Genomic DNA, 56,683 nt, shown 5'->3' on the forward strand with positions numbered 1-56,683 from the left:
ATACCACAGCAAACACGACATCTGCGGGATTTTTGCCCAAGCCCGCACGCGGCAAGGCCGCAGGCGGGCCTATCCGATCAGGCCTTTGTCTTGGGCAGTACAGGCGCCGATTTGTCCAGTGCCAGTTCCGCATCAGAAAACCGCCAGGGGCCGCGCACACCTGGGATGCCCTCGGGCGAGATCTGCATCTCGCGGTGCTTGATCTGCGCATCGTCAAAGGCCTGGCCAATGGTATTGATCGGGCCTGCGGGCACGGTTGCCGCCTCCAGTGCCGCCAATAGGTCTACCTGGCGCCAGCTGGCAACAACGCCTTCCAGCAGGCTGGTCAGCGCCTCGCGGTTGGCCACCCGCTGCTGATTACAGGTAAAGCGCACATCATCCTTGATCCCCGGCAGGCCCAGCACATCGCAAAGCCGGTGAAACTGGCCATCATTGCCCACCGCCAAAATCACATGGCCATCCTGCACTGCCATGACCTGATAGGGCGCGATATTTGGGTGGGTATTGCCTAACCGGGTCGGGCTCTCACCCGTCGCCAGATAGTTCATCGCCTGATTGCCCAGGATTGCCGTGGCGCAGTCCAGCAGGGACATATCGATCTGCTGCCCACGCCCGGTGGTATGGCGCTGCTCCACCGCGGCCAGAATGCCGATGGTGCCGTAAAGCCCGGTCACCACATCGGTGATCGCCATACCAACCTTTTGCGGCTGGCCCTCTGGGTCACCGGTGATCGACATCAAACCGGACATGCCCTGCAACAGGAAATCATATCCGGCGCGTTTGGCATAGGGGCCGTCCTGGCCAAAGCCGGTCACCGAACAATAGATCAGCCGCGGGTTGATCTTGGCAAGGCTAGCATAATCGAGCCCGTATTTCGCCAGCCCTCCCACCTTGAAATTTTCCACCAGGATGTCGGCATCGCGCACCAGTTCCAGCACGGTGGCGCGGCCTTCTTCGGTGCGGAAATCGGCAATCACGCAGCTCTTGCCGCGATTGGCCGAGTAATAATAGGCCGCCGATTTGTCAGTGCCGCGTTCAATGAAGGGGGGCCCCCAGCTGCGGGTGTCATCGCCATCCGGGCTTTCGACCTTGGTGACCTCAGCACCAAGGTCCGCCAGTGACTGGCCTATCCAGGGGCCTGCCAAGATACGTGCCAGTTCAACTACTTTGAGGCCAGAAAGCGGGGTCATGGGCATTTCTCCTATTGCGAGGGGGGGGAGCCCCACGCGCGTGATCCTGCCTGCTGTGTAGCCCAGAGAGTCGGGGGGCTGCAATGATTTGATCAAATGCGGGCTGCGCCTCTTTGCCGCCTCACTTGCCCTTGATCCGCACCGTGAAGCTGGTGCGCGCGCCGGCGGGTGGTGGCGGAAAGGGGGCCGCGCGGCGGACCTGATCCAGGGCAATCCGGTCCAGCTTGTCAGAACCGGAACTGCGCGCCAGGCTCAGGCCTGCCAATCCGCCCCCTGCACCGATGCGAAACCGCACCATCGCAACACCGCGTACAGTGGTACGCCGCTTGGCCCGCTGGATCCGGCGCATGACCAGGCCTGGGTAGTTGCTGGCTGCCGCATTGCCCTGAACCTGCGCCGTCCCGCCCGTTTTGGTGGCCTGCCCGCCAGCGGGGCGGCTGTTGGATGTTTCCGCCCCCTGTTTCGCGCTGACGGTGCTATTGCCGCGCGACGACTGAGCCGCTGGCGCGGCTGTTGCGCCAGCCGTTGTCGCGGTCGGTTCGCGGGGATTGGCATCTGGGGCTATGCGCTGCTCGGGGGCCTGTTCTAGCGGCTGTTCTGCCGGGCGTTGCGGTGGCCGCAGCGAAGCTGTCACCGCCCTGCTTTGCGGCGCTGACGGCTGCGGCTGAAGCCTGGGCTGCCTGGGCGTGACCGTCGGGGTGGCGACCACATCAGCCAGGGCATCTGGCGTCACCGCAACCAGAGGCACCCCGCCCCGGACCGGCTTGATTGGCAGGGCCTGCGTCACCGCCACCGCCTGCTGTGGCAGCGCCGTAGCCGCCTTGGCAGATGTTGCAGGCGGTGTTGCAGCAACTGTAGACGGGACCGTTTGCTGCAACAGCGGAGCCGAAACCGGAGGGATCGTCGCAGTATGATCCGGGGCTCTGACCGGGGTTTCGATTCCGGCCGCCAAATTGACAAAACTATTGCCCTGCGCCGCAAGCGCCGTCTGGCCGCCCGCCTGCTGCGTGATCGTGCCAGTCCCCTGCAGGGCAAAGGCCGCATGTAGGCCAAAGGCCAGAACCAGGGCCAGCAGCGCCGCCAGGAAAGAGCGCGGCACCGCATGCCCCAAGGGAGGCACCATCTGCGCCACCCCGCTCACAACGCCCGCTCTGAGATCAGCACAACCCGTAGGGCCCCAGCCTCGCGCAGGATATTACCAACCTGCACCAGTTCTCTGGCTGGAAGGGCCTGATCCGGCACAATTCGAACCACTGCGCGGGCCTCGGACGACAAACCAGCGACATAGGCGCCGGCATCCGCAATGGCTGTGCCCCGCAGCGTAAGCCGCCCATCCGCATGCACCACCAGCGTATCGGGGGGCTCACGCCCCTCCAGATCTGCAGTTTTTATCAACGTCAGATCCCGGTCCAGCGGCGGCGCCAGAGTGCCCGCAATCATAAAGAAGATCAGCATCAGAAAGACAATGTTGATCAGGGCGATTGTTGGCTCTTTTGGCGTCGGAATACGGGGTTTCAACTGCATCAGCCCAGCACCACAGTCTGCAATTTCTTCACCTGGCGCAGCGCCGCCAACAGATCGACCAGCTGCTGCGCCGTGGCCTCCGCATCCGGGCTGATCAACACAAGATGGCCCCGACTGTCTTGCGGCTGACTGCGCACAAGATCCGCTATCCGCCCCAGATCAACGGGTTGGCCATTTAGCGCCAGACCATCACCGCCGAGGCTGACAAACAGCCGATTGCGGTCTTCCGCCGCGCCGCTCTCTCCAGGAGCCGCGCCTGCCGCCATCAGCTCGACCTCGCCGTATTTGGAAAAGGTCGAGGTCAGCATGAAAAACAGCAACAACAGAAAGATGACATCAATCAGCGATGTCATCGACAGGCGCGCACGCCGGGGAGCAGAGAGCTTAACCGGCATAGGCCAGAACACCTGCGGCAGACTCACCAGACGCATCTGCGGCGCTCTCTTGCGGCGCAAAAACCCGGCGCAGCGCTTGGTTGGCGAAAACCCTCTCGCGCTGCATCCGCGCCGTCAGCCAGCTGAGCACAAGCGAGGTCGGCATGGCCACCGCCAGCCCAGCCGCAGTGGTCAGCAGCGCCACCCAGATGCCACCCGCCAGCAAAGACGGATCCACCGAAGATCCCGCTGACTGCAATTTCTGAAAGGCTTCGATCATGCCGATCACGGTGCCAAACAGCCCCATCAAAGGCGCCAACTGCGCCACCATATCCAAGGCCCCGAGCCCGCGCTCCAGTTCGGCAAAGCGCGCTTCGGCTTCGGCGTCAACCCGGGCTGACAGTTCAGGGGTCTGCGGTGCCGCCAGCGCCATGCGCAACACCGGGGCAAGGTAGGATCGGCTTTCGCCCAGCGCCATCAGCGCCGCCTTGTGGTTGCCCCGGTCCCAAGCGGCGACAGCTATTGCCAGCTGCCGGTGGCGCCCCACCCGCGCCGCTTGGTATTGCCACAGTTTATAGATCACCAGTGCTGAGGTCAGCACCGAGACACAAAGCAGCAGCAAAACCACTGGACCGCCCAAATCCAGAATCCCGGTGATGGCATCTTGAATCAGGCTCATCCCAGAAGCTCCACCTTGACGCGACTGGTCAGGCTAAGCCCTTGACTACAGGCACCTTTGGGCAATGCGGGGGCAGAACAGGTCTGCGCCCCATTGATCAGAACCCGGCTGATATCAGCACAGGCCTGCGGGAATTGAAACTGCCGCACGCGCGGGCGCCCGGCAGGAAGATCCTGGAAATCCAACAGGGTCAGACGCGCCACCTGGCCCGCCGCGTCGAACAGGACGGTTTCATATACCGCCTGCTCCACATCGCTTTTATGGCCATTGGTCACCACAAATGACAGCTTGCACTGCGCATTCAGGTCTTCGGCCGCGCTCAGCTCCATCGCGATTGCAGGCCCTGCGGTCTGCGCCATCTCTTGGACCGTCTCCTGGGCGGTGGCGGCAGTGCCAAACCCTGCCATAAAGCAAAACGCCAAGGTCGAAGATTTCAGAGCAAGATGTCCCATTGGTATCCTCTCGTTTGGATCAGTGATCAGAAAGTTTTGGCCAGTGTCAGCTTGAAGTTGCGGCCTGCTGCCGCACGGGTCGACAGCTGGGTCTGATACTGTTTGTCAAAAACATTCTCGACGCCAAAGCGGATTTCCGTCCCCTTCAAGACACCATTCTGCGGCCGATAGGTGGCACGCAGGTTGTTGACCCCGTAACCACTGATCGGACCACTGCCATTGACCGCCATAGTGCCCTCTGCCGCGACCAGCTCCCAGCTGAGATCAAGGCTCTCGTCAAAGCGTTTCCCAAGCGTCAGCGCCGCCGATCCGACCGGCGCAAAGATATAATCGGAAACGGTGCCATCGGGGCGGCGCTGCTCTCCTTCAGCCGAGGTGGCGTTCAGGTCGACATAGAACCCATTTTCCATCCCGTAGGAGGCTTCGATTTCGACGCCACTGGTGTCGATCTCTGTCAGGACGTCACCGGCAACACGCACATCTTCCAGGGTGGTGTCATAGTAATTGACCTTGACGGCAAAGCGATCCCCCGCCGAAAACAGGCTCTGACGCTGGTAAGAGAAGCCAATCTCGTAGGTTGTTCCCTGTTCCGGCACCCAGACCAAAGGATCCTTGTCCAGGCGGTCGATGATCGGAAAGACCTCGGTATAGGCGGCACCAGCAAAGAGCGCCAAGCCGCTGTCAAATTCATAGCGCGCCGACAGACCGCCCATCAGGGCGTCATTTTTGATTCTGCCGTTATAAGGATCGGTGTCACCCGGAGACACAATATCCGTGCCTTTTACATCCTGGGTTTCATAGCGCAGCGCCGGGGTCAGCGTGAAGCGCTGGCCAAACTGGATGTCATCCACCGCAAACAGCGCAATGCGGCGATCCGTACCCCCAGGGGCCGAAGGCGCATCCAGGCGTTCGCGGTTAACAAACTCCAGCCCAAGGCGCAGATCATGCGAGGCCAGGCCGGTATCAAAGTAGCTGGTATTCTTCAGGGTCAGCTTGGTGGTTTTGTAATTGTGATCCGCATTCAGCAAATCGGACACCGAAGCATCACAGCCGGGGAACCCTGCGCAGCTGCCGGGAAGATAGGTGCTGTCGATATCCTGTTCGGCATAGGTCAGCGTTGCGTCCAGATGGATCAGGTCATTGCCAACCGGATCAAACTGATAGCGCAGCCCAGCCGTGCGGCTATCGACAATTCGGTCCACATTGCCAAAATAGAATCCGCCCCCACCAGAGGCGCCCAATGCGTCATAGGGCACGTCCCTCTCGTTCGAATGGGTCACATTGTACCAAGCGGTCAGCGCGTGTTCGCGACTGTCGCCAAAGGTAAACCGCCCCTTGGCCAGATAGGAATAATCCCGAAAATCCGAGCCTGAAACCTGGGTGCCTTCACCATCGTCATAGGCGTCATTGTCGCGCACCGTATAGTTCAGCAGGAACTCGGCATTCTCGGTTGGCTGGAACGCCAGAATTGAGGAGGACGCCCACCCCGAACCATTGGACTGCGCCTCTAGCGTTTGGCGGAACCGAGTGCCGATTTCGCCACCAGTGATATCCGAGGCATCCTTGGTTTCCAATTTGACAACCCCGCCGACAACGCCAGAGCCAAATTCAAAACTGCCAACAGTCCCCCGGATAACAGAGACCTCTTTGTAAAGCGCCGGGTCAGTGAACAGCTGGTTGCCGATACGGTAGATTTCCTCACCACCTGTAGTGGCGCCGTCGATTGAGACCAGCACCCGCGGGCTGGTGCCATAAGTCGCGTCCGCGCCAAAGCCGCGGATCGAAATCCCCGAAGACTGCGGGGTGGTACCGTTCACCAGGCTCACCCCCGGTACGGACTCTACCAGCTGCGCAATTGTTGCCGCCTGGCGATCGTCAATTTCTTCCTGGTTGATCACTGTCAGCGGCACTGCGGTATCCACCTGCACCGCCCGCTTGCCCTGGCCCAGCTCAATCGTACCCAGGAAGGCTTCATCCTGAAGATCCAGTGCCAGATCGTCGGGAAGATCCTGCGCCATGGCAGCCGATCCCAACGTCAAACCCAAAATGGAAACGGTCCCCAGCAAATGCTGCGCCAGCCGAATTCTTCCCATCACATGTCCCTTTGCATCTTTGGTCTTTGAACCGATGCTTGCAGTAGGGGCTGGCGCGGTATTTTTGCATTTTCAGTGGAAAATTAAGTTTCCACTTGAGCCTGATAGTAAAGGTGATAAAAACAGTCAACATAAATAAACGCTGTTTCATCAACAGCCGCCAGCCCTGCCTTGCGCCTAAAGACGCAGGTTACAGCCCAGAGCCAGCCCTTTCCGTAAACACTTCTGCTACTGAAAGGGCCCTAGAATGGACCTCTCTTCCCCGCTGGATCCCCAGACCATTCGCCAATTGCGCCAAGACCACGACACACTGCGCGACCGCGATTTTGCTGCCCAATTCCAGATCACCGAAGCCCAGCTGGTTGCAGCCTATGTCGGGCACGGTGTGACGCCAATCGCGGCGGATATCGACGCGATTTTTCCCCGGCTCGCAGATCTGGGAGAAGTCATGGCGCTGACCCGCAATGACGCCTGCGTGATTGAAAAGGTTGGCACCTACAGCGGCTATCACCCTGGCAATCATGCCGCGATGGTACTGAACCCGGATATCGACCTGCGGCTGTTCCCGCGCCATTTCATCTCTGCCTTTGCGGTTGAACGCAGCTCTGACAAGGGCGGCACCCGGCGTTCCTTGCAGTTCTTTGATGCGGCTGGCGATGCGGTGCACAAGGTGCATCTGCGCCCTGCCTCGGATCTTGCGGCCTGGGAGAGCCTGCTTGCGGATCTGGCACTGAAAGATCCCAGCGACCACCTAGAGGTCGCTCCGCGCCAGGCCCCGGAACCGGCCCGCGCCGAACCTGACAAGGCCGTACAGCTGCGGATCGGCTGGGCCAAGATGACCGACACCCACCAGTTTCGCAAACTGACAGGCGATCTCAAGATGAACAGGCTGGGCGCGTACCGGCTTGCCGGTGCGCCACTGGCCTGCCCGCTGGCACCCAGCGCGGTGGATGCGGCCCTGCAGGCCATCCAGGACACCGGCACCGAAGTGATGATCTTTGTGGGCAATCCCGGCTGCATTCAGATCCACACCGGTCCGGTGAAAAATCTGCGCCGCATGGGACCCTGGCAGAATATCCTCGACCCCGGCTTTGATCTGCACCTGCGCCTGGATCACCTGACCGAGGTCTGGGCCGTGAACAAACCAACCAAACGCGGTGCCGCGGTCTCGCTAGAGGCCTTTGACGCCGAGGGCCGGATCATCTTGCAGATCTTTGGCCGTCGCGACGAAACCGGTGATCACCGCCGCGCCTGGGAAGAAATTGTCGCGGCCCTGCCCGCCCCTGATGAGGCGACATGCGCGCAGGCGGCACCGGCAGCGCAGGCGGCACCGGCGGCGGAGGTCACGCAATGATCCCTTTCATTGGTAAACCAAAATCCCCTGACCTTGGCGCCAAATGTCAGCCCGCACTATTGGGGGCTGTCACTGCCGCCCTGCTGTTGCTATCGCCCATCGCCCTCGCCGACACCCCACAGCGGATCCTCTCGGTCGGCGGGGCTGTCACTGAAATCATCTATGCGCTGGACCAACAGGCGCGGCTGGTGGCGCGTGACAGCACCTCCACCTTTCCGCCCGAGGCCGGTGATCTTCCCAACGTCGGCTATGCCCGTGCGCTCTCTCCCGAGGGGGTGCTTTCGGTAGACCCCGACATGATCCTGGCCTCGCAAGGCTCTGGCCCCCCGGAATCCATCGAAGTTCTGAAACAGGCAAATCTGCGTTATGTCGAAGTTCCGGAGACCTATTCGGCGGCAGGGATCATCAGCAAGATTACCACCATCGCAGCAGCGCTGGACCAACAAGAAGCCGGTTCCGCCCTGGCAGAGCAGGTCGGCGCAGATCTGCAATCGGCCCAGGATTTCGCCCGCGCTGCCGCAGGTGACCACCGCAAGCGGGTGCTTTTCATCCTGTCGACACAAAGCGGGCGGATTACCGTGGGCGGCAAGGGGACCGGCGCGGATGCCATCATTACGATGGCAGGGGCGGTGAATGCGATCAGCGAATTTGACGGCTACAAGCAAATGACCGATGAGGCGATTACCGCCGCTGCACCGGACATTATCCTGGCGATGGATCGCGGCGGCGACCACGGGCTGACGCTTGAAAGCATGACAAGCCTGCCAGCCCTGATGCTGACACCGGCGGCACAAAATGGCCAACTTGTGCGCATGGATGGGCTGCGGCTGCTCGGCTTTGGCCCGCGCACCGCAACTGCAGTGAAAGACCTGTCGCAGGCCTTTTACGGAGCGAACGAGTGAACATGCTTTCAACCGAGATCGGCCCTGGTGCCGTCACCGCTCCGGCGCCGGTACCGGATCGACGGCACCGGGCGCGACGCCTGACGCTGGCCTTGCTGCTTTTGCTTATCCTGACGTGCATTTTATCGCTGACCACCGGGGCCTCGCAAGCGTCCTTATGGCGGGCGCTGACCCATCTCTATGATGGGCAAGAACTGACCACCATGGACCAGATCGTATTGCTGGATATTCGCCTGCCCCGGCTGTGCATGGGGATTCTTGTCGGCGCGGCCCTGGCGGTCTCTGGCGCGGTGATGCAGGGGCTGTTTCGCAACCCTCTGGCGGATCCGGGCATTGTCGGCGTCAGCGCCGGTGCCGGGCTGGCCGCCATCTGCGCCATTGTTCTGGGGGCCTTTCTGCCACTTTCACTGCAGAAAATCCTAGGTTCAGCCCTTGTGCCGGTGGCGGCCTTTCTGGGCGGCTGGGGCTCAACGCTCTTGCTGTACCGGGTATCAACCCGCGGCGGACAGACCTCTGTGGCGACCATGCTGCTGGCCGGGATCGCGCTTGGCGCGCTGGCCGGGGCGGCCTCTGGGGTGCTGGTGTACTACAGCGATGACAACCAGCTGCGCGATCTGACCTTCTGGGGCATGGGATCCCTGGCGGGGGCTACCTGGGCCAAGGTACTGGCAGCGCTTCCCATCATTGGCCTGGCCTTGGCGGCGGCCCCCTTTCTGGCGCGTGGCCTCAACGGTATGGCCCTGGGCGAAGCCGCAGCGGGCCATATCGGCATCCCGGTGCAACGGGTGAAGAACAGCGCCATTCTGGCGGTGGCAGGGGCCACAGGCGCGGCGGTGGCAGTCTCTGGTGGCATTGGCTTCATCGGGATTGTGGTGCCGCATCTGTTGCGCCTGGCCACAGGCCCGGATCACCACAGCCTGCTGCCCAATGCGGCCCTTTTGGGCGCGGCGCTCCTGCTAGCTGCGGATATGATCGCCCGGGTGGTTGTCGCCCCGGCAGAATTGCCCATTGGCATCATCACCGCCATTCTGGGCGCGCCGGTGTTCCTGTGGATCCTTTTGCGCCGCCGCGGGGAGCTGTCGATATGACACAGCCCCCCCCCTCCGCGACAGCCCAATTGCAAGCCATCGATATCACCGTCCAACTGGGACGACGGCAGGTCCTTCGGCAGGTAAATTTCACCGCCACCGCAGGCCGCGTCACCGCCATTGTCGGCCCAAACGGATCTGGCAAGACCACACTGTTGCGGGCGATGACCGGCGAAGTTGCCCACAGCGGCCAGGTCTATCTGAACGGTGCCGATACCGCCCGGCTCAGCCCTTGGGAACTGGCAGCGGTGCGGGCGGTACAGCCGCAAAGCAGCACGATTGCCTTTCCCTTTACCGTGCTTGAAATCGTTCGCCTTGGCCTTAGCGCCGGCCTTAGCGCGGCGGACAGCCATGTGCCGCTACAGGCGCTAGAGGCCGTTGGGTTGCACGGTTTCTCCGGGCGGATGTATCAGGATCTATCGGGCGGCGAACAGCAGCGGGTGCAGCTGGCCCGCGTCATCACCCAGGTCTGGGAACCGATGGTTGATGGCGCACCGCGCTGGCTGATTCTGGATGAACCCGTCGCCAGCCTCGATATTGGCCACCAGTTCACTGTGATGGATCTGACCCGCAACTACGCGGCCCGTGGCGGCGGCGTAGTTGCGGTGATGCATGACCTCAATCTCACCGCAATGTTTGCCGATCATGTGGTACTGATGCAGGCCGGCGCGGTTGCAGCCACGGGCACCCCGCAAGAGGTTCTGACAGATGAAACCCTGGCGCGCACCTATAGCTGCCCTGTCCCGGTCAATACCACCCCGCCCGACAAGATACCCTTTCTGCTGCCACAGGCGCGCAGGCGCTCGTCTCCGGTATCGACCTAGCGAGATACGGACAATAACCAGGCCCCGGCTTTTCAATCGGGGCCTGGTTACGGCCTATGCCTGCGCCCCCTAGGCCGACCTGTCGCCCCTTATTCAAACCAGCGCGCCCACCCCTTCAGGTAATAGCCCACCAGCGCATGCGACTGCAGCGAATTCACCGCGACAGGCAGCTTGGCGCTTTGACGATCAAACACCTGCGCCGCCTGCCAGACCTCGGGGGTGAGGTATTTCAACTGCTGTTCCAGCGCCGGAGGCAATGCAAGATGGCCCGCCGCAGCCCCCGCGCGCTGACTGGCGAGGACAAACCCCCAATCGCCAAAGCTTGGCAAATAGGCGTGATAGGGCTGCGTCACCAGGCCGGTGCCGGGCTGTTGCGGATTGCGGCTGGCCTGCAGCGTCGCATCGATCGACCAAAAGGCCTCACGCGCGAACAAAGGAGAGCCGGCCTGGGTAACCAGGCTGCCATATGCGCTCAACCGCTCCACCAAGGCACCATAGAACTGGCGACTATAGAGTTTTGACAGAGCCAGGTTCTTGGGGTCCGGCAAGTCGATGATGATCACGTCATAGATCGCGCTGGTGCTCTCCACATACCGCCAGGCATCGGTGTTGTGGATCTCGACCCGCGGATCAGACAAGGCATCCGCGTTGAGCTGCGACAGGTCGGGATGATCGCGAAACAGCGTGGTCACACGGGGGTCCAGATCCACCAGCGTGACCGCCTCGACATCGGGCCAGCGCAGCACCTCGCGGGCTGCCATACCATCGCCACCACCCAGGATCAGCACCCGGTTCCGCCGCTGCGCCTGCGCCATCGCCGGATGGACAAGGCTTTCGTGGTAACGGTATTCATCCAGGCTGTCGAACTGGATTGAATAGTCCAGAAACAGCCGGGTGCGGTCGCGGTAGCGAGTGACGGTAATCTGCTGGTATGGCGTTGTTTCGCTAAGGATGATGTCATCCTCAAACAGATTGGTCTCGGTCATCGACACCAGCCGTTCGGCCTGCCACAACCCCAGCAGGGTGACGCTCAATGCGATGGCCCAAACCCCCACCTGCAAGCGGCTTGCTTCACTGCGAAAAACCCACAGCGACAGCCCCGCAACCGCGAGGTTCAGCGCACCAAAGGCGAGGCTGCCTGCCATCAGCCCCAGATGCGGAATGATAAGCACCGGAAAGGCCAGCGATGCCACAAGCGCGCCGATGTAATCCACGCTCAGGACGTTTTCAAACCGGAACTCCGGTGCCCCAATGCCCTTCAGCACCCGCGCGATCAGAGGTATCTCCATCCCCGACAGCAGCCCGACGGTGATCAACACTCCATAAAGCAGCAGGCTCACGCTCTCCATCCAGGCAAAGGCAAAGAACACCGCAGGCGCCATAAAGCCCCCGGCGATGCCGAGCAGGATCTGCGCCCAGACAAAGCCGGACATGGCACTCTCCACATAGCGAGAAAGCCAGGCCCCCAGCCCCATGGCCGATAGAAATATCCCAATGACATAGGAAAACTGGCGCACGGAATCGCCCAAGAGATAGCTCGACAATGTCGCCGCAATCAGCTCGTAGATAAGGCCGGCCACAGCCACCAGAAAGGTCGCCACCAAGAGCCAGGTCTCACGCAGGCGCAGATCCGACTCCGCAGCACGCGGATCCGCTGGCGCGCCTGCCTTCGCTGTCCCTGCAGTCTTGGCGCGCGGATCAGGAGACAATGACAGCCGCGATAATAATCGCAATAGAGATGAACAGCATACCGATCAGCACCGCCAGGGCCATGTTCTGATCCTGCTCGATCTCTTTCATGATCGGAAAGGGCGTGAGCCAGTCGATCACCTTCCAGACCAGCCCCATAAGCCCCACCCCGAGGATGGTATAGACGATGGTGCTGATCATCTCAGCCAGTTGAATTGCGGCTAGATACTCCATGAGAATCCTCTCTATTTGATACTTCCATTCAATCCCCGCCCGGCGCTGACGGCGCGAATAGAGCGATCCAGGTCCCGGCTTTCACCGCCATGACCCAGATAGGCAACATAGCTGGTGCCGGCGATGGCACTTGCAGACAGCAAGACAAAGACCACGCGAAATACCATCATCTCAATCGTCGTCCTCTTCGGTCCAGTCACTGCCCTGCCAGCGGGCCCTGTTGTGCAACATGCGGCGCAGCGCCGGATACCCGGCAACCCCGCCAAAGCCAAGCGCCAGGATCATCAGCCAAAAGCCGCTGGACACACCAGTGCGAATGCGCAGGCCTATCTGTGTCATCCTATGTTGGGCAGAGGCAGCAGCATTCTGGCGCGGGGCCCATAGACCGGTCTCTTCCAGATCCAGGGTCAGCCTATAGGTGCCAGGCACAGGCGGAAAGAAAGCCAGGCTGGCCCGGTTGCTGCCTTCGCTCCAACTGCCGTCTTGATCGCGTCCGTTGTAATATTCAACGGTGCGACCGGATTCAAACAACAGCTCCCCTTCGGGATCTTCCAGTTCCACCGCAAGGTAGCTCCAGCTGTTGCGGCCGTTTCCCTCTAGATCGATGCGGGTCAGACGCCCCGCCTCGCTGACGTCAAACGGCACCGTGACCGGCAAGTCCAGCACGCTGTGGACCTGCGGATCTATTGCCCGCACACCGCCCTGCAGCGCCATAAAGCCGCTCAGAACCAGGCAAGTCAGCATGGCCCCCAGCCCAGTCTTCATCAAAAAACTGCCGTGGGGGTTGGCCTTGCGCCCCTTCAAAGGGTGCGCGCCACTGGGCGCCACCGCATCATAGGCGGCGATAAACCCGCCGCCCAGGTCGTCTCTCTCCAGGTAGGTGGTTCGGTAGATCTCGCGCTCGCCGACGGTTGCGGAAAAGGACAGCATCGCAGTTTCGGACAGCGCGGTCACCGTGGTGGTTCGCTTGCCCTGGCGCGGCGTCCAGGTGAATTCCCCTTCGGCAAAGATCACCTCGCTGGTCGAGGTGTCATAGTATTTATAGATCTCTCCTGCGACGCTGAGCTGCGGCCGGGTATCGGCGCGGTTGACCTGTTCGGACGACATCCATCCCGCCGGTTTGCGGTAGCGGCGCGAAAAGGTCAGGTGCCCCTCTTCCAGCGTAATCCAGGCATAGCCATGGGTCGGGGAAAACACCTGATGATCCACCCAGCGCCAGATCCGGCCGTGCCAGGCCTCTTGATGCAGCAGCAGGCCGATCACGGTGAAATCAACGTCAAAAATCTGCCCCGCAGTGCCGATCTTGAAACTGGTTTCGGGGCGTTGCAGCAGGTCGAACTTTTGCAGCGCGCGATAATTGTCCAACGCGTCCAGCGCCGACCCGCAATAGGCGCAGATATGGGTGGTGACACGCCCGCCGCCCAGCACATCAAGCCCAGCACCGCAGGCAGTACAGTTGATCGCCTTCAGATCAGGATTGAGGCTCATGCAACTGTCACCTTGACCTCAAAAGGATCAATCCAGGTGCCGATGAACCATTCATATTGCTCGCCGCTGATTTCAGCAGAGAGCACATTGCCAGCATCGCCCTGCAGGTTGAGAAAGCGATAGCTCTCTCCCACCGTCAGCGGATGATCAAAGCTGCCCTTGAGCCCGATGCAGGTGCCAGTGCCGTCTTCATCCACCCGAAATCCTTCGCTTTTATAGCGCAAGATCCGCCCCAGTCGCAGCTTGCCACCATAGGTGGGCCAAGCCTCGGGCGGCAGGCTGCGTTGCAGGATCAGATCGCCTTCGTCTACCGAAATCCAGACGGGTTTGCCCCCGGCATCAACCGCCCAGAATTCATCCCAGGTGCCACGCCCATAAGAAAACCGGGCATGGCCCAGGATCTGATACCGCCCGGTGCCGATCTGCAGCTGATCCCCCAGCCCGCACAGCATTGGCACCTCATGCAGCACCCCCTGTTGGCCAGCAAGACGCAGCCCCGCATCTTCCAGAAGCAGGGTGGTTGTGCAGGATTCGCAAGTGATCATCTTGACGCTTTTGATCGCCGGGCAGACCAGATCGCCGCAATTGGGACAGTGCAGTTCGCTCATATCTGCCAGTGTCATCACAGGTGCCAAGAGCGCAAGCGGGAAAAACCGCAAACACCGCTCAGAGTTGCATCATTTCCGTAGATGGGCACGGCGACCTGCCTGCATCTCCGAACTGTACCGGGCCTGTACGCCGCCTGCACGCTCACTGCGTCCTATGCGGTGCCTTTGCCCCGCCACCCAGGCCAGCGCCTTATTAAATCGCAAGAATTTTGATAGGCGGTCCAGAGACGTGCCCAGTTTTTGGGCAAATCCCGCCACCTGCGCCGGACGCATGGCGGCTATACCACTGCGATGGCTGGTCCCAGCCCCTGGTGCCGCCTATGTCCAAAGCAAGGGAGATGTTTATATTCAGGAGTGACCTGCAATGGCACATGCCGCCCACTACACTGCACCAACCGCCCTTGGCGTCCTAAGCCTGCTGGCAAAACCCTTTATCGCCCTGGGCAATGGCCTGGTTGCCATCGGAGAGGCAAACACCCGTTATCAGACCCTGAACAAGCTGATGGACCTGAGCGATGCAGACCTGGCCAAACGTGGCTTGAAGCGTGACGATCTGGTGCACCACGTCTTTTCCGACAGCTACTACCTGTAAGCGCCGCCGCTGCGGCATGACATCCGGGCAAACCTGTTTCTACCCTCGCAGCGCCTGGTGCCTGCGCGGGTGGATTGCAAAACCGGGCAGGAACGACCAGGCGCTAACTGCACGGATCACCCGTTTTCTGCGGCACGACTGGCCCAGCCTGCATCAGCGTTCGCGAAACGCAAATCAGATGGTCGCGCATCGCCTCTGTCGCGGCCTCTGCCTCTCCATTCAAGATCGCCTTTGCCAGCCTTTGGTGTTGCTGTCCCAGGACTGAGGTGACCTCTGCGGAATAGGTTTCGGCCCGCGTCCGGGTCCACATCGCCTGTTGGCGCACGGAGCGGATCGACTCATAGACCGTTAGAAACAGCGGGTTTTGCGCCATCTCTGCAATCTTGTAGTGAAAAATGTCATCCGCGATCTCATAGCTTTGCTGATCTGGCGCATCCAATGTGGCCTGGGCCACCTCGGCAAACACCGCACGGGCCTTTTCATTGGCGCGCAGGGCCGCCAGCCCGGCCAGAGCGGGTTCGATCTCAAGGCGCACCTCCATCACATCCTGCGGGCGCACCCGACGTGCCAGCCGATGCAAACCCGCCGCATCCGTCGCAGGCGGGGGCTGCACAAAGGTGCCCTGTCCACGGCGGCGGAACAGCGCGCCCTCACCTTCCAGTTGATCCAGCGCCTGACGCAGCCTGGCCCGGCTGACGCCAAAATAATCTGCCATTTCGCGTTCGGGCGGCAGGCGGTCGCCGCGCTGCAACTCTCCGGCGGCGATTTCCCGGCGCAATCGTGCAACCAGCGCCGCCTGTGTAGATTTCAAGACAGGCTCGGGCATCGTGCTCAGCCGCCCAGAAGGTCGCTGAACATCCGGGCTGATGTCAGCATCAGGAACAGCCCAAAGACCAGCCGCAGCGCCCGTCGCGGGATGCTATGGGCCAAGCTCACCCCGACACGGGCAAAGATCGTGCTCAAGGGAATGATGGCCGCAGCACACAGCAGATTCACATAGCCAAGCGAAAATGGCGGCAATCCTTCGGCAGCAAAACCGGTGCCCATGTAGATCAGCGCCCCCGGCAGCCCAATCACAAAGCCAATCGCCGCAGAGGTGCCCACCGCCTTGCGGATATCATAGCCGAGGAAGTTGAGCAGAGGCACGCAGACCGTGCCGCCACCGATTCCCATCATCGCAGAGACCGCCCCGGCAAAGACACCAAATCCCGCCCAGACAGGCCTGGAAAAACTGCGCGGGGTGGCACTGTCGGCACCAGTACGCAGGATCATGTCCAGCGCCACAATCGCCGCCACGCTGGCAAAGACCGCGATCAGCACCTTGCCGGACACCACGCCGCCCAGAATACCGCCAATCACCACCCCGATCAGGATCGACGGCGCCCAGAGCTTGAGCAGCCCCATATCAATGGCACCTTTGCGATAGTGGCCATAGCCGGACGACAAAGAGGTAAAAACAATAGTCGCCAGCGAGGTGCCCACCGCCACCTGCATGGTCAGGGCACTTTCCATCCCGGTCAGCGTCAGCGCCAGATAGAGCGCAGGCACAATGACGATACCGCCCCCCACGCCAAGCAACCCAGCCAGCACTCCGCCCACAATCCCAGATCCGGCAGCCACAGCCGCCAGGGTCACCAGGGTTTCGGTTTCAAACATCCACGTGTTTCCTTCTTGCCGCAGCGCCCCGCCCGAGGTCGCCGCAAGAGACAGGCCCGCTGGCACCATGCTCTAACAGCGCAGCGTCAGACCTTGAACCAATATAAGATTGGTTCAAAAGCACCAAAAAGCCACGGCAAGTCAAGCAGTCAGTCCACGATGATACAGGTTAACCCTTGGCGAAATCATCGCCTTCATTCTGGCCAAACACGGTCGCCCCCTGATCGGCAGAGGTCACAGAACGGCGGAACACGCCAAACATTTCGCGCCCCGTACCCTGTTGATAGGCGCTCAGATCAGCTGTCGCACTGTCGCGCTCCAATACACCCGGAGTGCAGATCTCCAGCACGCCGTTGGTGGCATCAAGCCGGATCAGGTCGCCATCGCGAATTTTGGCAATCGGGCCGCCGTCCAGGGCTTCGGGAACCACATGGATGGCCGAGGGCACCTTGCCAGAGGCACCAGACATGCGCCCATCCGTCACCAGGGCAACCCGATGCCCCTGCCCCTGCAGGATCCCCAGCATCGGCGTCAGACTATGCAATTCAGGCATGCCATTGGCCTTGGGGCCCTGAAAGCGCACCACCACGATAACATCGCCGGTGAATTCCCCGGCCTTGAAGGCCTCCTTGGCGTCCTCTTGGTCGTGAAAGACCCGCGCCGGAGCTTCGATCACGTGGTGTTTTTCATCCACCGCCGAAACCTTGATAACCGCCGTGCCCAGAGACCCGGTCAGCCGTTTCAACCCGCCCGTTGCCTGAAACGGCGCGCTGGCCGGGCGGACAATGGCCGCGTTCAGCGTCTCTTTCGGTGTGGGGCGGAAGGTCAGCCCCCCCTCGTCCGACAGGAAAGGTTCCTGCGCGTAGGTCTCAAGGCCAGCGCCCGCAATGGTTTTAGTATCAGCGTGCAGGAAACCCGCGTTGAGCAGCTCTTTGATCATGAAGCCCAAGCCGCCAGCCGCATGGAAATGATTCACATCCGCCAGCCCGTTTGGATAGACACGCGCCAGCAGTGGCACCACGTCGGACAGATCCGAGAAATCCTGCCAATCCAGAATGATACCGCCCGCCCGTGCCATGGCAATCAGGTGGATCAACAGATTGGTAGAGCCCCCGGTCGCCATCAGGCCCGTGATGCCATTGGCATAGGTCTTTTCATCCAGGATCTGGCAGACTGGCGTATAGTTGTTGCCCAGCGCGCTCAGCGATAGTGCCCGTTTGGCCCCCTCAACGGTCAAGGCCTCGCGCAGGGGGGTGCCCGGATTGACAAAGCTGGAGCCCGGCAGATGCAGCCCCATGAATTCCATCAGCATCTGATTGGAATTGGCCGTACCATAGAAGGTGCAGGTGCCCGGGCCGTGATAGGCGGCCATTTCGGCTTTCAACAACGTGGCACGGTCAACCTCGCCCGAGGCGTATTTCTGGCGGATCTGCGCCTTTTCATCATTGGCAAGACCGCTGGTCATCGGCCCGGCAGGCAGGAAAACCGCAGGCAAATGGCCAAAAGACTGGGCGCCGATCACCAGCCCCGGCACAATCTTGTCACAGACGCCAAGGTAGACCGCCGCATCAAAGACATTGTGGCTCAGCGCGATGCCCGTTGCCATGGCAATGGTATCGCGGGAAAACAGGCTCAGTTCCATGCCTGCCTCGCCCTGGGTAACGCCGTCGCACATGGCCGGCACCCCACCCGCGACCTGCGCCGTGCCCCCGGCGGCGCGCAGCGCGTCGCGGATCAGGGTTGGATAGCTCTCGAACGGCTGATGCGCCGAAAGCATATCGTTATAGGCGGTGACAATTCCCAGATGCCCGCTGCTGGCCTGCGCCAGACTGGCCTGATCCGCCCCCGCTGCAGCATAGGCATGCGCCTGGCCAGAGCAGCTCAGATGGGCCCGCGCCGGCCCCTTGCCGGCGGCAGCGGACATTCGGTCCAGATAGGCACGGCGGGTTGGCGCAGAGCGGGCAATGATCCGGTCGGTGACCTCGGCGAGTGTTTTATTTAAACGCATATGAGAAACCTTTCGGGTGTCAGACAGGGGGCATTAAAACAGGCATTAACAGCGTCATATCATCTGGCGCACCAGTAATATCAGGAACCGATACCGCGCCAGCGCCGGTTGTCGCGGTGCATCAGCAACAGGGAATCATCCGGCCCAGAGCTGCCCGGATCATAGAGCTGCGGCTTCGCACCGGACTGGCTCCAGTTGGCGATGATCGGATCAGCCCAGGCCCAGGCGGCCTCAACCTCGTCGCCGCGCATGAACAGGGTCTGATTGCCCCGGACCACATCCATGATCAGCCTCTCATAGGCATCCTGTGGACGGCCCGCTTCGGGCAGGGAATCCGCAAAGGTCATATCCAAGTTGGCCGCGGTGAGGCGCATACCTCCAGGCCCGGGATCCTTGATCGTGGTGCGCAGGGTGATGCCTTCGTCCGGTTGCAGCCGGATCACGAGAACATTGCCATGTACTCCGGCGGCACCTTCAAAAATGTTATGTGGAGGATCACGGAAGTAGACCGCGATTTCGCTTTCACGGGCACGCAGGCATTTGCCCGTGCGCAGATAAAACGGCGTGCCCGCCCAGCGCCAATTGGCCACATGCACCTTCAGCGCGATAAAGCTCTCTGTTGTGCTATCGGCATTGCCTGCATGGTCATGATAGCTGTCCGCCTCGGCGGTGGCGGCATTGCTGCGATACTGGCCCCGCGCCAGATCACTCTCCGACACTGGCTCCAGCGACTCTATCACTTTGACCTTTTCGTCACGCACCGCGTTGGGGGTAAAGCGCGAAGGCGGCTCCATCGCGGTGAGGCACAAGAGCTGCATCAGGTGGTTTTGCACCATATCCCGCATGGCGCCAGAGCGGTCATAATACTCCCCGCGCCCGGCAACGCCAATGCGTTCGGCAACGGTAATCTGCACATGGGCGATATGGGTGGAATTCCACAGCGGTTCAAACAGCGAATTGGCAAAGCGCAGCGCCATCAGGTTCTGCACCGTTTCCTTGCCCAGATAGTGATCAATCCGGTAGATCTGGCTCTCGCTGAAATGCTGGCTCAAGGCGGCATTCAGCGCCTGCGCCGAGACCAGATCATGGCCAAAGGGTTTTTCAAGCACGATCCGGCTTTCGGGGGTGGCGATACCATTGCTGTTCAGCCGACTGGCGATTTCGGGAAACAGGCTGGGCCCCACCGAGAGGTAGAACACCCGGACAACATCGGCGCGCAGATGGGTCTTCAGCTCCTGCCAGCCGGTATCGCCCCTAGCATCCACCGGCACATAATCCAGCAGTTCAACAAAAGCCGCGATATCGTCCTCTCCGGTTTCACCCTCCTGACCAAACTCGCGGATCGCAGCGGCAACAAAATCCTGAAATCCGCCGCGATCCAGTTTGCTGCGCGAGGTGCCGATGATGCGGCTCTTGGGGCAGAACTGGGCGATCTGAAACCGGTGGAACAGACTGGGGAGGATCTTGCGCCGGGCCAGATCGCCGGTGGCGCCGAACAGCACCAGATCAAAGGGGTCAACGGGGATAACGCGAGAAACCATGTCGATATCAGATCCAGAAAGGAACAGCGCCGCAGCAGGCGCGTCAGGTTGCGGATTTAGGCACAGAGAGCTTGGCCACAAGCCCAAGGGTAGAGCTGTCTTTGCTGGGGTCTTTGCCGCCCTGAACAAGAGGCAGCAAACTCTCGGCGAGTTCCTTGCCCAGTTCTACCCCCCATTGATCAAAGGAGTTGATGCCCCAGATGGCGCCCTCGGTGAACACCCGATGTTCATACAGGGCAATGATCTGCCCCAACACAAAGGGGGTTAGCCGCGGATAGGCCAGTGTAACCGAAGGACGGTTGCCCGGGAAGGTCAGATGCGCGGTCATGCGCTCCAGATCGCTATCAGTATGGCCACGGCTTGCGGCCAGCGCGCGTGCCTGCTCGGGCGAACGCCCGGCCATCAGTGCCTTTGATTGCGCCAGGCAATTGGCCTTCAGCAGGTCATGCTGATGCGCCAGCTCTGGCTCATGACCGGTTGCTGCAATCAGGAATTCAGTCGGCACCACATGGGTGCCCTGATGCAACAGCTGATAAAAGGCATGCTGGCCATTGGTGCCGGGTTCGCCCCAAACAATGGGACCAGTGGTCCGGCTGACCTTTGCGCCCTCCAGCGTGACGCCCTTGCCATTACTTTCCATATCCAACTGTTGCAGATAGGCCGGCAGGCGGGCCAGACGTTGATCATAGGGCAAAATCGCCCGCGTGGCGTAGCCGCAGATATTGCTGTGCCAGATGCCAATCAGTCCCAATAGAACCGGCAGATTCTGGCGCAGATCCGCAGTTTGGAAATGGTGGTCCATCGCTGCCGCGCCGCTCAGCATCGCCCGAAAGTTGTCCCGCCCGATCGCCATCAACACCGGCAGGCCTACGGGTCCCCAAAGCGAATACCGCCCCCCGACCCAATCCGCGAAACCAAAGACCCGCTCTGGCGGGATGCCAAACGCGGCCGTCTTGTCCTGCGCGCTCGAAACAGCAACAAGATGCTGGCTGGCTTGCTCTCCCAAGGGGCCGCGCAGCCAGGCAATCGCCGTTGCCGCATTGGTCATGGTTTCGATGGTGCCAAAGGATTTAGAGGCAATGATAATCAGCGTGGTCTGCGGATCCAGCCCCTTCAGGCAGTCGGTAATATCGGCCCCATCCACATTGGAAACATAGTGGCAACGCGGCCCATCATGATAGGGGGCCAGCGCCAGCGTGGCCATCACCGGCCCGAGATCAGAACCACCAATGCCAATGTTCACGACATCGGTAAAGCGTGCTCCGGTTGCGCTCTTGTGGGCACCACTGCGCACCGCCCCGGCAAACCCTTCCATCCGCTCTAGCGTGTGGCGAATGCCAGGCATCACATCCGCGCCATCGACCTCAACCACCGCATCGGCCGACGCACGCAGGGCCGTATGCAGGGCCGGCCGCTTTTCGGTCACATTGATCGCATCGCCCCGAAACATCTCGGCGATGCGGTCAGCTAGCCCGGCCTGCTCTGCCAGTTCTATCAGACCGGCAAGCGCGGTCTCGTCCAGCGCGGTCTTGGAATAGTCCAGCAACATGCCGTCCGCCTCGGCGGAAAAGGCCTGAAACCGCTGCGGGTCATCTTGAAAAAGCTTTGAGATCGCAATCTCAGAGGTGCGCCGACGATGATCCGTCAACCCTGCCCAATATTTGTCCATTTCAAAAACCCTTACCAAAGCCAACTGGCCGAATCATGCCTTTCGCTCTTATGCAACAAAGTTAGCGCTAACAAGAAGCAAAGAGAAGTCAAAGCACGGCCTCTGTCTTGCATCTGTGTACCACCCAGGCGAATGAGGGCTATTGCCCAGGTGGAGAATACGGAACGGTTTTGGATGACCACGTAGGCAAGAGCTGCTAGTCTCCCCCCAGGACCCAGAAAAACCCGCCTGGGTAGTGCTGTACAATTTTCCCCCCGCACCCATTTTCCGGGCGCAGAAATGAGGGTGAAAACGCATATAACAACCCTGGCTGCCTGAATACGGCCTGCCAAAAATTGATATTGGATTGGTGATCTACGGAGGCAAAACTCTGTTACAAGACCCAAAAACCCAGGCCAGCCGGGAGGGTGCCGCCCAGCCGGAACTGAAACTATCCGCCTATTTCACAAGATTTATTCCCCCCGCCAATATCACAATTCTCTTGGCCTTTCTGGCGCTAATTCTTGTCTTTGCCTCGGTTTTTCTTAAGATCCTTTCCGCTGAAAAGGATGCCTTCAAGCGCGAAATTGTTACCGTCGCAAACGTTTTTGAAAGCCACAAACAGAAGCTGAACTTCCAGCTGGAGCGCTACGCCGCTTCAAACGCGGCCTATCTCAAGATTGATACCGAGTTTTCGCTGCCTTGGATCGAGGAGCGGTTTACATCCGATCTGGCCACCGTCTCTGACTACGATGCCCTGTTCCTGATCGCCCCGGATCGCGAGATTGCCTTCAGAGCCTTCGCAGAACAGACGAGCACCGGTACCCCAGCGCGAAATTTTCAACAGATCCTGTCAGACGAAAGCATTCCACGCATACAGCAAAACTATCTCGATATCCTCGCGCAGGATTCCACACAGAGCAGACATTTCTCACCATATGTTTCCGAGCTGTCGCAGGTTAATCTCTACCAGTTTGGCGAGGACTTTGCCCTGGCCACCTATTTTGCCATTGTCCCCGATCCAGGCGGCATCCCCATTGCCCAACGCGCGCCTTATGTTCTGGTCACCCTGCATGTTCTGGACGCTGCGCATTTGGAAACTCTGCTGGCAGCCTTGCCGCTGGAAGATCTGGTACTAGTGCAAGAGATCCCCTCTGGGATGATCGGCCTGCAGCTAACCCCCGACACCCCTGACCCAGACGCAGGCCCGGCCTATCTGGCCTGGCACCCAACTGCCAAAGGGACCTCGATTCTGCTGTCCTCTGCCCCGGTACTTGGCATCACGGTCGGATGCATTTTTCTGCTGGCGCTGTTTTCCATCAGGCGCAGCCAACGCGATCGGGCAGACCTGAAGGTCAGCGAACGCCAGCTGCATGACGCACATCGCATTGCCAAAATGGGCAGGTTTTCCATTTCGTCAGATAATGTGTTCAACTGCGGCGCAGAAACCTTGCAGTTGCTGGGCACTCCGGGCAGCGAAAAGATATCGTCATTTGATGACTTCTGCGCCCGGCATGTCCATGCCGACGATCAGGCCCTGCTTCAATCTGCGGTGCGTAAATGCTGGCAAAACGGCTGGCCGTTTGGCTGCGAATTCCGGGTCAGTTCCACCACTGACAAGGAAACCACCCTCCGCATGCAGGGGCAGGTGCATAACGGCGGCACCAAAGACGAACTCCAGGTGGTGGGCATGATCCAGGATGTTTCCGAATTCATACTTCTGGGCGAAAAGCTGCGCCAGTCACAAAAGATGGAGGCAATCGGCAACCTGACCGGTGGCATTGCCCATGACTTCAACAATCTTCTGGCCGTCATCCTTGGCAATCTTGAGCTCATTCAGGACTGCGAAACCTCCAAGATCACCCAGTCCCACATGGAAGATGCGATCCGTGCCACCATGCGCGCGGCTGATCTGACCCAGAACATGCTGACCTTTGCGCGCCGCGCACCGCTTGCGCCAAAACAACTGCAGCTGAACCAGATCATCAAAGATACCCAGAAATGGGCTGGCCGCGTCCTGCCCGAGACCATCGAAATCACGACCCGGTTGGAAAACGATGCCTGGCCCATTGCCGCAGATCCAAGCACCACAGAAAGCACCCTGCTCAATCTGATGCTGAATGCCCGCGATGCGATGCCCAATGGCGGCAGCCTGTTGATCGAAACCTCCAACATCTTGCTGGATGAGGAATTTATCAAGACGGTCAAGGAAGACCAGCCCCCCGGATTCTATGTCATGCTATCCGTCGTCGATAGCGGGCAAGGCATCCCCGAGGCGTCGCTAAAGTACATCTTTGATCCGTTTTATACCACCAAGGGCCCCACCCATGGCACCGGGCTTGGGCTTTCGGTGGTGCAGGGGTTCATGGAACAAACGGGGGGGCTGGTTCTGGTGCAGTCGAAACTTGGCGCTGGCACCAGGTTTGATCTCTATTTTCCCGCCCAAACGACCCACACCACAAAAGGAGAGCTGCCCTTTGACCCAGACATGCCCGCCCCGCCCCACAAGGGAAAGAAGGCGCGCATTCTGCTTGTCGAGGATTCCCCTAGCATGCTGAAAATGCTGGAAACGACTCTCAACCAGGCTGGTCATAGTGTCATTTCCGCCACCTCTGGGGATCATGCACTGCTCGCCTTTGAGAGTGCTGACAGATTTGATCTTTTGCTCAGCGACATTGTGATGCCCGGCCAGATGCAAGGGATAGCTCTTGCCAATCAATTGCGGGCAAAACAGCCCTCTTTGCGCATCATTCTGATGACAGGTTATCCCAAGGCCCTACCCGATATCACCAAGGATCTGTCAGAGGGCGGCCAAGTACTGACAAAACCGATGCGCACAAAAGACCTGCTCTTGGCGATTGAAACCGCGCTGTCCCAACCCTCTCTTGACACCGCGACCCGCACTGCATCCGTTGACTGAGCCCAGATCGAAGCGGCGGCCGCTACCTTCACCGGAGGGCCAAGGATAGGCCGGACAGGATCACGCCGATCGCTCTGATCTGGGCAGGGCGATCTCATTCACGACCCGCCGCATCTCCTCGCGATTCATCGGGGTGCCAAAATAGAAGCCCTGAACAGAATTGCACTTCTCCTGCTGCAGGAACTGCAACTCTTCTTCACCTTCCACCCCCTCGGCCAGGACAGGAATATTCAACGCAGAACCCAGCAACAAAGTAGAGCGCACAATGGCCGCACTTTGTGCATTCTGATGCACACCGCGCACAAAGCTCTGATCAATCTTGATCTTGTCAAAAGGAAAGGTCTGCAAGGTCGCAAGAGAAGAATACCCGGTCCCAAAGTCATCCATCGCAATGCGCACACCATAGTTTTTCAGCTTATGCATTACCTTCAAGGTATGGACCTTGTCGTCGATGATGCTGGATTCAGTGATTTCCAGTTCCAGTCTTTCCGGGGCTAGGCCGGTCTCGAACAAGACATCCATCACATCCTCGACAAAGGAGGGCTGCACCAGCTGTTGGGGGGCGACATTGACCGCCACCTGAAAGGGGCGCGTCCATCCGGCGGCTTCTTTGCAGGCCGTTTTCAGAACCCAATAGCCGATCTCGCGGATCAGGCCGGTTTCTTCTGCGATTGGGATAAACTCATCCGGTTTCACCCGACCACGTGTGGGGTGGTTCCAGCGCAACAGCACCTCAAAGCCAACTGGCTCTAGTGAATTCAGGTCATTTTGAAATTGGTAGGCCAGTTCAAACTCGCCAGCAGCAGAGGCACGGCGCAGATCCTGGACCAACTGGAGTTTTTCGCGGCTTTGACGATCCATTTCTTCGCTGAACTGACAGACATTGCAGGTCATATCCGCTTTCGCACGGTACATTGCCAGGTCAGATTTATGCAGCAACTCTTGCGGGTCCCGACCATCCTTGAGACTGGTGGCGATGCCAATGGCGGCCCCCACATGCAGCGATTGGTGCTCTAGATCGATGGGATCAACAACAATCGAGGCATGCAAACGTTCCGCATAGGCCTGCACCTCTTCTATCCGCCGAAATCCCAGCTTAACCGCAACAAATTCGTCGCCGCCCACCCGCGCGATATATTCATCCGCGCCCTGCTGCCGGGTCAGGCGCTCGGACACCGCCTGCAGGACCTTGTCGCCCACGGCATGGCCGTATAGGTCGTTCACCTCTTTGAACAGGTTCAGGTCAATGGTCAAAACGGCTGCACGCTCGGTTTCGTCCTGCTCCAAGCGATGCTGCAGCCCCGACAAAAACTGCGTCAGCCACATACGGTTGGCCATAGAGGTGAGTGGATCATGCAGCACGGCATGCGCCAGTTGGCTACGGGCTTCGCTTTCGACATTTTGTTCAATGCTGGCCGAGGCAAATCCGAGAAGCAAAATAATTCCCGTGATGCCAAAAATCACGGTGCCCAGCGTCGCATCCGAAATAACCTGCGTCGGCACATCCACCAAGGGGCTAAGCCGCACGTCAATTGCGCTCATGCCGATGAAATGCATGCCACAGATGGCGCTGACAAGCAGCCCCGTTGCAGCCACCCAGCTTTTCACATCCAGCTTTTGTTTGACTGCAATAGAATAGCCCAAGGCCCCCAGACCGGCCCCGACCACAACCGAGAGCACAAGGTACCCCAGTGACAATTCCAGTGTGCCAGGCACCAGATAGGCCTGCATGCCAGAGTAGTGCATTATCGAAACCGTAACCCCGAACAGCGCGCCCGCGACATAGGGCACCTGCCGCCCAGAGGCAAAGACAAGCACCGCATTGACCCCGAAGACGCCCAGAATGGCAATCAGCAGCGACAAGCCCGTCACAATCGGTTCATATCCGTGCTGAAAACCCGGTTCATAAGCTAGCATCGCAATGAAATGCGTCGACCAGATCGTCGCGCCTGCGATCATACTGGACAGCCCCAGCGGCACCAGCCGCCGCCGCTCTGCTGTGTCCAAAAGCCCGTTGGTCAGACGAACCGTCAGACTGACCCCCACCACGCAGACAAACGCAGCCACCGCAACAAGCGTGTAGTTGTGCTGCTGCGTCAAACAATCCAAAATTCGGTACATATGGGGGGGTCTCAAACTGTTAGTTATTACGGCCCCCCACCAAAGCAGCAAAAGCTTAATGAATGGCGAAACCCCCAGGGACTCATGGTCTATCCGGGCAGATATTCACCGCGCGGGCGCATGCTTTTGGTTAAAATCAAAAACAACCACCGCAACCTCTACTGCCCCCGGTCGCCCCCCCCCTTTGCAAGCGCGAAATCTGTATTGCTTGCTTTGCCACGCTTAATTAGGAAATAGCGCCCCCAGCTACGGAAAAAGGCGCGCATATTTGCGACCTTTCCCACCAGCTAGGCAGCCCGTGTTCGCTAAGCGTCGCCGCGCCCCTCTGAGCGCGATTTCATCTGTTCATAGGCCGCAAGAGCCCGCCGTCTTCCGCTACCAAGGTCAATCATCTGTTCCGGATAGGTATCGTCCGGGGCCAGTTGCCAGCAATGCGGACAGGCCTGGTAAAAATCCAGTGCATCGCGGCCCGGATCCTGTGACAATTCAGCCAAGTATCTGTGTACATATACCTTTTTCCCATCGAACTTCTCCGCCTGTGTTTGCGGGTTGAAGATCCGGAAAAACGGCGAAGCATCCGGCCCGGAACCGGCGACCCACTGCCAGCCCATAGCGTTTGCGGCAGGGTCCCAATCGATTAGGCAGTCTTCGAACCACTGCTGGCCAATGCGCCAGTGTTTCAGCAAATGCTTGGTCAGGTAGGATCCGGCGATCATTCTGCAGCGGTTGTGCATGTAGCCGGTCACATAAAGCTGACGCATCGCGGCATCGACAAGCGGCACGCCCGTGCGCCCCATTTTCCACCGCAAGACCGCCTCATCCTCGTCTTCCTGCCAAGGAAAACTGCTCCAGTCCGGACGCCAGTTTGACGATATGATTTCCGGCGAATGATAGGCGAGATGGTACGAGAACTCGCGCCAGACAAGCTCTTTCAGGAAGTGTTCGGCCCCCGGCTTGCCATCATTCATCGCCTGCACCCCGGCATGCCAGATAGTCCGGGGGCCAATCTCTCCCCAGGTCAGGTTTTCGGAAAGACGGGAAGTCGCCTCCTCGGCGGGGAAATCCCGGCGCTCCTTGTAGCCTATGACAGGACCATCGAGGAAATGTTCAAGACGGTCTAGCGCGCGGGCTTCGCCGACACAGGCATGCCGCGCCAGGATATCCCCGCCACGATTCATTGCCAGCTGCAAACCCCAGCTTTCAAGCTGGTCGCTGTCCGGCCAACTGTTGGGCGATAGCATCTGTTGCGGCGCAGGCTCTGCGCGCTCTACCGGCCTGTCTCGTACGGCGCGCCACATTGGGGTGTAGACCTTGAAAAACCCACCCTGCTTGGTCTTGACGCTCCAGGGTTCAAACAGAAGATGCCCGGCAAAGCTGCGGGCGTCATACCCCGCCGAAGCCAGACTGGATTTCACCGCGGTATCGCGGGTAATTGCATCTGGATCATAGGCGCGCGTCCACCAAATGGCACCGGCACCGGTTTCTTTGGCCAGGGACGCCAAGACATCCGCCGCCCGCCCCCGGCGCAGGATAAGCCGCGAACCGAGCGATTTCAGTCGCTCATCAAACAGGCGCAAGGCCGCATCCAATCGCCATTTTGGCGCGGCCCCGTAGGTTTCAACCACTTCGTCCAGTACAAAAACCGGAACAATGGGGCGGCCGGATCGCACCGCCTCGGATAAGGCTGCATGCTCTGCCAATCTGAAATCCCGTCTGAACCACAGGATTATCGGTGATTTGGTCTCTGACATGGCGTTTCCTATTCTAGCCCTGGCCTACAGGGCGTGGTGCATCTTGCTGCTTCTGGTTCCGCAGAAAGCACCGGACAGTAGTATTGGGCAAGACAGGGATCATGGCGTTGCCGGGAACACGGCCGTTTTCTTCACTGTTCCATAGACAAAACTGGTGTCGATCGAGGCTATGCCGCCGATGGGATGAATGCAATTGCGAATGAAATTTTCATAGGCTTCAAGGTCAGGTACCAGCACCCGAAGCTGATAATCCATCGCTCCGGTCATGACATGGCACTCCAGCACTTCGTCGATCAGCCGAACCCGTTTTTCAAAATTCTGCACATCCGCCTGATTGTGCCGTTCCAGTTTGATGCGCACGAAAACGGTGATGGAAAGACCATAGGCAGCCGGGTCGACATCCGCGCTATAGCCTTGGATGATCCCCTTCGTTTCCAGGTTTCTGACCCGGCGCAAACAAGGCGAAGGCGACAGGTTCACCGCATGGGCGAGATCCTGATTGGTCATGCGACCATCGCGCTGAAGGGTGCGAATGATTTGCTTATCTTTACTGTCCACCGGGGCCTCACATTAGCATACTATGCCAATATATATCGAAAATGTGGCAATATTGGCAATCCATTGATCCAATTTATGGTGCAAGGTAGCTCAAAATAGGATCAGGAGTTCACAATGCCCCACCCCACTGGTTTTGCCACCCGCGCCATCCACCACGCGTATGACCCGCAAGAAAATGAGGGCGCGCTGACCCCGCCGCTGCATTTGACCTCTACCTTCGCCTTTGAGACCACTGAGGCAGGCGGCGAGATGTTCGCAGGCGAACGTCAGGGGCATATCTACAGCCGCATTTCCAACCCAACCTGTGATCTGCTGGAACGCCGTATCGCCACGCTGGAGGGGGCCGAGGCCGGGCTGGCGTTGTCGAGCGGCATGGGCGCGATTACCGCCGTGTTGTGGACCCTGCTGTCACCGGGGGACGAGGTGATCGTGGACAAGACGCTGTATGGCTGCACCTTCGCTTTCATGCAGCACGGTTTGGCGAAATGGGGGGTTACCATCACCCATGTGGACATGACCGACCCTGACACCCTGCGCGCTGCCATCTCTGATCGGACCCGCGTGGTCTATTTCGAAACTCCAGCCAACCCGAACATGCGTTTGGTGGATATTGCCGCCACCGCCGAAATCGCCCATGCCGCCGGGGCGCAGGTGGTGGTGGACAACACCTATGCCACGCCCTACCTGACCCGCCCGATCGAATTGGGAGCCGATATTGTGGTGCATTCCGCCACCAAGTATCTTGGCGGCCATGGCGATGTCGTGGCCGGGCTGGTCGCGGGCCGCATGGAACAGGTCACCGAAATCCGGCTGGTCGGGATGAAGGACATGACTGGCGCAGTGATGGCGCCGTTCAACGCGATGCTGATCCTGCGCGGGCTGAAAACCCTGTCCCTGCGGCTGGATCGTCATTGTGAATCCGCCCAGGTTGTGGCCGACTATCTAGAAGCACACCCGGCGGTTCGATCCGTATCTTTCCCCGGATTGGAAAGCTTTGCGCAACACGATCTCGCCCAGCGGCAGATGGCACAGCCCGGCGCGATGATTGCCTTTGAAGTTACCGATGGCATGGCCGGGGGCATCCGGTTCATGAACGGGTTGAAGATGATCCAGCGGGCCGTATCTTTGGGCGATGCGGAAACTCTGGTCCAGCACCCGGCCTCGATGACACATTCGACCTATACCCCCGAGGAACGTGCCGCGCATGACATCAGCGATGGGCTTATCCGCCTGTCCGTGGGCCTGGAGGACGTCGCGGATATTCTTGCCGATCTAAAGCAGGCCCTGCCGTTTCCTGCCCAATACGCTGCCGAATAAGCCCCGAACAAGGAGAGAGCCATGCACAACGATATGACCCACCTGAAGACCATTGAACAGCGTCTGTTGTGGCTCTCTCACTGGATGATCCATCACGCCAATCACCTGCGCCCGAAGGTGGACGGGATCAAGGTTGGCGGTCATCAGGCCTCATCGGCTTCGATGGTGTCGATCATGACCGCGCTCTACTTCTCGACGCTGAAACCCGAGGACCGGGTCGCGGTGAAACCCCATGCCTCTCCGGTTTTTCATGCGTTGCAGTATCTGATGGGCAACCAAACCCAAGAAAAGATGGAAAACTTCCGGGGCTTTGGCGGGGTGCAGTCTTATCCCAGCCGGACCAAGGATATCGATGATGTCGATTTTTCCACCGGGTCGGTTGGGCTTGGGGTGGCGATTACCTCCTTTGCCTCGATCATTCAGGATTATATCAAGGCCAAACGCTGGGGCGAGGACGCGCCGATGGGCCGGATGGTGGCACTGGTCGGTGATGCTGAACTGGACGAAGGCAACATCTACGAGGCGCTACAGGAAGGCTGGAAAAACGATCTCCGCAACACCTGGTGGATCATCGACTATAACCGCCAGTCCCTGGACGGGATCGTGCGCGAAGGCCTGTTTGAACGGGTGGAGAAAATCTTTGATGCCTTTGGCTGGGATGTGGTGCGGGTAAAGCACGGCGCCTTGCAGCGGGCCGCCTTTGAAGAACCGGGCGGCGACCGCCTGCGGGAATGGATTGATACCTGCCCGAACCAGGAATACGCGGCGCTAACCTTCATGGGCGGCGCGGTCTGGCGCAAACGGCTGTTGGAGGATCTGGGCGATCAGGGCGCGGTATCGGCGCTGATCGAACGGCGCGATGATGCGGCACTGGCGGCACTGATGGAAAACCTCGGCGGCAACTGCGTTGAAACGATGGCCCAGACCTTTCAGGCGATCGACCATGACCGCCCAACCTGTTTTCTTGCCTATACCATCAAAGGCTGGGGCACCCCGATTGCCGGGCACAAGGACAATCACGGCGGGCTGATGAATACCAGCCAATTTGCCCAGTGGCAGGCGCACATGGGGGTGAGAGAAGGGGAAGAATGGGATCCGATGGCCACCGTTGAAGATCCCAAGGCCCTGCAAGAGTTCCTGTCCCAGGTGGCCTTCTTTGCGCAGGGCAGACGTCGTTTTCAGGATATCAAACTGGCTGTGCCCAGCCTTGAAATTGACACCGCCCGCGATACTTCGACACAGATGGCCTTTGGCAAGATCCTCGATGATCTGTCCAAAGGTGACAGCCCGCTTGCCGAGCGGATCGTGACCACATCGCCTGATGTGACCGGCACGACAAACCTGGGCCCCTGGGTGAACCGGCGCAAACTATTTGGCCGGGCAGAACAGGCCGACGCCTTCATCGAACACCGCATCCCTTCGACCGCGAAATGGGAATTCACGCCGCAGGGACAGCATATCGAACTGGGCATCGCAGAAATGAACCTGATGCTGTTATTGGGGGCGGCGGGCCTGTCACATTCGCTGTTCGGCAAGCGCCTGATCCCTATTGGCACGGTCTATGACCCTTTTGTCGCCCGCGGCCTGGATGCGCTGAACTATGCCTGCTATCAAGATGCCCGTTTCATTCTGGTGGGGACGCCGTCAGGCATTACCCTGGCACCTGAAGGTGGTGCCCACCAGTCAGTCGGCACGCCGCTGATCGGGATGAGCCAGGACGGTCTCGCCGCTTTTGAACCTGCTTTTGCGGATGAATTGGCGGTGATCATGCAATGGGCCTTTGACTACCTTCAGCGCGACGGCGAAGGCGACCCGGATGAGCGCACCTGGCTGCGCGACGAAACCGGCGGCTCTGTCTATTTGCGCCTGTCCACCAACCCGATCGAACAGCCCGGCAAGCGGGTCGACGATGATTTCCGCCAGGGGGCCATTGATGGCGCCTACTGGCTGCGGAGGCCGGGGCCGAATTGCGATGTCGTGATTGCCTACCAGGGCGCCGTCGCGCCCGAAGCGATCAAGGCTGCAGGGATGATTGGCGAGGCCCGGCGGGATGTGGGCGTTCTCGCCGTTACCTCGGCTGACCGTTTGAATGCGGGCTGGACTGCGGCGCAACGGGCGCGGTCGCGCGGCGCTGCTGATGCGCAGTCTCATATCGAAACCCTCATGTCTGCCCTGCCGCCGCATTGCAAAATCATCACCGTGATCGACGGTCACCCGGCAACCCTGTCCTGGCTGGGGTCGGTTGCGGGGCACCAGACCATTCCGCTGGGTGTGGAACATTTTGGTCAGACTGGTACGATTGGCGATCTCTATAGTCATCATGGCATTGATGCTGCCGCCATTGTCGAAAAGGTCAATGGCCTGACCACTGGCAGAAACATACACCAGAACGCGTCTGGTTTACCGCTCAGCAACGCCTGATAGAGCGGTAGGCCACGCCAGCAACAGTTGGGCGATGACGGGGCCATCCCGGATGGCAAATCTTCGGCCAGCCCCCTCCCCGCTCTCGGTCTTCCCAATGCCCCCGCATCGGCGCAGCATTCGTTGCATGGGGCATCAACCTTCGCTTTTTGGGCATGGCAAGCCCTGCTTCGTTGCCTGCGGCGGCCATGTTGCAGCTTTTGCATGGCAGTACGGTTTTGGACCTAAAGAAGTCGTTCGCAACTCAGAAATCCGGCGCTTGCGATCTAGTCTGTCCTGGCAAGGTGCTGCCGTCCCGCGCGGGCGGCAGAGAATTGGGAAGTCGGTGAAAATCCGACACTGCCCCCGCAACGGTAAGGAAGATCAGGTTCGGCTATCACCACTGGGACGAGGATCCCGGGAAGGTGCCGCTACCCGGTGAAAACCTCTTCCAAGTCCGGAAACCAGCCTTGCAGATATGTCAAATCGCGGGTGGCGGTGGGGGCACAGATTCCGGACGTGTTCCTCGCGCGCCTCCGAACTGTTCTCCCATGTCATCTGCCCAAGCAAGGCCGCGGGGCGCGGCAGGAGAGCCAGAAGTGAACACTATTCAAAGCCTAATTGCCCGCCGAAAACCGAAACATACCTTGGAACAGGCGTTCTACACCGACCCCGAAATCTTTCAGGCCGACCTGGAGAACATCCACTACCGCGATTGGCTGTTTGCAATTGCGGCCTGTGAATTGGCCAAACCCGGCGACTACGTCACCTATAACGTAGGGGCCTATCGCGTAGTTATCGTGCGGGGCGCTGACAATCTGATCCGGGCCTTCCACAACACCTGCCGCCACCGTGGTTCTATCATTTGCAAGGCGGCCAAGGGAAACGCACCCAAATTGGTCTGCCCCTATCACCAATGGACCTATGAGCTTGATGGATCTTTGCTCTGGGCCCGCGATATGGGGCCTGATTTTGACCCCAGGCAGCATGGTTTGAAAACGGTGCATTGCCGCGAACTGGCAGGGCTGGTCTATATCTGCCTGGCGGACGAGGCCCCTGATTTTGATAGCTTTGCTGAAGTCGCCCGCCCCTATCTAGAGCCGCATGATCTGGGAAATGCCAAAGTCGCCTTCGAGAGCTCAATCGTTGAAAACGGCAACTGGAAACTGGTCTGGGAAAATAACCGCGAATGTTACCATTGCGGCGGTAACCACCCGGCACTTTGCCGGACTTTCCCGGATGACCCTGCTGTAACCGGTATCGAAGACGGCAATACACCAGCGCATCTGCAGGCGCATTTTGACCGTTGTGAAGCTGCGGGGCTGCCCTCTCACTTTCGCCTTGATGGTGACGGACAGTACCGGCTGGCACGCATGCCGCTGAAGCAAGGTGCCGAAAGCTATACGATGAACGGCAAAGCCGCTGTGCGTCGCGGGATGGGGCACGCCCCATTTGCCGATGCCGGGGCACTGCTGAAGTTTCACTATCCCACAACCTGGAACCATTTCCTTGCGGACCATTCCATTGTCTTCCGTGTCACGCCGATCAGCGCGACCGAAACTGAGGTGACCACCAAATGGCTGGTCCACAAAGACGCGGTCGAAGGTGTCGACTATGATCTGAAACGCCTGACAGAGGTCTGGATCGCCACGAATGAAGAAGACCGGGAGGTTGTCGAAAACAATCAACAAGGCATCAACAGCCCAGCCTATGCGCCCGGCCCCTATTCGGGAACGCAAGAGACCGGAGTACTACAGTTTGTGGAGTGGTATTGCACCACATTGGCAGATCGCCTGGCACCTGATGCCGTGGCGGCGGAGTAAACGATATGAAAGACCTCTATTCAGCGGCAGGCGTTTGGAAAGATGGGGAAACACTGGAATGTGTTTCAGTGGTTCCTGAGGCGCCAAATACCGCAAGCTTCAGCTTTCGCGCGCCTTCCGGGGCGCTCTTCAGCTATGAACCCGGACAGTTTCTGACGCTCGAAATCCCGGCTCCGGGACAGCCGGGCGGTGTTGTGCATCGCACCTATACGGTTTCCTCCTCTCCGTCGCGGCCGCGTTCGATCACCATCACTGCCAAGGCGCAAGAGGACAGCATCGGAACCCGCTGGATGCTGGATAATTTGCAACCCGGAATGCGCATGAAAGCAATTGGCCCGGCGGGATTGTTCAGCAATTCCAAAAGCAAGGCCAGCAAGTATCTGTTCGTTTCCGCAGGTTCTGGCATCACCCCAATGATGTCGATGACCACCTGCATGTGGGATGAGGGCCAGGATCTGGATGTTGTCTTCATCAATTGCGCCAAACGCCCATCTGAAATCATCTTTCGCCAGCGCCTGGAATGGATGGCGAGCCGCACACCAGGGCTTGATCTCAAATTCGTGGTGGAAGAACCCGATCCTTACAAACCCTGGACCGGCTATCAGGGGCAGTTCAATCAGTTGATGTTGGGCCTGATGGCGCCGGATTATCTAGACCGAGAGGTCTATTGTTGTGGGCCAGAGCCTTTCATGACTGCCGTGCGCGAAGCACTGGCAGGGCTGGGCTTCGATCTGGACAACTATCACCAAGAGAGCTTTGGCGCCCCTGTCGAGACAGAGGCAGACCAGCCCGATCTGGATGATGTGGTGCTTGACGATGATACCAATGCCGTTATCCATTTTGCCACCTCTGACATAACAGCCAAAGTCGCGGAAACGGATACCGTCTTGGCGGCTGCACGCAATGTTGGCCTGAATATCCCGTCGGGCTGTACATTTGGTGTCTGCGGAACCTGCAAGGTCAAGAAATCCGCAGGCGAGGTCCATATGGTGCACAATGGCGGTATTTCTGAGGATGACATTGCAGCGGGATACATCCTCGCCTGCTGTTCCAACCCAATCGGAAGAGTTGAAATCGAAGTCTGAAAACCCAAAGGGGGCGCCGATCCGCGCCCCCTATGTAGTTGGACATAAACCTTCTACACCAATACGATTGCTTCGAGGGGGCTTGTGTCATCTCGTGTTGGCCAGGGGGGAGAGGCCTCCTCGCCCCCCCTGTTCTTCGTCTTCGCCGTCAGCCCTCCCCGGCAGCGTGGCGCCCAGCCAGATAGCCGAAGGTCAGAGCCGGTCCAAGCGTGATCCCCGCGCCTGGATAGGTACCGGCCATGATCGAGTTCATGTCGTTGCCGCAGGCGTAGAGCCCGTCGATCACGCTGCGGTCCTCGCGCAGGACCCGGGCGTCTGCATCTGTGGCGAGCCCCATGCTGGTGCCGATGTCGCCCGGGAAGATGCGCACGGCGTAGAATGGCCCGGTCTCAAGCGGGTTGAGGCAAGGGTTCGGGCAATGCTCTGGATCCCCCAGATAGGTCTGATAGGCGGTTGATCCCTTGCCGTACTGCCGGTCGATCCCCTCTGCTGCATCAGCGTTGAAGGCCTGAATGGTCCGGTTAAGGGTCTCTGGGGGCAGGTTGATCCGCCGCGCAAGCTCCGCCGGGGTCGCAGCCTTTTTCAGGTAGCCCGAGCGCAGATGGTGGCGATAGGGCGCAGGCGCCGGACGCACCGGCCCGAGACCGTAGCGGCGCAGGGCCCGATGGTCACAAATCAGCCAGGCCTCCTTCAGCCCGGCACGGGTCATGCCCGACACGAAGTCATGATAGGAGACCGCCTCGTTGACAAAACGCTCCCCCTTGGGAGAGACGGCTATCACCCCCGGCTTGGCGCGATCCAGGAACAAATGCGGGAAAGGCCGCGTGGCGCCATTGCCCTCCGGGATCAGCGAGACCGGCGCCCAGAAACCCGCGTTGCGGTTGGTATCGATGAAATGCGCTCCAATCGCTCGGGCCGCACCGATGGCACCACCTGTGGCGGGACGGGGCGACATGGAGAAATGCTGAGCCCCCTTTGCCACATGGGGCATCAGCTCCGCGCGCATCTCGGCATTGGCCGGGAAACCGCCAGTCGCCAGAACCACGCCGCAGCGGGCGGTGATCTGCCCCCCGGCTTCTGTCTGGATCCCGGTGACGCGGCCCGCCCCGTCGGTCAGCAAAGCGGTGAGCGCCTGACCGGTAAAGATCGGAATGTCGCGTTCGAGAACCGACAGGGCAAGACGCCCGGCGACCGCCTGCCCCAAGGTGAGCCGTGTGCCGCGAGAATGGCGCAGTCGGTCACGGCCATGGCGCAGCAGAAGCCGCAACGCATGCAGCGCCGAGCCAGGCTTGCGCGTCATGTTCATGAAATGACCGATGTCGAAGCGATTGAGCATCATCCCCCCGAAGAGGGTAAAATCACCGATCGGCGGTTTCAGCCGGTCGAACTCCTTGCCCAGCCGGCGGCCATCGAAGGTCTGCGCATCAAGCACCCGCCCGCCCATGGACGCGCCCGGCCTATCGGGATGATAGTCCGGCGAAACTGCGCGATGTTCGAATTGTAGTGCGGTGTTGTCCTGAAAGAAACTGACCATCTCGGGGCCGGCCTTGAGGAAGCGGCGCACAAGATCCGTATCCATCAGATTGCCAACCTCGCCCTGCAGGTAGGTAAAGGCCGCCTCCGCATCCTCTTCCATACCCGCCGCGCGCATCAGCGGGTTATTGGGAATCCAGATGGCGCCGCCGGAGACGGCAGTGGAGCCGCCGAAATGGCTGTCCTTCTCGACGATCGCCACATCGAGCCCACCGATCTTTGCGGTGAGGGCCGCTGCCATACCCGCCGCGCCGGAACCAACGACAACCAGGTCATAGGCTGCGGCAGGGGTGTTTTCCTGACCGCTCATATCTGCGCCTCGCGCGGGTAGCGTCCCATGGCCCAGCCGCCATCGACGCGCAGGCTTTCACCCGAGATGAAGGCGGCCTCGTCACTGGCGAGAAACGCAATGGCCTGCGCCACATCCTGCGGCTGGCCAACGCGACGCATCGGCGATTGCTCGACGAAGATTTCGTGGCGCCAGGCCTCGGTGCGGATACGCTCGGCGGTGAGCGGGGTTTCGATCAATCCCGGCGCCACCGCATTGACCCGGATGCCCTCGGGCCCGTAGTCCGTTGCCATCTGGCGGGTGAGCGCGGCCACCGCCCCCTTGGAGGCGGAATAGCCGGAGGAGTTCTGAGCACCGACCTCGGCATAGATCGACGCGACATTGACGATGCTGCCACCGCCTGCGGCCTGCATTTGACCAACGGCAAAGCGCGCAAGGCGGAACAAACCGACCACATTGACCTCCATGTAGCGGCGCAACTCCTCGTCGCTGGTCTGGTCTAGACGACCGCCGCCGCCGATGCCGGCGTTATTGACCAGAATGGCGAGCGGTTTGCCAATCCGGGTGATTTCTTCCGCGAGGGTCTCGGGCAGCGCCGGGTCGGTCATATCACCGATGATGGTAGTGATGCCGCTCTGCGCCAACTCCTGCAGGGGCGCAGCGTCGCGATCCACCGCAATAACCTGCGCACCGCGGGCAGCGAAAAGCTCTGCCGTGGCGCGGCCGATACCGCCCGCCGCTCCGGTGATGAGGGCGAGTTTGTTCTCAACTGTCATGTTTGTATCCTTAGATCCCGAGCGCACCGCCAAGCGAGCGCCCGCCGTCGACCAGCAGGGTCTGGCCGGTGATGAACCCTGCCTGCGGAGCAGCGAGAAAGGCCACCGCCGCAGCGATATCGTCAGGGGTGCCAAGTGTGCCGCCCGGTTGCAGCGCGCGCAGGGCGTCCAGATTTGTATCAGAGCGGGCCCGCAGCATGTCCGTTTCGATCACCCCGGGGGCAACCGCATTGACGGTTATGCCCTTTGGGGCAAGCTCCAGCGCCAGCGAGCGGGTGAAGCCACCGACCGCCGCCTTGGAGGTGGCATAGTGAATGTATTGGGCCGAGCCGAGCATCGCCCGCGAGGCAATGTTGACGATGGCCCCCCCCTGCCCCATGGCAGCCGCCGCGCATTGGCACAGGCTGAACATGGCAACCACATTGACCTCATACATGCGGCGGAAGTCCTCAGCCTCCAGTGCGTCAAAAGGTTTGACGTTGAAGATACCGGCATTGTTGACGAGGCAGCGCAGGGGGCCGACGCGCTCGATCATGGCCGCGACGGCCTTCTCGTCGGTGATATCCAGCGTCTCCGCCTGGCCCTGCCCGCCCGCCGCTGTGATCAGCGCGACGGTTTCTTCGGCCATGGCGCCGTTCAGATCGGCAACGATGACGCGATGTCCGGCCTCTGCCAGATGAAGGGAGATGGCGCGCCCGATCCCGGCGCCGCCCCCGGTGACGATTGCGACATTTGCCTCTGTCGTGTGCTGTGCCATGAATTGTCTGCCTCTGTCTTGAAAGGGGGGAGAAGGCCGCTGGGGGCGGCCTCCTCGGGAGGGGTTACCGGCCCAGCTGCGCCATGTCCGCCTTGCCGTAGATTTCGGCGCGGATCAGGGCGGCGACCGCCTCTGCATCGGTGCGGTCGATGGTGGCGAGGCGCTCTTTCCAGCCCGCTTCCGCCGCCTGGAAGGCCGCGATCAGGGCGGACGGGTCTTCGATTCCGCGGTCGGCTACCGATTTCTGAGGCAGGGCGGCAACGAAGTCCGACTGGAAGGAGGCCAGCGTTTCGGTCAAGCTGTCATCTGCTTCGAGGATCTCCAGGCCACGTTCGCGCGAACCGGCAAAGGCGGCCTCCACGTCGGCGGCATAGACCAGCTGCGTGCGCGCCAGACCGAGCGCCATGTGATCAAGCATCGCCTCGCGCTGCGCCTCGCTGAGGCCGACCCAGAAGCTGGTATTGGCCACATAGGTCGCGCCCATCACCACACCCATCGGCAGCGTGGTCACGCTCTTGGCGACCTCCCAGAACTTGTTGCCCTTGTCGAGGTTGGTCGGGTCCGACATCGTGCAATCAAGCGAACCACGGCTGAGGCCGGAGTAGACATCGCCGATCGGCACCGAGACGGGCACCCCGCCGATCGCCTCGACCCATTTGGTTTGGGCACCACCGGCGGTACGGATCTTCTTGCCGCGGGCATCCTCGAGCGAGCGGATCGGATCCATGCAGATGAAGTTGTAGACCGGGGTGGAATACCCCCCCAGGAACACCCCACCATTCTCGTTCCATTCACCCTGCACCTGCGCATTGGTCACCCCGACCTCGGTATAGGCCAGAGCGGCAGCAAGCGCGTCATCGGCGGTGAAAACCAGGTCGTTCAGCACGTTGTTGACCGGCAGCTCTGAGGGCGAATAGCCCGGATAGACAACCCCCAGCTGGGCCACATTGTCACGAATGCCCTGCATGGTCGCCTTGGCCGGGATAAGCGATCCGCTGGAATAGACCTCAAAGCCGATGCCTGCATCTGCGTCCTGGCCAAGCTCCTCGGCGAACTTCTGATAGGGCTGTGCATTGAGAATATGCACCGGAGCCAGCCAGTTGCTGGCGATATAGGTGTCGGCAGTGGCAGCGGATGCGATCAGACCGGCGACGGCCATCGGGATCAGTTTCAAGTGTTTCATAAGGTCTCCTCCTAGGTTGACGGGCACGGCCCGCCGGATCTGTGATGGGCCGATCTGGGATCAGCCCATCAGACTTGGCAGCCACAGCGAAAGCGCTGGGAAGGCCACCAGAAGTGCGATGGTGAAGGCGTCGGCGACGATGAACCACGTCACGCCCTGAAAGATCGTGCCGAGGGAAATCGTGTTCCCGAGGCTCGACTTGATGACATAGACATTCATCCCCACCGGCGGTGTGATGAGGCCGGTTTCCAGCAGTTTCACCGCCAGCACGCCGAACCAGATCAGGTTGATGTCCAGCGTCCCGAGCAGCGGCGCCAAGACCGGAACGGTCAGCAAGATGATCGAAATACTCTCTAGAAAGCAGCCGAGCACCAGATAGAGCAGGCAGATCAGGATGATGACCCAGATCGTATCCAACCCCTGGAACTGCCCGGTGACCCAGACCGGCAAGGTCGAGAGCGCCACGAAGCGCGAGAACAGTGCCGCCGAGACTACGATGATGAAGATCGCCGAGGTGCTCACCGCTGTGTCAACAAGCGCGCGGCGCATCATGTCGAAGGTCAGCGCCCGCCGCGACAGCGCGATCAGACCGGCAAGGAAAGCGCCGATGGCTCCGGCCTCGGTGGCGGTGAACACCCCAGAGAAGATACCCCCAAGCACCCCGGCAATCAGCAACGGCAGCGGCCAGGTTTCTCGCAGCAGGGCGAGTTTTTCCCGCCAGCTGGTGGTCAGGTCCTGGCGCGGCGCAAGCGAAGGCTTCAGCCAGCAGCGCAGGGTGATCATCGCCGCAAAGACGACACCGGAAAGAATCCCCGGGATCACTGCCGCCAGGAAAAGCGCGCTGATCGAGACATCCATCATCAACCCGTAGATGATCAGCAGCACGCTGGGCGGGATGAGCGAGCCAAGGGTGCCCGCCGCCGCCACCGAACCGGAGGCCAGCGAGGGCGCATAGCCCGCCTTCAGCATCTCGGGAATGGCGATCCGCGAAAAGGCCGCTGCGGTGGCCACGCTGGAGCCGCTGGCCGAGGCAAAGAGCGCACTGGATGCAACAGAGGCCGTCGCCAGCCCGCCGGGCACCCGGTTCAGAAATACCCGCGCCGCGTTGAACAGCCCACTGGTGAGCCCCGCCCCGGAGGCCAGATAGCCCATCAGCAGGAACATCGGCACTGCCGAGAGGTTCCAGTCCCCGATCATCTCGTAGGGGATGGCCTTGGTGATGCCGATGGCGGGCATGGAGCCCATCATCAGCCAGATTCCACCAAAGGAGGTCAGCCCCATGGCAACCGCGATCGGGACACGCAGCAACACCGCAACCAGCATCACCACGACGCCGAACAATCCGATTTCAAGACGTTCCATTTCTGTCCCCTTAAACCTGTTCGACTGGCGCCATCTCGGCGCGGTAGCGTCCGGTCAGGATCTGCACGAGACGCAGCACCATCACCAGGCAGGCCATTGCCAGCCCCAGCGGAAGCAGGAATTTCGTTGGCCAGATCACCACCCGCCAGGTGCCCTCGACCATTTCGCCAATGCGCCACGACTGGATCGCCGGTGCCCAGGACAGCCATGCCAGCCCGCCATAGAAACAGGCGGACAGGGCGGTGCCGAGCAGCTGCGCGCCAGTGCGGGCCCGGCGCCCGAACTGCTCGTACAGCAGCTCCACCACGATCGAGCCATTGTTGATCTCGACCCAAGCCAACGGCAGGAAGACCGCTGCCACCATGTAGTAGCTGGCCACCACCTCGGCGGTGCCGGGGATCGGCGCGTTGAGCAGATACTTGCCCGCCACGTCCAGGGTCACGTGGAACATCATCAGCAGCAGAGCCCCCGCCGCCAATGTCGCCAAGACCTTGGCGATCATATCAATGATACGGTCTATCATTGCATCCGGTATCCGCCGTTCACGTCGATGACGCTGCCGGTGATGTAGTCGCTGTCGGCTCCGGCCAGGAAGGAGACCGCCCCGGCCACATCCTGCGGAGTGCCAATCCGGCCCTGCGGGATCGACTGGGCGACCTCGGCATCCTTGGCCGGATCAAGCGAGAGACGCAGCATCGGCGCATCGATCAGCCCCGGTGCGACCCCGTTGACGGCAACCCCCAGCGCGGCGCCTTCACGTGCCCCGGCCCGGATCAGACCAAGGACGGCGGATTTGCTGGCGATATAGGCCGAGCTGGAGCGATAGCCCCCGAGCTGTGCCGCCACCGAGGAAAAGCCGATGTAGCGCGCGCCCTCCACCCGACGGGCCGACCGCGCCTGCAGGAAGGCGCGCAGCAAAAGGAAGCTGCCGGTGCTGTTGATGGTCTGTGTGGTGTTCCACTCCTCCAGGGAGGTGTCGGTGAGCGGCCGACGCTGGCCGTTCTCATCGAGGATCAGCACCCCGGCTGCGGCCACCAGAACCGCGATCGCACCATGCTCGGCCTCGATCTCCGCGATCAGCGTGTCGACCACCTCCTCCTCGGCCACATCGAGGGCAAAGGCCAGATGCCCGGCACCGGGCAGGCCCTGGATTACCGCCTCGGCCGCCGCGCGGTCGAGATCCGTGCCAATGACGGTGAACCCATCTGTCGCCAGTCTTTCGCATACGGCCCGGCCAATGCCCCCCGCCGCACCCGTTACCAATGCCAATCCGGCCATGGTTGCCTCCTCAGGTCTGTGATCTTTCACATGATTGGATACATTTCGGCGATATAGTCAACCATAAATCTTAAAAATCGCCCATATTGGATAAAATCGAACAGACTCCTCTTGAGATCACCGTGCATTCCAGTCAAGCTGGCGACAAGCAAACCAAGGATGTGAGCATGGATGTAAACGGACACACCGTGGCCGATGGTGCCGCGACAGCGCTGCGGGAGATGATCCTGTCGGGGGAGCTCCGCCCTGCTGCGCGCGTGCATCAGGACCAACTGGCCGACCGCCTAGGCCTTTCGCGGACCCCGCTGCGCACGGCGCTGGCCACTTTGGCCAATGACGGACTGCTGGTCTATGAGGCCAACCGGGGCTATCGAGTGCGCGAATTTTCGGTCGAGAGCATTGGTAGCGTCTTTGAAATCAGAAGCGTGCTCGAAGCGCAGGCTTGCCGGATTGCCGGACGGCTCAGCTGCTCCGAAGAGATGCTGGACAGATTGGATACATTAGTGCGCACGGGCGACGACATCCTCGCCTCGGGTCGGCTCGACCCCAAGGATCTGCCTGCCTGGCGCCGGATGAACGTGGAATTTCACGAAGCGATCATCCAAGCTGCAATGAACCCCTGGCTGGAGGAGTTTGTGGCACGCACCCATAATGTGCCCATGGTCTCCGACCGGGTGATCCTCTGGGACGACTATGAGATCATCAAACGCTCCCATGACGATCACCACCGGATTGCCAAGTGCCTGCGTCAGGGCGATGGCGAGCGGGCGGCGGCAATCATGCACGAGCATGTGAGCTTTGCCGGGGACCTGCTCACCGAACGCCTCAGCAAGGATCCTGAAGCTGCCTTCGAACAGTTCATCGGCAGCCCCCATTCCGCGAATTCTAACCCCAAGGAAGATGAAACATGACCCTCAGAGTTTTCCATTCCCCAGCGTCGCCCTTCGTGCGCAAGGTTCTGGTCTGCGCCCATGAAAAAGGTCTCGAGCAACAGATCGAAAAGCTGCCCTCGCAGGCCTGGCCGGTCAAACGCGACCCGGTGATCGTCAAGGAGAACCCTTCCGGGCAGGTGCCCACCGGGCTGACCGGCGACGATGATCCCCTCTATGACAGCCGGGTGCTCTGCGCCTATGTGGATTCGTTGTCGGCAGAGACGCCGCTCCTTCCGTCCGAGGGCCGTGACCGTTTCGCAGCGATGACGCTGGAAGCGCTCGGCGACACGCTGCTCGGCGCGGCCCTGCTGTGCCGGTACGAATCCGTGCTGCGCCCCTCCGAATTCTACTGGGATCTGTGGCACGACAGCCAGATGGAGAAAGTCAACAGCGCGCTCGACGACCTGGAGGCACGCTGGCTCGACACGCTGAGTGCGCCGGTCTCCATCGGCAGCATCACCATCGGCTGTGCGCTCGGCTATCTCGATTTCCGCTTTGCAGATAAGGACTGGCGTAGCGGCCATCCGCAGCTGGCGGACTGGTACGCAGGCTTTGCCGAGCGGCCCTCTATGGTGGCGACTCAGCCGGTCGGCTAAGCACTCAACCGGACCTCGGGGTGGCGCCTTGCAGCTACATTGCGCCGCCCCCTGGCAACCCACGACCGGCTGGCCGGTGCCCGCTCCCGCGCCCGATGCAACGACAGCAGTGATTGTTGCTCGACTGTTTTGATCGCCACAAACCTCATGGTCGGTCGGGTTACGGCTTCGCAGATGGCCTCGGCGTCGATTGCGTCGGACTTCCCGCGTTTGACCTATGGCTTCACGTACATCGGCGGGAACAACCGCACGTCATGGCCCAATGCGGTCAGTTCACGGGCCCAATGATGCGCGCTGCTGCAGGATTCCATGCCAAACAGCCAGGGCTCCAACTTCGCAAAGAAAGGCAGAAACTGCGTCCGCCGCAAGGGCTTGTTGAACACTACTTCTTCACTGGAGGTCAGCCCGTGGACTTGGAAAACGTTCTTGGCCAGATCAACGCCAATTGTGGTAACTCGCACGGGGTGGCTCCTCTCATAACCGGATTTTGACAGCTGCACTATGGCGCATCGCGACACCGGTTGAAGCAGGAACCATCCACCCCATCAGTTTTGGTGAAGCCGCACTGCGGCGTGGCACGACTTGGCTAATGTCTCCTTCCGGGCCGGAAGCGTCGAGAGATGTGAGGGCCGACTTCCCAGGAAACATGCCCGCTTCCTGCGCCCTGGTGGCAAAGATCCGTTGGGTCGGGAATGCTTGGCACGGTCCTCTGAGAAGACTCAGAAAATTCGTCGGGAAGAGCCGGAAATGCGCGGCATTCGAAAAAGGGGGGGGGCAGTGGCGGACCGAGGAGGATTCGAACCCCCGACCCCCTGATTCGTAGTCAGGTACTCTATCCAGCTGAGCTATCGGTCCACTGCTGCAGGATTTAAGGCCCCTGCGAAAAAGAAGCAAGCCAATTTGGCAATCTTCCCAAAACCTTTTCAAACCAACCACATCGGGAGAATTTGAAAGCGTGGCGGACCGAGGAGGATTCGAACCCCCGACCCCCTGATTCGTAGTCAGGTACTCTATCCAGCTGAGCTATCGGTCCACTGCGGCGGGGTTTAGTCCTAGGGACTGAAGCGCGCAACCCCTAAAACAAAATCCTGCCAGTCTTTTTGAATTCCGCCAGTCTGACCGCCAGTCTGCCCCCTAGTCTTGCCGCCAATCCGGCGGCTCTTCGCGTCTTCACAGGGTTCCGTCGCCCTTGGGCAGGTGGATTTCAAAAAGACTGCCCTCAGCACCGGTTTCACGCAGCACCAAAGCGCCGCCATGCCCCTTGGTCAGTTCAGCGGCGATGGTCAGCCCCAAACCGCTGCCCCCCTTGCGCGCACTGCCCTGAAACGGGGTGAACAGATTGTCCTGGGCGCGTTGCGGCAGGCCCGGGCCGGTGTCAGAGACCGAAATCCACCAGGCGTCCTCATCCTCGCGGGCGGCGATGGTGACGCGGCCGGGGGTGCCAGTCGCGACAATCGCCTGACGGGCGTTGCGCACCAGGTTCATCACCACGCGAAACAGCTGTTCGCCATCACCGCGCAGCATCATGCCCTTTGGCACCTCATTGAGGATCTCAACCCCGGTTTCATCGGCCACCAGCAGTTCACTTTCGACGATATCCTCGACCAGTTCGCACAGCGCTATGCGGGCAAAGGTTGGTGCCGGCTCTTCGGCACGCCCAAAGGCCAGCGTGCCCTCACAAAGCGACACCGCCCGGGTAATCGAATTCACCAGTTTGGGGGCCAGCCGCCGCACCAGGGGATCCTCGCTGGCCTCGATCCGGTCGGTGAACAGCTGCGCAGAGGTCAGGATATTGCGCAGATCATGGCTGATCTTGGCCACGGCGCCGCCCAGTTGTGCCAGCCGTTCACGTTGGCGCAGCGCCTGGGTCAACTCGGTCTGCAATTGCATAAGCGCCTCTTCAGCCTCGCGCAGCTCGCGCACGCCAGCACTGGGGTGGATGATACCCCGGGCATCTTCCGGCGCGGCAGCGTAGCGCTGCATATAGCCCACAACCCCCTTGATCGGGCGCACCAGAAAAGCGCGGACGGCGGCAAACAGCAGCAAAGCGGTAAAAATGGAAATCACCGCCGAAAGCAGCAGCACCCGAATGCCATAATCAATCATTGCGCTGCGCAGCGGCGCGGTTTCAATGGTGATCTCGATCAGCAGCCCCGCATCACGCACCGGTGCGCCAATCACCCGGATGATCCGGTTTTCCGCGCTGAACAACTGCAAGAAGGCATCCCCGATCAGGGTAAAAGCCGAAGCCCGACGCAAATCATAGGTGCCTGCGATCTCTTGCGGAATAGGCGAGGACAGCATCAGCTGGCGGATCTCATCGCGGCGCAGCACCACGTTATAGACCCCGGCGTTTTCCAACAGCTCTGCCTCCAGCTCGGTATCCAGCATATCATCCGCCAGCAGCGCCAGAGAGGCAATCTGCGCCCGCTCCAGCCGGTCTGCCAGGTAATCAAGACGAAAGCGAGAGATCGAGGGCACGAAGATCAGCACCTCGGCCAGCATGACAAAGACAATGGTCAGAACCAAAAAACGGCCTGAAAGCGAATTCAGCATGGCGCTCTTTCCGGGTTAAGGGATCCAACGCTGCACAAAGCGCACCGCGCGCTTAACCAGCACACTGTCAAACAACCGTGGTGAGAAGTAGGCGCCAGCGACACGTTTATTGATCTCCCCGATTGACGGATATGGCGCCACCATTGCGGCAACCTGGCTCATCTTCAACCTATTTGCCAAAGCGAGCGACCACAATGAAATCAATTCTCCCGCTTGGTGCCCGACAATCGTCGCCCCCACCGGGCGCCCTTTGACCACCATCACCTTGATGAAACCCTTGGTTTTCAGCTCTGCCAGGGCGCGGTCATTATGGGCAAAATCAAACCGCGCCAATTCCACCCCATCGCCATGCCGGGCGCGGGCCTCGGTCTCTGTCAGGCCGACCTGGGCCAGTTCCGGGTCACTATAGGTGGCGCGCGGCAGGTGCAGTTCCTGCGCCCTGGACGGCAGGCCAAACAAAGCCGAGCGAATGATGACCCCGGCGTGATAGCCCGCCACATGGGTAAACTGCATCCCCCCCGCGACATCGCCAATAGCATAGACGCGACGGTTGCTGGTGCGCAGCGCCGCGTCCACCTTGATGCCGGTCTTGCTCGGCGTGATCCCGCCGGCCGCAAGATCCAGCCTGTCGGTATTGCTCTTACGGCCCACCGCCACCAAGAGATGCGAGCCGGTAAAGCGGCGCCCATCCCTGGTTTTCACCTCGATGGCACCAGCCTCGCCGCTGATCTGGGCCGCCATCGCGTTCTCGGCAATCACCACGCCCTCATTGCGCAGCGCGTCCAGCACAACGGCGGCGGCTTCTGGATCATCACCGCCCAACGCGCGCTCGCCTTCGATCACCGTGACCCTGCTGCCCAGCCGGATATGCGCCTGCGCCATTTCAATGCCAATCGGACCACCGCCGATGATCAGCAGATGCTCTGGGCGGTGGCTCAGATCAAACAGGGTTTCATTGGTTTCATAGGGCACAGTCTCCAGCCCCGGCACCGGCGGCACCAGCGGTACGGAACCCGTGGCGATCACCACCCGTCGGGCGCGGATCAAATGATTGCCGGCCTGTACCTCGGTTGGGGAAACAAAGCGGCCAAATTCACGGATCACCCGCACGCCGAACCCCTCGAATCGCTCTTGGCTATCCATCGGGGTGATCGCATCAATGGTGTTCTGCACATGGGTTTGGGCTGCGGCGTAGTCCACGGTCGGCGCCACCTCGGCCACGCCAAAGGCTGCGCTGGTACTTTGGCCATAGGCCGCCTTGGCGCTGGCCAACAGCGCCTTGGACGGCACACAGCCATAGTTCAAACAGTCACCGCCCATCCTGTGCCCCTCAAGAAGCACCACCGAAGCCCCCATCTGGCTGGCTCCTGCCGCCACCGACAATCCGCCCGATCCGGCCCCGATCACCAGCAGGTCACATTTCAGCCGGGTTTGGGATGCGGCATCGGTTGCCGGGGCAGATGTCATGGTTCAGCGCCCCTTTGTTGGGGGCTTGGGGTTGGGGTTGGCGCTTTTGGGGCGCAGGGTTTTGACGATGATCGGCATCACCGCCAAGACACACAGCCCCAGAAGCGGGCCGATCACATGCGGTTCCCACAGCAGGGACAGGTCTGGATCTTCGCCGCGATCAAAGACCTCTCCGACGCCGACCCCGATCCAGGTAAAGACAATTGCCCCCGGAATGATGCCAAGCGCCGTGGTCCACAGGAAATTGCCAAACCGCACCCCCACCAGCGCGGGCAACAGATTGGCGACAAAGAACGGCACTGCAGGCACCAAACGCAACAGCAGCAGCACCTCCACCTCATTCTGGCGCAGCGCATTCTTCAACATATGCACCCGGCCTTCACTCGCTTCTAGCTTCGCCGTAAGCGTCTCGCCCAATCCCAGGCGGGCCGCAAGAAAGATCGCCGATGCCCCAAAGGTCGCCGAGACCACGTTCAGCGCAGTGCCCGCGCCCAAACCAAACAGAAAGCCCCCCGTGACCGAGGCCACCGCCGCACCCGGCAAGGAAAAGGTCACAATCAGGACATACAGCCCGACAAAGAGCGCCACCAATCCCAGGTAATTCTGATCGCGAAAGGCCATCAGCGCCTCGCGGTTGTCGCGCAGCGTATCAAAGCTGAGGTAATCCTTCAGGGTCACCGCGCCGATCAGCGCCACCGCAACCACAGCGATCAGCGGCAGGTGGCGGGCAAGCCCTCGTTTTGGCGTCTTGGTCATATGTCTCATCTCTCTTGGTCGTCTGCCCCGGACCACAGGTCTAGCTGCCAATACCTGCTAGCGCCAAATGCACCCCAAGACGAGGTCTGGCATGGGCTTATCACGCGGCCTTGATCTGTTAGATGTGTTTTTGTGAAGATTCGCACCCTGCCCCGCCGATTTGCGGCATTTTGCGGCCTGCCCCGGTAAATTCCGGCCTTTTTGGCAGAAATCTTGCCCGGGCGCGACAAAAGTCAGGGCTCAGCGTTTGACTTGCCCGAGAATCCCTTCTAAAGACCGGGCTTCGAGATAAACACCACGGGGAGCGATTCCGCTGCCCCCTGTAGAAATTGGAGACCGGAGCGATGAAACGCACCTTTCAGCCCTCGAACCTGGTTCGTAAACGTCGCCACGGTTTTCGTGCGCGCATGGCCACCAAGGCAGGCCGCAAGATCCTTAACGCACGCCGCGCCCGTGGCCGTAAGGAGCTGAGCGCATAAGCGCGAGGCACCAAGGATTGACAGATATGACACCGCCGAAGGCCCCAAGGGACAGCGCAGCTGGCCACGGGAACCAGCCTTCGGCGGTTTCTGTTTGCCCAGCGCCCAAACAGACCGCAAAAAAAAGCCGGGCCTTGACCGTTCTGGCCAAGCGCAGCGCCTTTCTGGCCGCAGCCCGTGCCCGTCGTCAGGGCACCCAAGGCATGATGGTTCAGGGGCGCAAGCGCCGCGACGGCGAAACCGCCGAGCCCGGCTTTCGTGTTGGCTTCACCTGCTCCAAGAAGGTTGGCAATGCCGTGGCCCGCAACCGCGCCAAACGACGCCTGCGCGAAGCCGCCCGCCTAGTGCTGCCGCAACAAGGCCGCGATGGCTGGGACTATGTCCTGATTGGCCGCGCCAAGGAGACGGCAAGCCGCGATTTTCAGGATCTGCAGCGCGATCTGGCCTATGCGTTGAAAAAAATCCACGGGTGATCTGTTTCCAGCAGGCTCTTGCCCCTATTTTACCCCCATGACGCCGCTTGCCCATATCCTTGCCCTGCCGGTCCGCGCCTATCGGCTGCTTTTCTCACCCTGGGTGGGTTTCAACTGCCGCTATCAACCGACCTGTTCAGCCTACGCGCTGGAAGCCTATGAAAAGCATGGCGGCATCAAGGGGACCTGGCTGACGCTGCGCCGCATTGGACGCTGCCATCCGCTTGGGGGCAACGGCTATGACCCGGTGCCGGACCCAAAGCCCACCGCGCCACCAAAGTAATCGCCAGACAGTCCTGCCCCCCTGCCCGGACAGCGAGCCTGCTGCGGGGCCTAGTACTGGACTATTGCGACGCGCGTGCCCTTTTTCCTTGGCAAAGGCCGCGCCAGGGGCTAGGGGGCCGATATGCTTGATGATGATCAAACCGAAATCCATGCGCTGTTTGCCGGCGCGCCCTCGACCACCGAGTTCAAGAAGCTGCGCAAACGCATTGTGCGTCAGGCGCGTGAAGCGATTGAACAATACGGCATGGTGGAACGCCCCGCTGATGGCAGCACGCCGCGCTGGCTGGTCTGCCTCTCGGGGGGGAAGGACAGCTATACTCTCTTAGCTGTGCTCCATGAGCTGAAGTGGCGCGGGCTGCTGTCGGTGGATCTTTTGGCCTGCAATCTGGATCAGGGGCAACCGGGATTTCCCGCCACTGTGCTGCCCGCATTCCTGGAAAAGATGGGCGTGCCGCATCGGATTGAATATCAGGACACCTATAGCATCGTGGTGGACAAGATCCCGGAGGGACGCACCTTCTGCGCGCTGTGCTCGCGTCTGCGGCGGGGCAATTTGTACCGGGTCGCGCGTGAAGAAGGATGTTCTGCGGTCATATTGGGCCATCACCGCGATGATATTCTTGAAACCTTTTTCATGAATCTGTTCCACGGTGGGCGCCTGGCCACCATGCCGCCCAAGCTGCTGAACGAAGAAGGCGACCTTTTTGTCTATCGCCCGCTCGCCCATGTGGCCGAAGCCGACTGCGAGAAATTCGCCCGCGCGATGGACTATCCGATCATTCCCTGCGACCTATGCGGTAGTCAAGATGGGCTGCAGCGGCAGCAGGTGAAGCAGATTCTCGACCAGTGGGAATCAAACAGTCCCGGTCGCCGCCAGGTCATGTTCCGCGCCTTGACGAATGCACGTCCGTCGCATCTACTTGACCCCAAGCTTTTTGATTTTACCGGGTTGGAGCGCAATTCTGACGAAGATTCTGCCGATTCATCAGAAATACCCCTGTTGCGTTAACCCGCGAGTCAGAACCAGCCCTCTATTCTGCCGATGCACCCTGCTTTAGGCGAAAGGTCTGAACATGACAAAAGCGAATTCAGGTCTCCTTTACCGAATTCGAACAAGATTGGCTCCGGCGCTGCTTGCGCCGCCGATTCTTGCGTTCTTGCCTGCGCTCACCCTTGCAACTTTCTGGATCGGTGGCGAAGCTGCTCTGCTTTGGGTTGCTCTGGGTATGCCTGTTCTTTTTGCTGCTTTTGGCGGTTTTTCCGCCTATGGCCGAAACCTTGCGCCGCGCGACAGTGTAACAGGGCTGATGCTGCGCGAAGGATTTGAGCTAGACATGGAGCGAATCGTTGAAGATTGCGCCAGAACCGAGCTCCGGTCGGCGCTGTACTACATCGAAATTGACGACTTCAAAGAGCTGAGCAACCGAGAGGGCCAAGATGCCTGCGACCGGGTTATTCAAAGCTGCGGCGAACGTATCGCCAGCACCCTGCGCAATGGCGATACGGTTGCCCGAATCGGCGACAGCAAATTTGCCGTCTGCCTGACCCCGGTGCTGCAACTGGATCTGGAAACCTGCGTGCAGATGGCAGGGCGCATTCAATCCGCCGTGGAAGAGCCGATCTCGCTGGATGGCACCACGGTCTATGTCTCTTGCTCTATCGGGTTTTGCCTGAATACCCGCGCGCCCAGCAAATCCTATAGCGACTGGTCTGGCGCAGCAGCGGCGGCGCTGTCCGACGCTCAGCAAAACGGCCCCTCTGGGATCCGGGTCTTTTCCAACGATATGCATCAACGCAGCAAAGCCCATGGCAACCTGCGCGAAGAAGCCGCCGAAGCGCTGGAGGCCGGTCATATCCAGCCCTGGTTCCAACCGCAGATCTGCACCGACACCGGCCGCGTTTCAGGCTTTGAGGCCCTGGCCCGCTGGATGCACCCTGTGCGCGGCCTGATTCCGCCCGGCAAGTTTCTGCCCCTACTGGAAGAAACCGGTCTGATGGAACGCCTTAGCCAGGTCATGCTCTACCATTCTCTGACTGCGCTAAATGCCTGGGATGCCGCAGGTCTGAAGGTGCCGGCCGTTGGCGTCAACTTTGCCACCCAAGAGCTGCGCAACCCCAATCTGGCGGAAAACATCAAGTGGGAGCTGGAACGCTTTGATCTGCCCCCGGCGCGTCTGTCGATCGAAATTCTGGAAACCGTGATGACGGATCGGCCCGATGATGTGGTAACCCGCAATATTGCTGCGCTCAGCGATCTGGGCTGCCATATTGAGCTGGATGACTTTGGCACCGGACATGCCTCTATCTCGGCGGTGCGTCGCTTCAATATCTCCCGGATCAAGATCGACCGCTCTTTTGTGCTGCGTGCCGACCGCGACCCGGAACAGCAAAAACTGATTGCCGCGATCCTGACCATGGCCGAGCGCCTGGACCTGGAAACCCTGGCCGAAGGGGTGGAAACCGCCGGCGAGCACGCGCTCTTGTCGCAGCTCGGCTGTGGCCACGTGCAGGGCTTTGGCATTGGCCGTCCGATGCCCTTTGACCAGACGCTTGACTGGATCACCGCACACGAAGCCAAACTGCAAGAGGCCCCGGAAATCGGCCGCCGCACCCGCTGATCCCCGCTTTTTCCAACGTCGGGGCGTATTGCCGCCCCTGATTTCCCCGATTCCACTTGACCTTTGGGGGTCATCTCTGTTGAACCCACCGTGTCATTCCCTACACGAGGTGGCAGTCCCAAATGGACGACCAGAACAAGAATCTTATTCTCGCAATCGCACTCAGCAGCCTCGTGCTTCTTGGGTGGATGTTTTTTTTCCCACCCCCAGAGGTCGAACCGACACCGGAGGCCCTGGCAACAGAATCTGTGCCCGCGTCCGCAGGTGACACCGCAAGCAGCCCTGGCGCTGATGCGACCGGGGCTGTCACCAGCCAGACCAGCGAAGAGGCCAGTGCTTCTGATGCGCCACGGATCAAGATCGAATCTGATCGCATCACCGGCAGCATCTCGCTGCAGGGCGGTCGTATCGACGATCTGGCGCTGAAAGATTACCGCGTCACCAACGATGCCCCGGAAATCGTCCAGTTCCTGTCGCCTGTCGGCGAACAGGGTGCCTATTACGCTCTCTACGGCTGGGCTCCAGGCAGCGGTCTTACCGCTGACGATGTCCCCGGTGCCAATACCCTGTGGCACACCCCTGATGGCGCCCAGCTAACGCCAGACACGCCCGTGACCCTGACCTGGGACAACGGCAAGGGCCTGACATTCAGTCGCACCATCGCGGTGGACGAGAACTATATGTTCTCTGTCAGCCAGTCGGTCAGCAATGCCTCTGGCAGCAATGTCTCGCTTGCGCCCTATGGCACATTGGCCCGCCATGGCGAGCCTGAGGATATGAAGAACTTCTTCATCCTGCACGAAGGCCTTGTTGGCATGGCCGATGGCGAGCTGTCAGAGCTGGACTATTCCGATGTCGCCGATTTTGACATTGACCCGCGCGACGGGTCGCGCTCTGAGGTCAAGCAGGTGGAAGGCAACGGCTGGATCGGCTTTACCGATCACTACTGGATGTCGACGCTGATCCCGGAGCCGGGCCAGTCCTTCCGCTCGATTGCCAAATATGACGAGCGTCGCAATATCTATCAGACCGATATCGTGCTGCCCACCGTCACCCTGGCCGATGGCGCCAGCACCGAGGTTACCACCCAGCTGTTTTCCGGTGCCAAGGAATGGGCCACCATTCGGGCCTATGAAAAGGGCGGCATCGCCGGTTTCCTCGACAGTATCGACTGGGGCTGGTTCTTCTTCCTGACCAAACCGATCTTTGCAGTTCTGCACTGGCTGAATGGTCTGATTGGCAACATGGGCTGGGCGATCATCGCGCTGACCGTGCTGATCAAGATCCTGGTCTTCCCGCTGGCTTATAAATCCTACGCCTCCATGGCCAAGATGAAAGAGCTGCAGCCAGAAATGGAAAAGCTGAAAGAGCGCTCTGGCGATGATCGGCAAAAGCAACAGAAAGAGATCATGGAGCTGTACAAGCGGGAAAAAGTGAACCCCGCTGCCGGCTGTTTGCCGATCCTGATCCAGATCCCGATCTTCTTCTCGCTCTACAAGGTGATCTTTGTCACGCTGGAACTGCGCCATGCGCCGTTCTTTGGTCCCTTCCAGGATCTGAGCGCACCGGATCCCACCTCGATCATGAACCTTTACGGGCTACTGCCCTGGGCCGGGCCAGCACCCGAAAGCCTGCTAGCATTGGTCTTTATCGGTATTCTGCCGCTGCTCTTGGGTATCTCGATGTTCTTGCAGCAAAAGCTGAACCCGGCGCCTACGGATCCGACACAGCAAATGATCTTTGCCTGGATGCCTTGGGTCTTCATGTTCATGCTGGGGGGCTTTGCCTCGGGGCTGGTGGTATATTGGATTGCCAACAACACCATCACCTTTACCCAGCAGTATCTGATCATGCGCAGCCATGGCTACACGCCGGATGTGTTTGGCAATATCAAGGCCAGCGTCAAGCGAAAGCCAAAGGCCGAGAACAAATGACAGCAACTGTCAAACAAATGTGGCGGCACCCGATCAAAGGGGTCGGGGCCGAACCATTGACACAGGTCCGTCTGGAGACAGGCGGGCCTATGCCGTTGGACCGGGCTTGGGCTGTGCTGACCGGCAAGGCCGAGGATACCGGCGCATGGCAGCACTGCCGCAATTTTGCCCGCGGCTGTTTCGGGCCCGAACTGATGGCGGTTACGGCTGAAACACAGGGGGCCCAGATTACGCTGCGCCACCCGAAACAGGGTGAAATCACCCTGAACCCTGCAACTGATGGCGCAAAACTGATCGATTGGCTGCAACCGATCTACCCGACTGATCGGCCGCAGCCGCACAGCCTGATTGCGGCCCCGGCGGGCGGCATGGCAGATGCCAGTTTTTCGGCGCTCTCGATTCTGTCGCTTAGCTCTCTGCGGGCGCTGGGGGAAACCCTGGGGCAGAAGCTGGACCCGCGCCGGTTCCGTGGCAACCTGTGGATCGACGGCCCTGCCCCCTTTGAGGAATTTGACTGGGTTGGGCGCCAGTTGCAGATAGGTGAGGTGCGTCTGGAAGTGGTCGACCGCATCACCCGTTGTCGCGCGACCGAAACCAACCCGGACACAGGCAAGCGCGACGCCAACACGCTAAAGGCCCTGCGCGAGCACTGGGGCCACACCGATTTCGGCATTCGTGCCAAGGTGCTGTGCGATGGGAAAATCGCCCTCACCGATACCCTGGAGGTTCTCTGATGCAGATCCCATTCTCTCTCGCCGAAGAGCCAGATCCAATCGCCGCTGAAAAGGGCCGCAAACTGTTTGCCGGCGAATCGGAATTTGTCAAAGGCGTCGTTGCCATGTCCGGCCTGCCCGAGGCCGACCGTATGGAAGTCTGCTTTGCTGGGCGTTCCAATGTAGGCAAATCCAGCCTGATCAACGCGCTGACCGGCACCAAGGGGCTGGCGCGGGCTTCCAACACACCGGGCCGCACGCAGGAAATCAACTTCTTCACCCAGGGGCCGGACCTCTATCTCGTCGATCTGCCCGGCTATGGCTATGCCAATGCGCCGCTGGCAGTAGTGGAAAAGTGGCAGAAACTGCTGAAACGATATCTCAGCGGTCGCCAGACCCTGCGCCGCGCCTTTGTGCTGATTGACAGCCGCCATGGCGTCAAGGATGTGGATGAAGAGATCATGAGCCTGCTCGACAGTTCCGCCGTGACCTTTCAATGCGTCATGACCAAGGCCGACAAGGTCAAAGCCAAGGACCGCGAGAAGGTGATAGAACAGGTGCGCACTGCCCTGTCCCGCCACCCGGCAGCCTATCCTGAAATCGTGCTGACCTCGTCGGAAAAAGGCGATGGCATCGCCACGCTACGCTCTATCATCACGGGCCTTGAGTAGGTGCTATCGCGCCTGCTGCCCTATGTGATGCTGCTGGCAATCACTGCTGCCGGGTTGATCCCGGCGGGGTGGATGCCGGCGCATGCAGGTAACGGCAAGGTGCTTT

The 56,683-nt window shown here is 60.3% G+C and carries 52 protein-coding genes, 2 tRNA genes, 1 pseudogene and 1 riboswitch (1 of these 56 only partly in view); of the genes and pseudogenes, 22 read left to right on the forward strand and 33 right to left on the reverse strand.

The features are described from left to right. Nucleotides 1-77: 77 nt before the first annotated feature. From P2081_RS13820 to P2081_RS13850, 7 genes are all read right to left on the reverse strand, one after another. A complete protein-coding gene (locus P2081_RS13820; RefSeq protein WP_278923466.1) occupies nt 78-1,190 on the reverse strand; it encodes a CaiB/BaiF CoA transferase family protein in 1,113 nt (370 codons plus the stop codon). 121 nt (nt 1,191-1,311) lie between these two features. Further along, nucleotides 1,312-2,313 carry a TonB family protein gene (locus P2081_RS13825; RefSeq protein ID WP_278923467.1) on the reverse strand — a complete coding sequence of 334 codons (1,002 nt, stop codon included), beginning with the start codon at nt 2,311-2,313 and terminating at the stop codon, nt 1,312-1,314. Between the two features lie 14 nt (nt 2,314-2,327). After that, nucleotides 2,328-2,714 (reverse strand): ExbD/TolR family protein, encoded by a 387-nt coding sequence (locus tag P2081_RS13830; RefSeq protein ID WP_278923468.1) that lies wholly within the window; start codon nt 2,712-2,714, stop codon nt 2,328-2,330. Continuing rightward, nucleotides 2,714-3,109 carry an ExbD/TolR family protein gene (locus P2081_RS13835; RefSeq protein ID WP_278923469.1) on the reverse strand — a complete coding sequence of 132 codons (396 nt, stop codon included), beginning with the start codon at nt 3,107-3,109 and terminating at the stop codon, nt 2,714-2,716. The genes P2081_RS13830 and P2081_RS13835 overlap by 1 nt, the downstream gene beginning before the upstream one ends. Continuing rightward, nucleotides 3,099-3,767 carry a MotA/TolQ/ExbB proton channel family protein gene (locus tag P2081_RS13840; protein ID WP_278923470.1) on the reverse strand — a complete coding sequence of 223 codons (669 nt, stop codon included), beginning with the start codon at nt 3,765-3,767 and terminating at the stop codon, nt 3,099-3,101. Before P2081_RS13840 ends, P2081_RS13835 begins: the two co-directional genes overlap by 11 nt. Next, entirely contained in the window at nt 3,764-4,219 is a 456-nt protein-coding gene (locus P2081_RS13845) for a hypothetical protein (protein ID WP_278923471.1), read from the reverse strand. The genes P2081_RS13840 and P2081_RS13845 overlap by 4 nt, the downstream gene beginning before the upstream one ends. A 26-nt stretch (nt 4,220-4,245) precedes the next feature. Continuing rightward, entirely contained in the window at nt 4,246-6,237 is a 1,992-nt protein-coding gene (locus P2081_RS13850) for a TonB-dependent receptor domain-containing protein (protein ID WP_278923472.1), read from the reverse strand. Between P2081_RS13850 and P2081_RS13855 the strand changes: the two genes are divergently transcribed. The 5 genes from P2081_RS13855 (at nt 6,236) to P2081_RS13875 (ending at nt 10,480) form a co-directional block, all read left to right on the forward strand. Further along, nucleotides 6,236-6,451, forward strand: a complete 216-nt coding sequence (locus P2081_RS13855; protein ID WP_278923473.1) for a hypothetical protein — start codon at nt 6,236-6,238, stop codon at nt 6,449-6,451. The genes P2081_RS13850 and P2081_RS13855 overlap by 2 nt on opposite strands. A 108-nt stretch (nt 6,452-6,559) precedes the next feature. After that, nucleotides 6,560-7,666, forward strand: a complete 1,107-nt coding sequence (locus P2081_RS13860) for a hemin-degrading factor (protein WP_278923474.1) — start codon at nt 6,560-6,562, stop codon at nt 7,664-7,666. After that, on the forward strand, nt 7,663-8,568 hold the full coding sequence (locus P2081_RS13865; protein ID WP_278923475.1) for a heme/hemin ABC transporter substrate-binding protein: 906 nt from the start codon (nt 7,663-7,665) through the stop codon (nt 8,566-8,568). The genes P2081_RS13860 and P2081_RS13865 overlap by 4 nt, the downstream gene beginning before the upstream one ends. A 2-nt stretch (nt 8,569-8,570) precedes the next feature. Then, complete coding sequence (locus P2081_RS13870; RefSeq protein ID WP_278923546.1) at nt 8,571-9,656, forward strand: FecCD family ABC transporter permease; 1,086 nt, start codon at nt 8,571-8,573, stop codon at nt 9,654-9,656. Next, nucleotides 9,653-10,480: a heme ABC transporter ATP-binding protein gene (locus P2081_RS13875; protein ID WP_278923476.1), complete on the forward strand. Its 828-nt coding sequence runs from the start codon at nt 9,653-9,655 to the stop codon at nt 10,478-10,480. Before P2081_RS13870 ends, P2081_RS13875 begins: the two co-directional genes overlap by 4 nt. A gap of 89 nt (nt 10,481-10,569) precedes the next feature. On the opposite strand, the gene P2081_RS13880 is transcribed toward P2081_RS13875, so the two are convergent. Genes P2081_RS13880 through P2081_RS13900 form a run of 5 tightly spaced genes read right to left on the reverse strand, consistent with a single transcriptional unit; the run spans nt 10,570 to nt 14,514 of the window. Further along, a complete protein-coding gene (locus P2081_RS13880; protein ID WP_438826538.1) occupies nt 10,570-12,189 on the reverse strand; it encodes a polyamine aminopropyltransferase in 1,620 nt (539 codons plus the stop codon). Beyond that, nucleotides 12,179-12,403 (reverse strand): DUF350 domain-containing protein, encoded by a 225-nt coding sequence (locus tag P2081_RS13885; RefSeq protein WP_278923477.1) that lies wholly within the window; start codon nt 12,401-12,403, stop codon nt 12,179-12,181. The genes P2081_RS13880 and P2081_RS13885 overlap by 11 nt, the downstream gene beginning before the upstream one ends. A gap of 11 nt (nt 12,404-12,414) precedes the next feature. Beyond that, nucleotides 12,415-12,573 carry a hypothetical protein gene (locus P2081_RS13890; RefSeq protein ID WP_278923478.1) on the reverse strand — a complete coding sequence of 53 codons (159 nt, stop codon included), beginning with the start codon at nt 12,571-12,573 and terminating at the stop codon, nt 12,415-12,417. Nucleotide 12,574: 1 nt separating this feature from the next. Further along, nucleotides 12,575-13,891 carry a DUF4178 domain-containing protein gene (locus tag P2081_RS13895; protein ID WP_278923479.1) on the reverse strand — a complete coding sequence of 439 codons (1,317 nt, stop codon included), beginning with the start codon at nt 13,889-13,891 and terminating at the stop codon, nt 12,575-12,577. Next, the gene (locus P2081_RS13900) at nt 13,888-14,514 is read right to left on the reverse strand and encodes a DUF4178 domain-containing protein (protein ID WP_278923480.1); all 627 of its coding nucleotides are present in this window, start codon (nt 14,512-14,514) and stop codon (nt 13,888-13,890) included. Before P2081_RS13900 ends, P2081_RS13895 begins: the two co-directional genes overlap by 4 nt. A gap of 349 nt (nt 14,515-14,863) precedes the next feature. On the opposite strand from P2081_RS13900, the gene P2081_RS13905 reads away from it, so the two are divergent. Beyond that, a complete protein-coding gene (locus tag P2081_RS13905) occupies nt 14,864-15,091 on the forward strand; it encodes a hypothetical protein (protein WP_278923481.1) in 228 nt (75 codons plus the stop codon). A gap of 103 nt (nt 15,092-15,194) precedes the next feature. Here P2081_RS13905 and P2081_RS13910 read toward each other — a convergent pair whose 3' ends face one another. From P2081_RS13910 to pgi, 5 genes are all read right to left on the reverse strand, one after another. Then, complete coding sequence (locus P2081_RS13910) at nt 15,195-15,917, reverse strand: FadR/GntR family transcriptional regulator (RefSeq protein ID WP_278923482.1); 723 nt, start codon at nt 15,915-15,917, stop codon at nt 15,195-15,197. Nucleotides 15,918-15,922: 5 nt separating this feature from the next. Continuing rightward, nucleotides 15,923-16,747 (reverse strand): sulfite exporter TauE/SafE family protein, encoded by an 825-nt coding sequence (locus P2081_RS13915; RefSeq protein ID WP_278923483.1) that lies wholly within the window; start codon nt 16,745-16,747, stop codon nt 15,923-15,925. Nucleotides 16,748-16,916: 169 nt separating this feature from the next. Next, nucleotides 16,917-18,755 (reverse strand): phosphogluconate dehydratase, encoded by a 1,839-nt coding sequence (gene edd, locus P2081_RS13920; RefSeq protein ID WP_278923484.1) that lies wholly within the window; start codon nt 18,753-18,755, stop codon nt 16,917-16,919. 80 nt (nt 18,756-18,835) lie between these two features. Then, nucleotides 18,836-20,296: a glucose-6-phosphate dehydrogenase gene (zwf, locus tag P2081_RS13925; protein WP_278923485.1), complete on the reverse strand. Its 1,461-nt coding sequence runs from the start codon at nt 20,294-20,296 to the stop codon at nt 18,836-18,838. Between the two features lie 43 nt (nt 20,297-20,339). After that, the gene (gene pgi, locus P2081_RS13930; protein ID WP_278923486.1) at nt 20,340-21,965 is read right to left on the reverse strand and encodes a glucose-6-phosphate isomerase; all 1,626 of its coding nucleotides are present in this window, start codon (nt 21,963-21,965) and stop codon (nt 20,340-20,342) included. 349 nt (nt 21,966-22,314) lie between these two features. Between pgi and P2081_RS13935 the strand changes: the two genes are divergently transcribed. Then, nucleotides 22,315-24,864, forward strand: coding sequence for a response regulator (locus P2081_RS13935; RefSeq protein ID WP_278923548.1), 2,550 nt, complete (start codon nt 22,315-22,317; stop codon nt 24,862-24,864). Nucleotides 24,865-24,924: 60 nt separating this feature from the next. On the opposite strand, the gene P2081_RS13940 is transcribed toward P2081_RS13935, so the two are convergent. The 3 genes from P2081_RS13940 to P2081_RS13950 all read right to left on the reverse strand — a co-directional run bounded on the left by P2081_RS13940 (nt 24,925) and on the right by P2081_RS13950 (nt 29,294). Beyond that, nucleotides 24,925-26,985: a putative bifunctional diguanylate cyclase/phosphodiesterase gene (locus P2081_RS13940; RefSeq protein ID WP_278923487.1), complete on the reverse strand. Its 2,061-nt coding sequence runs from the start codon at nt 26,983-26,985 to the stop codon at nt 24,925-24,927. A gap of 305 nt (nt 26,986-27,290) precedes the next feature. Next, nucleotides 27,291-28,736 (reverse strand): cryptochrome/photolyase family protein, encoded by a 1,446-nt coding sequence (locus P2081_RS13945; protein WP_278923488.1) that lies wholly within the window; start codon nt 28,734-28,736, stop codon nt 27,291-27,293. A 99-nt stretch (nt 28,737-28,835) separates the two neighbouring features. Continuing rightward, on the reverse strand, nt 28,836-29,294 hold the full coding sequence (locus P2081_RS13950) for an Lrp/AsnC family transcriptional regulator (protein ID WP_278923489.1): 459 nt from the start codon (nt 29,292-29,294) through the stop codon (nt 28,836-28,838). Between the two features lie 114 nt (nt 29,295-29,408). Here P2081_RS13950 and P2081_RS13955 point away from each other — a divergent pair, with 114 nt between their 5' ends. The 4 genes from P2081_RS13955 (at nt 29,409) to P2081_RS13970 (ending at nt 35,919) form a co-directional block, all read left to right on the forward strand. Beyond that, entirely contained in the window at nt 29,409-30,611 is a 1,203-nt protein-coding gene (locus P2081_RS13955) for a methionine gamma-lyase (RefSeq protein WP_278923490.1), read from the forward strand. 21 nt (nt 30,612-30,632) lie between these two features. After that, nucleotides 30,633-33,032, forward strand: a complete 2,400-nt coding sequence (locus P2081_RS13960; RefSeq protein WP_278923491.1) for a thiamine pyrophosphate-binding protein — start codon at nt 30,633-30,635, stop codon at nt 33,030-33,032. A 265-nt stretch (nt 33,033-33,297) separates the two neighbouring features. Next, a riboswitch (cobalamin riboswitch) is annotated at nt 33,298-33,498 on the forward strand. Between the two features lie 64 nt (nt 33,499-33,562). After that, a complete protein-coding gene (locus P2081_RS13965) occupies nt 33,563-34,834 on the forward strand; it encodes an aromatic ring-hydroxylating oxygenase subunit alpha (protein ID WP_438826539.1) in 1,272 nt (423 codons plus the stop codon). Between the two features lie 5 nt (nt 34,835-34,839). Next, nucleotides 34,840-35,919 carry an FAD-binding oxidoreductase gene (locus P2081_RS13970; protein ID WP_278923493.1) on the forward strand — a complete coding sequence of 360 codons (1,080 nt, stop codon included), beginning with the start codon at nt 34,840-34,842 and terminating at the stop codon, nt 35,917-35,919. A gap of 148 nt (nt 35,920-36,067) precedes the next feature. Here the strand turns inward: P2081_RS13970 and P2081_RS13975 are convergent, their stop codons facing one another. From P2081_RS13975 to P2081_RS14005, 7 genes are all read right to left on the reverse strand, one after another. Continuing rightward, nucleotides 36,068-37,762 carry an FAD-dependent oxidoreductase gene (locus P2081_RS13975; protein ID WP_278923494.1) on the reverse strand — a complete coding sequence of 565 codons (1,695 nt, stop codon included), beginning with the start codon at nt 37,760-37,762 and terminating at the stop codon, nt 36,068-36,070. After that, the gene (locus P2081_RS13980) at nt 37,759-38,517 is read right to left on the reverse strand and encodes an SDR family NAD(P)-dependent oxidoreductase (RefSeq protein WP_278923495.1); all 759 of its coding nucleotides are present in this window, start codon (nt 38,515-38,517) and stop codon (nt 37,759-37,761) included. Before P2081_RS13980 ends, P2081_RS13975 begins: the two co-directional genes overlap by 4 nt. A 10-nt stretch (nt 38,518-38,527) precedes the next feature. Further along, nucleotides 38,528-39,274 carry an SDR family NAD(P)-dependent oxidoreductase gene (locus tag P2081_RS13985; protein ID WP_278923496.1) on the reverse strand — a complete coding sequence of 249 codons (747 nt, stop codon included), beginning with the start codon at nt 39,272-39,274 and terminating at the stop codon, nt 38,528-38,530. A gap of 64 nt (nt 39,275-39,338) precedes the next feature. Continuing rightward, nucleotides 39,339-40,457, reverse strand: a complete 1,119-nt coding sequence (locus P2081_RS13990) for a C4-dicarboxylate TRAP transporter substrate-binding protein (RefSeq protein ID WP_278923497.1) — start codon at nt 40,455-40,457, stop codon at nt 39,339-39,341. 60 nt (nt 40,458-40,517) lie between these two features. Beyond that, nucleotides 40,518-41,819: a TRAP transporter large permease gene (locus P2081_RS13995; RefSeq protein ID WP_278923498.1), complete on the reverse strand. Its 1,302-nt coding sequence runs from the start codon at nt 41,817-41,819 to the stop codon at nt 40,518-40,520. A 10-nt stretch (nt 41,820-41,829) separates the two neighbouring features. Next, a complete protein-coding gene (locus tag P2081_RS14000; protein WP_278923499.1) occupies nt 41,830-42,342 on the reverse strand; it encodes a TRAP transporter small permease subunit in 513 nt (170 codons plus the stop codon). Further along, a complete protein-coding gene (locus tag P2081_RS14005; RefSeq protein WP_278923500.1) occupies nt 42,339-43,097 on the reverse strand; it encodes an SDR family NAD(P)-dependent oxidoreductase in 759 nt (252 codons plus the stop codon). Before P2081_RS14005 ends, P2081_RS14000 begins: the two co-directional genes overlap by 4 nt. Nucleotides 43,098-43,264: 167 nt before the next feature. On the opposite strand from P2081_RS14005, the gene P2081_RS14010 reads away from it, so the two are divergent. Beyond that, the gene (locus tag P2081_RS14010) at nt 43,265-44,008 is read left to right on the forward strand and encodes a GntR family transcriptional regulator (RefSeq protein WP_278923501.1); all 744 of its coding nucleotides are present in this window, start codon (nt 43,265-43,267) and stop codon (nt 44,006-44,008) included. Then, nucleotides 44,005-44,625: a glutathione S-transferase family protein gene (locus P2081_RS14015; RefSeq protein ID WP_278923502.1), complete on the forward strand. Its 621-nt coding sequence runs from the start codon at nt 44,005-44,007 to the stop codon at nt 44,623-44,625. The genes P2081_RS14010 and P2081_RS14015 overlap by 4 nt, the downstream gene beginning before the upstream one ends. 83 nt (nt 44,626-44,708) lie before the next feature. On the opposite strand, the pseudogene P2081_RS14020 reads toward P2081_RS14015, so the two are convergent. The 6 genes and pseudogenes from P2081_RS14020 to P2081_RS14045 all read right to left on the reverse strand — a co-directional run. Beyond that, nucleotides 44,709-45,086, reverse strand: a pseudogene (locus P2081_RS14020) (IS110 family transposase); the annotation flags it as partial. Nucleotides 45,087-45,403: 317 nt separating this feature from the next. After that, nucleotides 45,404-45,480: transfer RNA gene (locus P2081_RS14025), tRNA-Arg, on the reverse strand. A 101-nt stretch (nt 45,481-45,581) separates the two neighbouring features. Next, nucleotides 45,582-45,658, reverse strand: a tRNA-Arg gene (locus P2081_RS14030). A gap of 137 nt (nt 45,659-45,795) precedes the next feature. Further along, nucleotides 45,796-47,181 carry a sensor histidine kinase gene (locus P2081_RS14035; protein WP_278923503.1) on the reverse strand — a complete coding sequence of 462 codons (1,386 nt, stop codon included), beginning with the start codon at nt 47,179-47,181 and terminating at the stop codon, nt 45,796-45,798. 15 nt (nt 47,182-47,196) lie between these two features. Continuing rightward, on the reverse strand, nt 47,197-48,648 hold the full coding sequence (locus P2081_RS14040; RefSeq protein WP_278923504.1) for a dihydrolipoyl dehydrogenase family protein: 1,452 nt from the start codon (nt 48,646-48,648) through the stop codon (nt 47,197-47,199). A 3-nt stretch (nt 48,649-48,651) separates the two neighbouring features. After that, a complete protein-coding gene (locus P2081_RS14045) occupies nt 48,652-49,413 on the reverse strand; it encodes a TVP38/TMEM64 family protein (protein WP_278923505.1) in 762 nt (253 codons plus the stop codon). Nucleotides 49,414-49,748: 335 nt separating this feature from the next. Between P2081_RS14045 and rpmH the strand changes: the two genes are divergently transcribed. From rpmH to P2081_RS14090, 9 genes are all read left to right on the forward strand, one after another. Beyond that, complete coding sequence (gene rpmH / locus P2081_RS14050; RefSeq protein ID WP_027241708.1) at nt 49,749-49,883, forward strand: 50S ribosomal protein L34; 135 nt, start codon at nt 49,749-49,751, stop codon at nt 49,881-49,883. A 26-nt stretch (nt 49,884-49,909) separates the two neighbouring features. Further along, on the forward strand, nt 49,910-50,356 hold the full coding sequence (rnpA, locus tag P2081_RS14055) for a ribonuclease P protein component (RefSeq protein ID WP_278923506.1): 447 nt from the start codon (nt 49,910-49,912) through the stop codon (nt 50,354-50,356). A gap of 37 nt (nt 50,357-50,393) precedes the next feature. Further along, a complete protein-coding gene (gene yidD, locus P2081_RS14060; protein ID WP_278923507.1) occupies nt 50,394-50,639 on the forward strand; it encodes a membrane protein insertion efficiency factor YidD in 246 nt (81 codons plus the stop codon). A gap of 123 nt (nt 50,640-50,762) precedes the next feature. Next, nucleotides 50,763-51,650, forward strand: coding sequence for a tRNA 2-thiocytidine(32) synthetase TtcA (gene ttcA, locus P2081_RS14065; protein WP_278923508.1), 888 nt, complete (start codon nt 50,763-50,765; stop codon nt 51,648-51,650). A gap of 64 nt (nt 51,651-51,714) precedes the next feature. Then, complete coding sequence (locus P2081_RS14070) at nt 51,715-53,259, forward strand: putative bifunctional diguanylate cyclase/phosphodiesterase (protein WP_278923509.1); 1,545 nt, start codon at nt 51,715-51,717, stop codon at nt 53,257-53,259. A 122-nt stretch (nt 53,260-53,381) separates the two neighbouring features. After that, nucleotides 53,382-55,193 carry a membrane protein insertase YidC gene (yidC, locus tag P2081_RS14075; RefSeq protein ID WP_278923510.1) on the forward strand — a complete coding sequence of 604 codons (1,812 nt, stop codon included), beginning with the start codon at nt 53,382-53,384 and terminating at the stop codon, nt 55,191-55,193. Next, complete coding sequence (locus P2081_RS14080; protein WP_278923511.1) at nt 55,190-55,927, forward strand: MOSC domain-containing protein; 738 nt, start codon at nt 55,190-55,192, stop codon at nt 55,925-55,927. The genes yidC and P2081_RS14080 overlap by 4 nt, the downstream gene beginning before the upstream one ends. After that, the gene (yihA, locus tag P2081_RS14085; protein WP_278923512.1) at nt 55,927-56,577 is read left to right on the forward strand and encodes a ribosome biogenesis GTP-binding protein YihA/YsxC; all 651 of its coding nucleotides are present in this window, start codon (nt 55,927-55,929) and stop codon (nt 56,575-56,577) included. The genes P2081_RS14080 and yihA overlap by 1 nt, the downstream gene beginning before the upstream one ends. Beyond that, on the forward strand, nt 56,578-56,683 hold the start of the coding sequence (locus P2081_RS14090) for a DUF2946 family protein (protein ID WP_278923513.1). The gene runs 266 nt beyond the window's last position; 106 of the gene's 372 nt are visible here — the first part of the coding sequence; it begins with the start codon at nt 56,578-56,580; the stop codon falls past the right edge of the window.

Origin of the sequence: Pseudophaeobacter profundi, assembly GCF_029697505.1 — a bacterium.
Lineage (GTDB): Bacteria > Pseudomonadota > Alphaproteobacteria > Rhodobacterales > Rhodobacteraceae > Pseudophaeobacter > Pseudophaeobacter profundi.

What these genes read in the sequence shown, in the direction of transcription:
- P2081_RS13940 (WP_278923487.1), bottom strand. Translation starts at nt 26,985, where the DNA reads ATGTACCGAATTTTGGATTGTTTGACGCAGCAGCACAACTACACGCTT.
- P2081_RS13985 (WP_278923496.1), bottom strand. Translation starts at nt 39,274, where the DNA reads ATGGCACAGCACACGACAGAGGCAAATGTCGCAATCGTCACCGGGGGC.
- P2081_RS14040 (WP_278923504.1), bottom strand. Translation starts at nt 48,648, where the DNA reads ATGACATCTGCCCCGGCAACCGATGCCGCATCCCAAACCCGGCTGAAA.
- P2081_RS14035 (WP_278923503.1), bottom strand. Translation starts at nt 47,181, where the DNA reads ATGCTGAATTCGCTTTCAGGCCGTTTTTTGGTTCTGACCATTGTCTTT.
- P2081_RS13845 (WP_278923471.1), bottom strand. Translation starts at nt 4,219, where the DNA reads ATGGGACATCTTGCTCTGAAATCTTCGACCTTGGCGTTTTGCTTTATG.
- P2081_RS13960 (WP_278923491.1), top strand. Translation starts at nt 30,633, where the DNA reads ATGCACAACGATATGACCCACCTGAAGACCATTGAACAGCGTCTGTTG.
- ttcA (WP_278923508.1), top strand. Translation starts at nt 50,763, where the DNA reads ATGCTTGATGATGATCAAACCGAAATCCATGCGCTGTTTGCCGGCGCG.
- pgi (WP_278923486.1), bottom strand. Translation starts at nt 21,965, where the DNA reads ATGGACAAATATTGGGCAGGGTTGACGGATCATCGTCGGCGCACCTCT.
- P2081_RS13840 (WP_278923470.1), bottom strand. Translation starts at nt 3,767, where the DNA reads ATGAGCCTGATTCAAGATGCCATCACCGGGATTCTGGATTTGGGCGGT.
- P2081_RS13890 (WP_278923478.1), bottom strand. Translation starts at nt 12,573, where the DNA reads ATGATGGTATTTCGCGTGGTCTTTGTCTTGCTGTCTGCAAGTGCCATC.
- P2081_RS13850 (WP_278923472.1), bottom strand. Translation starts at nt 6,237, where the DNA reads ATGGCGCAGGATCTTCCCGACGATCTGGCACTGGATCTTCAGGATGAA.
- P2081_RS14045 (WP_278923505.1), bottom strand. Translation starts at nt 49,413, where the DNA reads ATGAGACATATGACCAAGACGCCAAAACGAGGGCTTGCCCGCCACCTG.
- P2081_RS13915 (WP_278923483.1), bottom strand. Translation starts at nt 16,747, where the DNA reads ATGTTTGAAACCGAAACCCTGGTGACCCTGGCGGCTGTGGCTGCCGGA.
- P2081_RS13825 (WP_278923467.1), bottom strand. Translation starts at nt 2,313, where the DNA reads ATGGTGCCTCCCTTGGGGCATGCGGTGCCGCGCTCTTTCCTGGCGGCG.
- P2081_RS13970 (WP_278923493.1), top strand. Translation starts at nt 34,840, where the DNA reads ATGAAAGACCTCTATTCAGCGGCAGGCGTTTGGAAAGATGGGGAAACA.
- P2081_RS14015 (WP_278923502.1), top strand. Translation starts at nt 44,005, where the DNA reads ATGACCCTCAGAGTTTTCCATTCCCCAGCGTCGCCCTTCGTGCGCAAG.
- P2081_RS13835 (WP_278923469.1), bottom strand. Translation starts at nt 3,109, where the DNA reads ATGCCGGTTAAGCTCTCTGCTCCCCGGCGTGCGCGCCTGTCGATGACA.
- P2081_RS13855 (WP_278923473.1), top strand. Translation starts at nt 6,236, where the DNA reads ATGGCAGCCGATCCCAACGTCAAACCCAAAATGGAAACGGTCCCCAGC.
- rnpA (WP_278923506.1), top strand. Translation starts at nt 49,910, where the DNA reads ATGACACCGCCGAAGGCCCCAAGGGACAGCGCAGCTGGCCACGGGAAC.
- P2081_RS13975 (WP_278923494.1), bottom strand. Translation starts at nt 37,762, where the DNA reads ATGAGCGGTCAGGAAAACACCCCTGCCGCAGCCTATGACCTGGTTGTC.
- yihA (WP_278923512.1), top strand. Translation starts at nt 55,927, where the DNA reads ATGCAGATCCCATTCTCTCTCGCCGAAGAGCCAGATCCAATCGCCGCT.
- P2081_RS13910 (WP_278923482.1), bottom strand. Translation starts at nt 15,917, where the DNA reads ATGCCCGAGCCTGTCTTGAAATCTACACAGGCGGCGCTGGTTGCACGA.
- P2081_RS14080 (WP_278923511.1), top strand. Translation starts at nt 55,190, where the DNA reads ATGACAGCAACTGTCAAACAAATGTGGCGGCACCCGATCAAAGGGGTC.
- edd (WP_278923484.1), bottom strand. Translation starts at nt 18,755, where the DNA reads ATGCGTTTAAATAAAACACTCGCCGAGGTCACCGACCGGATCATTGCC.
- P2081_RS13995 (WP_278923498.1), bottom strand. Translation starts at nt 41,819, where the DNA reads ATGGAACGTCTTGAAATCGGATTGTTCGGCGTCGTGGTGATGCTGGTT.
- P2081_RS13965 (WP_438826539.1), top strand. Translation starts at nt 33,563, where the DNA reads ATGTCATCTGCCCAAGCAAGGCCGCGGGGCGCGGCAGGAGAGCCAGAA.
- P2081_RS14010 (WP_278923501.1), top strand. Translation starts at nt 43,265, where the DNA reads ATGGATGTAAACGGACACACCGTGGCCGATGGTGCCGCGACAGCGCTG.
- P2081_RS13830 (WP_278923468.1), bottom strand. Translation starts at nt 2,714, where the DNA reads ATGCAGTTGAAACCCCGTATTCCGACGCCAAAAGAGCCAACAATCGCC.
- P2081_RS13980 (WP_278923495.1), bottom strand. Translation starts at nt 38,517, where the DNA reads ATGACAGTTGAGAACAAACTCGCCCTCATCACCGGAGCGGCGGGCGGT.
- P2081_RS13860 (WP_278923474.1), top strand. Translation starts at nt 6,560, where the DNA reads ATGGACCTCTCTTCCCCGCTGGATCCCCAGACCATTCGCCAATTGCGC.
- P2081_RS13900 (WP_278923480.1), bottom strand. Translation starts at nt 14,514, where the DNA reads ATGACACTGGCAGATATGAGCGAACTGCACTGTCCCAATTGCGGCGAT.
- P2081_RS13870 (WP_278923546.1), top strand. Translation starts at nt 8,571, where the DNA reads ATGCTTTCAACCGAGATCGGCCCTGGTGCCGTCACCGCTCCGGCGCCG.
- P2081_RS14000 (WP_278923499.1), bottom strand. Translation starts at nt 42,342, where the DNA reads ATGATAGACCGTATCATTGATATGATCGCCAAGGTCTTGGCGACATTG.
- P2081_RS13905 (WP_278923481.1), top strand. Translation starts at nt 14,864, where the DNA reads ATGGCACATGCCGCCCACTACACTGCACCAACCGCCCTTGGCGTCCTA.
- zwf (WP_278923485.1), bottom strand. Translation starts at nt 20,296, where the DNA reads ATGGTTTCTCGCGTTATCCCCGTTGACCCCTTTGATCTGGTGCTGTTC.
- yidC (WP_278923510.1), top strand. Translation starts at nt 53,382, where the DNA reads ATGGACGACCAGAACAAGAATCTTATTCTCGCAATCGCACTCAGCAGC.
- P2081_RS13875 (WP_278923476.1), top strand. Translation starts at nt 9,653, where the DNA reads ATGACACAGCCCCCCCCCTCCGCGACAGCCCAATTGCAAGCCATCGAT.
- P2081_RS13885 (WP_278923477.1), bottom strand. Translation starts at nt 12,403, where the DNA reads ATGGAGTATCTAGCCGCAATTCAACTGGCTGAGATGATCAGCACCATC.
- P2081_RS13820 (WP_278923466.1), bottom strand. Translation starts at nt 1,190, where the DNA reads ATGACCCCGCTTTCTGGCCTCAAAGTAGTTGAACTGGCACGTATCTTG.
- P2081_RS13945 (WP_278923488.1), bottom strand. Translation starts at nt 28,736, where the DNA reads ATGTCAGAGACCAAATCACCGATAATCCTGTGGTTCAGACGGGATTTC.
- P2081_RS13955 (WP_278923490.1), top strand. Translation starts at nt 29,409, where the DNA reads ATGCCCCACCCCACTGGTTTTGCCACCCGCGCCATCCACCACGCGTAT.
- P2081_RS14005 (WP_278923500.1), bottom strand. Translation starts at nt 43,097, where the DNA reads ATGGCCGGATTGGCATTGGTAACGGGTGCGGCGGGGGGCATTGGCCGG.
- P2081_RS14070 (WP_278923509.1), top strand. Translation starts at nt 51,715, where the DNA reads ATGACAAAAGCGAATTCAGGTCTCCTTTACCGAATTCGAACAAGATTG.
- P2081_RS13865 (WP_278923475.1), top strand. Translation starts at nt 7,663, where the DNA reads ATGATCCCTTTCATTGGTAAACCAAAATCCCCTGACCTTGGCGCCAAA.
- rpmH (WP_027241708.1), top strand. Translation starts at nt 49,749, where the DNA reads ATGAAACGCACCTTTCAGCCCTCGAACCTGGTTCGTAAACGTCGCCAC.
- P2081_RS13990 (WP_278923497.1), bottom strand. Translation starts at nt 40,457, where the DNA reads ATGAAACACTTGAAACTGATCCCGATGGCCGTCGCCGGTCTGATCGCA.
- P2081_RS13895 (WP_278923479.1), bottom strand. Translation starts at nt 13,891, where the DNA reads ATGAGCCTCAATCCTGATCTGAAGGCGATCAACTGTACTGCCTGCGGT.
- yidD (WP_278923507.1), top strand. Translation starts at nt 50,394, where the DNA reads ATGACGCCGCTTGCCCATATCCTTGCCCTGCCGGTCCGCGCCTATCGG.